General features: G+C 73.7%; 47 protein-coding genes (2 of these 47 cut by a window edge). 20 read left to right on the top strand and 27 right to left on the bottom strand.

What is annotated here, in order from left to right:
• The 10 genes from ACFOW4_RS04340 to ACFOW4_RS04295 all read right to left on the bottom strand — a co-directional run.
• Positions 1–2,397, bottom strand: partial view of an SDR family NAD(P)-dependent oxidoreductase gene (locus ACFOW4_RS04340; RefSeq protein WP_377524646.1) — the start only. It extends 3,072 nt beyond the left edge of the window; 2,397 of the gene's 5,469 nt are visible here — the first part of the coding sequence; the start codon lies at positions 2,395–2,397; its stop codon lies beyond the left edge, outside the window.
• A 14-nt stretch (positions 2,398–2,411) separates the two neighbouring features.
• Positions 2,412–5,936 (bottom strand): amino acid adenylation domain-containing protein, encoded by a 3,525-nt coding sequence (locus ACFOW4_RS04335; RefSeq protein ID WP_377524644.1) that lies wholly within the window; start codon positions 5,934–5,936, stop codon positions 2,412–2,414.
• Positions 5,933–8,242, bottom strand: coding sequence for a lantibiotic dehydratase (locus ACFOW4_RS04330; protein WP_377524641.1), 2,310 nt, complete (start codon positions 8,240–8,242; stop codon positions 5,933–5,935). The genes ACFOW4_RS04335 and ACFOW4_RS04330 overlap by 4 nt, the downstream gene beginning before the upstream one ends.
• Positions 8,239–11,415 (bottom strand): thioesterase domain-containing protein, encoded by a 3,177-nt coding sequence (locus ACFOW4_RS04325; RefSeq protein WP_377524639.1) that lies wholly within the window; start codon positions 11,413–11,415, stop codon positions 8,239–8,241. The genes ACFOW4_RS04330 and ACFOW4_RS04325 overlap by 4 nt, the downstream gene beginning before the upstream one ends.
• Positions 11,412–14,912, bottom strand: a complete 3,501-nt coding sequence (locus tag ACFOW4_RS04320; RefSeq protein WP_377524636.1) for an AMP-binding protein — start codon at positions 14,910–14,912, stop codon at positions 11,412–11,414. The genes ACFOW4_RS04325 and ACFOW4_RS04320 overlap by 4 nt, the downstream gene beginning before the upstream one ends.
• A 319-nt stretch (positions 14,913–15,231) precedes the next feature.
• Entirely contained in the window at positions 15,232–15,690 is a 459-nt protein-coding gene (locus ACFOW4_RS04315) for a DUF2267 domain-containing protein (RefSeq protein ID WP_377524634.1), read from the bottom strand.
• Between the two features lie 153 nt (positions 15,691–15,843).
• A complete protein-coding gene (locus tag ACFOW4_RS04310; protein ID WP_377524631.1) occupies positions 15,844–16,242 on the bottom strand; it encodes an NUDIX domain-containing protein in 399 nt (132 codons plus the stop codon).
• A 70-nt stretch (positions 16,243–16,312) separates the two neighbouring features.
• Positions 16,313–17,683, bottom strand: coding sequence for a hypothetical protein (locus tag ACFOW4_RS04305; RefSeq protein ID WP_377524629.1), 1,371 nt, complete (start codon positions 17,681–17,683; stop codon positions 16,313–16,315).
• Positions 17,680–18,501, bottom strand: coding sequence for a TIM barrel protein (locus ACFOW4_RS04300; protein ID WP_377524626.1), 822 nt, complete (start codon positions 18,499–18,501; stop codon positions 17,680–17,682). The genes ACFOW4_RS04305 and ACFOW4_RS04300 overlap by 4 nt, the downstream gene beginning before the upstream one ends.
• The gene (locus ACFOW4_RS04295) at positions 18,501–19,538 is read right to left on the bottom strand and encodes a zinc-binding alcohol dehydrogenase (RefSeq protein ID WP_377524623.1); all 1,038 of its coding nucleotides are present in this window, start codon (positions 19,536–19,538) and stop codon (positions 18,501–18,503) included. Before ACFOW4_RS04295 ends, ACFOW4_RS04300 begins: the two co-directional genes overlap by 1 nt.
• A 116-nt stretch (positions 19,539–19,654) precedes the next feature.
• Between ACFOW4_RS04295 and ACFOW4_RS04290 the strand changes: the two genes are divergently transcribed.
• The 4 genes from ACFOW4_RS04290 to ACFOW4_RS04275 all read left to right on the top strand — a co-directional run bounded on the left by ACFOW4_RS04290 (position 19,655) and on the right by ACFOW4_RS04275 (position 23,544).
• Entirely contained in the window at positions 19,655–21,049 is a 1,395-nt protein-coding gene (locus tag ACFOW4_RS04290; protein ID WP_377524621.1) for an ABC transporter substrate-binding protein, read from the top strand.
• Entirely contained in the window at positions 21,046–22,005 is a 960-nt protein-coding gene (locus ACFOW4_RS04285) for a carbohydrate ABC transporter permease (protein WP_377524618.1), read from the top strand. The genes ACFOW4_RS04290 and ACFOW4_RS04285 overlap by 4 nt, the downstream gene beginning before the upstream one ends.
• Positions 22,005–22,871 (top strand): carbohydrate ABC transporter permease, encoded by an 867-nt coding sequence (locus ACFOW4_RS04280; RefSeq protein ID WP_377524615.1) that lies wholly within the window; start codon positions 22,005–22,007, stop codon positions 22,869–22,871. Before ACFOW4_RS04285 ends, ACFOW4_RS04280 begins: the two co-directional genes overlap by 1 nt.
• Before the next feature lie 67 nt (positions 22,872–22,938).
• Positions 22,939–23,544, top strand: coding sequence for a class I SAM-dependent methyltransferase (locus ACFOW4_RS04275; RefSeq protein ID WP_377524612.1), 606 nt, complete (start codon positions 22,939–22,941; stop codon positions 23,542–23,544).
• 44 nt (positions 23,545–23,588) lie between these two features.
• On the opposite strand, the gene eccB is transcribed toward ACFOW4_RS04275, so the two are convergent.
• A complete protein-coding gene (gene eccB, locus ACFOW4_RS04270) occupies positions 23,589–24,974 on the bottom strand; it encodes a type VII secretion protein EccB (RefSeq protein ID WP_377524610.1) in 1,386 nt (461 codons plus the stop codon).
• Positions 24,975–25,147: 173 nt separating this feature from the next.
• Between eccB and ACFOW4_RS04265 the strand changes: the two genes are divergently transcribed.
• Positions 25,148–25,867, top strand: coding sequence for a spermidine synthase (locus tag ACFOW4_RS04265; RefSeq protein WP_377524607.1), 720 nt, complete (start codon positions 25,148–25,150; stop codon positions 25,865–25,867).
• A gap of 97 nt (positions 25,868–25,964) precedes the next feature.
• The gene (locus tag ACFOW4_RS04260) at positions 25,965–26,141 is read left to right on the top strand and encodes a hypothetical protein (RefSeq protein WP_377524605.1); all 177 of its coding nucleotides are present in this window, start codon (positions 25,965–25,967) and stop codon (positions 26,139–26,141) included.
• A 7-nt stretch (positions 26,142–26,148) separates the two neighbouring features.
• On the opposite strand, the gene ACFOW4_RS04255 is transcribed toward ACFOW4_RS04260, so the two are convergent.
• The 4 genes from ACFOW4_RS04255 to hflX form a co-directional block, all read right to left on the bottom strand.
• Positions 26,149–27,945: an acyl-CoA dehydrogenase gene (locus tag ACFOW4_RS04255; protein ID WP_377524602.1), complete on the bottom strand. Its 1,797-nt coding sequence runs from the start codon at positions 27,943–27,945 to the stop codon at positions 26,149–26,151.
• Between the two features lie 165 nt (positions 27,946–28,110).
• Positions 28,111–30,039 carry a non-ribosomal peptide synthetase gene (locus tag ACFOW4_RS04250; RefSeq protein ID WP_377524600.1) on the bottom strand — a complete coding sequence of 643 codons (1,929 nt, stop codon included), beginning with the start codon at positions 30,037–30,039 and terminating at the stop codon, positions 28,111–28,113.
• Between the two features lie 299 nt (positions 30,040–30,338).
• Positions 30,339–30,794, bottom strand: a complete 456-nt coding sequence (locus ACFOW4_RS04245; RefSeq protein WP_377524597.1) for a DUF4383 domain-containing protein — start codon at positions 30,792–30,794, stop codon at positions 30,339–30,341.
• 96 nt (positions 30,795–30,890) lie between these two features.
• The gene (hflX, locus tag ACFOW4_RS04240) at positions 30,891–32,042 is read right to left on the bottom strand and encodes a GTPase HflX (protein ID WP_377524724.1); all 1,152 of its coding nucleotides are present in this window, start codon (positions 32,040–32,042) and stop codon (positions 30,891–30,893) included.
• A gap of 200 nt (positions 32,043–32,242) precedes the next feature.
• Here hflX and ACFOW4_RS04235 point away from each other — a divergent pair, with 200 nt between their 5' ends.
• The 4 genes from ACFOW4_RS04235 (at position 32,243) to ACFOW4_RS04220 (ending at position 34,773) form a co-directional block, all read left to right on the top strand.
• Positions 32,243–32,665 carry an MmcQ/YjbR family DNA-binding protein gene (locus ACFOW4_RS04235; RefSeq protein WP_377524595.1) on the top strand — a complete coding sequence of 141 codons (423 nt, stop codon included), beginning with the start codon at positions 32,243–32,245 and terminating at the stop codon, positions 32,663–32,665.
• A gap of 147 nt (positions 32,666–32,812) precedes the next feature.
• Positions 32,813–33,193, top strand: coding sequence for a VOC family protein (locus ACFOW4_RS04230; RefSeq protein ID WP_377524592.1), 381 nt, complete (start codon positions 32,813–32,815; stop codon positions 33,191–33,193).
• Positions 33,194–33,252: 59 nt separating this feature from the next.
• Positions 33,253–33,945, top strand: coding sequence for an alpha/beta fold hydrolase (locus ACFOW4_RS04225; protein WP_377524590.1), 693 nt, complete (start codon positions 33,253–33,255; stop codon positions 33,943–33,945).
• Positions 33,946–34,191: 246 nt separating this feature from the next.
• Positions 34,192–34,773 (top strand): dihydrofolate reductase family protein, encoded by a 582-nt coding sequence (locus tag ACFOW4_RS04220; protein ID WP_377524587.1) that lies wholly within the window; start codon positions 34,192–34,194, stop codon positions 34,771–34,773.
• 142 nt (positions 34,774–34,915) lie between these two features.
• Here ACFOW4_RS04220 and ACFOW4_RS04215 read toward each other — a convergent pair whose 3' ends face one another.
• Genes ACFOW4_RS04215 through ACFOW4_RS04205 form a run of 3 tightly spaced genes read right to left on the bottom strand, consistent with a single transcriptional unit; the run spans position 34,916 to position 38,367 of the window.
• Positions 34,916–36,172, bottom strand: a complete 1,257-nt coding sequence (locus ACFOW4_RS04215) for an MFS transporter (protein WP_377524585.1) — start codon at positions 36,170–36,172, stop codon at positions 34,916–34,918.
• Complete coding sequence (locus ACFOW4_RS04210; protein WP_377524582.1) at positions 36,169–36,762, bottom strand: ArsR/SmtB family transcription factor; 594 nt, start codon at positions 36,760–36,762, stop codon at positions 36,169–36,171. Before ACFOW4_RS04210 ends, ACFOW4_RS04215 begins: the two co-directional genes overlap by 4 nt.
• 45 nt (positions 36,763–36,807) lie before the next feature.
• Positions 36,808–38,367 carry an LLM class flavin-dependent oxidoreductase gene (locus ACFOW4_RS04205; protein ID WP_377524580.1) on the bottom strand — a complete coding sequence of 520 codons (1,560 nt, stop codon included), beginning with the start codon at positions 38,365–38,367 and terminating at the stop codon, positions 36,808–36,810.
• A gap of 112 nt (positions 38,368–38,479) precedes the next feature.
• Between ACFOW4_RS04205 and ACFOW4_RS04200 the strand changes: the two genes are divergently transcribed.
• Positions 38,480–39,082 (top strand): MarR family winged helix-turn-helix transcriptional regulator, encoded by a 603-nt coding sequence (locus ACFOW4_RS04200; RefSeq protein WP_377524577.1) that lies wholly within the window; start codon positions 38,480–38,482, stop codon positions 39,080–39,082.
• Positions 39,083–39,469: 387 nt separating this feature from the next.
• Positions 39,470–40,759, top strand: a complete 1,290-nt coding sequence (locus tag ACFOW4_RS04195; RefSeq protein ID WP_377524575.1) for an MFS transporter — start codon at positions 39,470–39,472, stop codon at positions 40,757–40,759.
• A 99-nt stretch (positions 40,760–40,858) separates the two neighbouring features.
• Here ACFOW4_RS04195 and ACFOW4_RS04190 read toward each other — a convergent pair whose 3' ends face one another.
• Entirely contained in the window at positions 40,859–42,817 is a 1,959-nt protein-coding gene (locus tag ACFOW4_RS04190; RefSeq protein WP_377524572.1) for a Xaa-Pro dipeptidyl-peptidase, read from the bottom strand.
• A gap of 177 nt (positions 42,818–42,994) precedes the next feature.
• Between ACFOW4_RS04190 and ACFOW4_RS04185 the strand changes: the two genes are divergently transcribed.
• On the top strand, positions 42,995–45,238 hold the full coding sequence (locus tag ACFOW4_RS04185) for a WD40/YVTN/BNR-like repeat-containing protein (RefSeq protein WP_377524570.1): 2,244 nt from the start codon (positions 42,995–42,997) through the stop codon (positions 45,236–45,238).
• Positions 45,239–45,250: 12 nt separating this feature from the next.
• Here the strand turns inward: ACFOW4_RS04185 and ACFOW4_RS04180 are convergent, their stop codons facing one another.
• Complete coding sequence (locus ACFOW4_RS04180; protein WP_377524567.1) at positions 45,251–46,123, bottom strand: alpha/beta fold hydrolase; 873 nt, start codon at positions 46,121–46,123, stop codon at positions 45,251–45,253.
• Positions 46,124–46,278: 155 nt separating this feature from the next.
• Here ACFOW4_RS04180 and ACFOW4_RS04175 point away from each other — a divergent pair, with 155 nt between their 5' ends.
• Positions 46,279–46,770, top strand: coding sequence for a DUF6098 family protein (locus ACFOW4_RS04175; RefSeq protein WP_377524565.1), 492 nt, complete (start codon positions 46,279–46,281; stop codon positions 46,768–46,770).
• Positions 46,771–46,773: 3 nt separating this feature from the next.
• On the opposite strand, the gene ACFOW4_RS04170 is transcribed toward ACFOW4_RS04175, so the two are convergent.
• Both ACFOW4_RS04170 and ACFOW4_RS04165 read right to left on the bottom strand, forming a co-directional pair.
• Positions 46,774–47,364 (bottom strand): hypothetical protein, encoded by a 591-nt coding sequence (locus ACFOW4_RS04170; RefSeq protein WP_377524562.1) that lies wholly within the window; start codon positions 47,362–47,364, stop codon positions 46,774–46,776.
• A 537-nt stretch (positions 47,365–47,901) separates the two neighbouring features.
• On the bottom strand, positions 47,902–48,144 hold the full coding sequence (locus ACFOW4_RS04165; RefSeq protein ID WP_377524560.1) for a hypothetical protein: 243 nt from the start codon (positions 48,142–48,144) through the stop codon (positions 47,902–47,904).
• Between the two features lie 328 nt (positions 48,145–48,472).
• On the opposite strand from ACFOW4_RS04165, the gene ACFOW4_RS04160 reads away from it, so the two are divergent.
• Positions 48,473–49,435, top strand: coding sequence for a helix-turn-helix transcriptional regulator (locus tag ACFOW4_RS04160; RefSeq protein WP_377524557.1), 963 nt, complete (start codon positions 48,473–48,475; stop codon positions 49,433–49,435).
• A 60-nt stretch (positions 49,436–49,495) separates the two neighbouring features.
• Here the strand turns inward: ACFOW4_RS04160 and ACFOW4_RS04155 are convergent, their stop codons facing one another.
• From ACFOW4_RS04155 to ACFOW4_RS04140, 4 genes are all read right to left on the bottom strand, one after another.
• Positions 49,496–50,221, bottom strand: coding sequence for a YsnF/AvaK domain-containing protein (locus tag ACFOW4_RS04155; RefSeq protein ID WP_377524555.1), 726 nt, complete (start codon positions 50,219–50,221; stop codon positions 49,496–49,498).
• Between the two features lie 164 nt (positions 50,222–50,385).
• Positions 50,386–51,243, bottom strand: a complete 858-nt coding sequence (locus tag ACFOW4_RS04150) for a hypothetical protein (RefSeq protein WP_377524552.1) — start codon at positions 51,241–51,243, stop codon at positions 50,386–50,388.
• Between the two features lie 122 nt (positions 51,244–51,365).
• Positions 51,366–52,130 (bottom strand): maleylpyruvate isomerase family mycothiol-dependent enzyme, encoded by a 765-nt coding sequence (locus tag ACFOW4_RS04145; protein WP_377524550.1) that lies wholly within the window; start codon positions 52,128–52,130, stop codon positions 51,366–51,368.
• 32 nt (positions 52,131–52,162) lie between these two features.
• Complete coding sequence (locus ACFOW4_RS04140; RefSeq protein WP_377524547.1) at positions 52,163–52,840, bottom strand: TetR/AcrR family transcriptional regulator; 678 nt, start codon at positions 52,838–52,840, stop codon at positions 52,163–52,165.
• 57 nt (positions 52,841–52,897) lie between these two features.
• On the opposite strand from ACFOW4_RS04140, the gene ACFOW4_RS04135 reads away from it, so the two are divergent.
• The 3 genes from ACFOW4_RS04135 (at position 52,898) to ACFOW4_RS04125 (ending at position 56,278) form a co-directional block, all read left to right on the top strand.
• On the top strand, positions 52,898–53,752 hold the full coding sequence (locus ACFOW4_RS04135) for an alpha/beta fold hydrolase (protein ID WP_377524545.1): 855 nt from the start codon (positions 52,898–52,900) through the stop codon (positions 53,750–53,752).
• Positions 53,753–53,934: 182 nt separating this feature from the next.
• A complete protein-coding gene (locus ACFOW4_RS04130; protein ID WP_377524542.1) occupies positions 53,935–54,906 on the top strand; it encodes an NADP-dependent oxidoreductase in 972 nt (323 codons plus the stop codon).
• A 103-nt stretch (positions 54,907–55,009) separates the two neighbouring features.
• Positions 55,010–56,278, top strand: a complete 1,269-nt coding sequence (locus ACFOW4_RS04125; protein WP_377524540.1) for an MFS transporter — start codon at positions 55,010–55,012, stop codon at positions 56,276–56,278.
• A gap of 22 nt (positions 56,279–56,300) precedes the next feature.
• Here the strand turns inward: ACFOW4_RS04125 and ACFOW4_RS04120 are convergent, their stop codons facing one another.
• A complete protein-coding gene (locus ACFOW4_RS04120) occupies positions 56,301–56,909 on the bottom strand; it encodes a DUF4291 domain-containing protein (protein WP_377524538.1) in 609 nt (202 codons plus the stop codon).
• 198 nt (positions 56,910–57,107) lie between these two features.
• Between ACFOW4_RS04120 and ACFOW4_RS04115 the strand changes: the two genes are divergently transcribed.
• Together ACFOW4_RS04115 and ACFOW4_RS04110 are read left to right on the top strand one after the other, a co-directional pair.
• Complete coding sequence (locus tag ACFOW4_RS04115; RefSeq protein ID WP_377524536.1) at positions 57,108–57,242, top strand: hypothetical protein; 135 nt, start codon at positions 57,108–57,110, stop codon at positions 57,240–57,242.
• Between the two features lie 110 nt (positions 57,243–57,352).
• Positions 57,353–57,671 carry the start of a hypothetical protein gene (locus tag ACFOW4_RS04110; RefSeq protein ID WP_377524533.1) on the top strand. Its footprint extends 338 nt past the window's final position, so 319 of the gene's 657 nt are visible here — the first part of the coding sequence; the start codon lies at positions 57,353–57,355; its stop codon lies beyond the right edge, outside the window.

Genomic DNA, 57,671 nt, shown 5'->3' with positions numbered 1-57,671 from the left:
CAGGGTCGCCACGCAGTCGCCGAAGCGCACCGGCTGGCGCAGGTGCGCCGCCCAGTACGCCGGGTCGGTGGCCTGCTCCGCGGTGATCCAGGTGCCGGTGACGTTGGACAGGAACGGGATCGTCGGCGGGCGCAGCGTGACCGTGCCCATCAGCGCGGTGAACTCGGCCAGGATCGGTTCCATCATCGGCGAGTGGAAGGCGTGCGAGGTGCGCAGCAGCTTGCTCTTGCCCTTGAGCGTGGCGGCGAACGCCTCGACGGCGGCGGTTTCGCCGGCCACCACGCAGGTCCCCGGCCCGTTGACGGTGGCCACGGCCAGCCCCTCGGGCAGCATCCCCGCGACCACCGACTCGTCCAGTGCGACGGCCAGCATCGAGCCGGTCGGCACGGACTGCATGAGCCGGCCCCGGGCGGCGACGACCCGCAGCGCGTCGGGCAGGCTCAGCACCCCGGCGAGGGTCGCGGCGACGTACTCGCCGATGGAGTGGCCGATCATCGCGGCCGGTCGCACCCCGGCGGCCCGCCAGAGCACGGCCAGGGCGTACTCGACGGTGAACAGGGCCGGTTGGGTGTAGCGGGTCTCGGTGAGCTTCTCCCCCGCTGCCGGGTCCCGGCCGAGGATCAGGTCGCGCAGGTCCAGGCCCAGCTCGGGGCGGAGCAGCTCGGCGCACTCGTCGACGACGGCGGCGAAGCGGGGCTGCTCGGCGTAGAGCTGTGCGCCCATGCCGGCGTACTGGGCGCCCTGCCCGGAGAACAGCAAAGCTACTGCTGTCGGGGCGGGACTGTCGGTCAATGGTTGCGGTCCGCGCTTCGGTGCACGGAGGGCAGCGACCGCGTCGGCGAGGTCGGTGGCGACCACGGCGCGGCGGTGCGGGTACGCGCGGCGGCCGACGCGCAGGGTGTGCGCGATGTCGGCCAGGTACGCCGGCCCCGCGTCGACCGCGCCGTCGAGATGGTCGGCGAGGCGCCGCACCGCCGTGTCCAGCGCCGTGGGAGTGGCCGCGGAGACCTGGAGCAGGTACGCCGGGCGGACCCGACGATCGTCGGAGTACGCCGCCGGCGCCTCCTCGAGCACCACGTGCGCGTTGGTGCCGCCGATGCCGAAGGAGCTGACCCCGGCCCGGCGCGGCCCGCCGTCGGTGTCCCACTTGGTGAGGGTGTTCGCCACGTAGAACGGGGTGTCGGCGAACTCGACCGCCGGGTTCGGTGTCTCGTAGTTGATCGTCGGCGGGATCAGGCCGTGCTCCAACGCCAGCACCGTCTTGATGACGCTGACGATGCCGGAGGGCTGGCTGAGGTGGCCGATGTTCGACTTCACCGAGCCGATGCCGCACCAGCCCCGCTCGTCGGTGTCCTTGGTGTAGACCGCGGAGAGCGCGGCCACCTCGATCGGGTCGCCCATCGCGGTGCCGGTGCCGTGCGCCTCGACGTAGCTGATGGTGCGCGGGTCGACGTCGGCCATGGCCACGGCCTGGGCGACCGCCGCCATCTGCCCGTCGACGCTCGGCGCGGTGAAGCCGACCTTGCCGGCGCCGTCGTTGTTGATCGCGTTGCCGAGCACCACGGCGCGTACGGTGTCGCCGTCGGCGATCGCGTCGGAGAGCCGCTTGAGCAGGGTCACCCCGACTCCGCTGCCCCACACCGTGCCGTTCGCGGCGGCGTCGAACGGGCGGCACCGGCCGTCGGGGGACGTGAAGCCCTCCATGCCCAGGTAGCCGACGTGCGGCAGCTCGATGTTCACCCCGCCGGCCAGGGCCATGTCGCACTCGCCGTTGCGCAGCGCCTCGCAGGCCAGGTGGAACGCGACCAGCGAGGTCGAGCAGGCGGTGTGCACGGTCATGCTGGGTCCGCGCAGGTCCAGCCGGTACGACACGTTGGTGGCCACGTAGTTCGGCGAGTTGCCGGTGGCGATGGAGACGGCGGTGTGCGGGTTGCCGCCGGCCCGCTGGTTGCGCAGCACGTTGCGGTGCAGGTACGTGTTGCCGCCGGTGCCGGCGTACACGCCGATGGCGCCGTCGTAGCGCGACGGGTCGTAGCCGGCGTCCTCCAGCGCGGTGTGGCAGGTCTCCAGGAACAGCCGGTGCTGCGGGTCGGTCAGCTCCGCCTCCCGGTTGGTCATCCCGAACAGCGCGGCGTCGAACTCGTCGTAGCCGTCGACCAGCGGGGCGCGGCTGACCCAGCCCGGATCGTCGACCTCGTTGACGGTGGCGCCCCGGGCCAGCTGCTCCTCCCGGGTCAGCTCGGTGACCGACTCCACCCCGTCAACCAGGTTGCGCCAGAACTCGTGCACGTCGGCGGCGCCGGGTAGGCGCGCGGCCAGGCCGACGATCGCGATCGGTTCGATGCCCTCGTCGGCCAGGTCGGTGGCGTCGTCGGGGCGTGTGGTCGGGTTGCTCATCAGGCTGTCCTTCGTCACGCGGTGCCGCCGGGGCGGCGGGGAGGGATACGGCGGGTACGGCCACGGCGGGCGGCGGCCCGCAGCGCGGCCCGGGCCAGCTCCGGCCGGTCGGCGGCGCCGTCCAGGCTGGCGGCGAGGGCCCGGACGGTGGGGTGGCGGAACAGGTCGAGCATCCGGATCGAGCGGCCGGTGGCGGAGGTGAGTCGGGCGTGCACGGCGGCGAGGGCCAGCGAGTGGCCGCCGATGTCGAAGAAGTTGTCGGTCACGCCGACCCGGTCGCGTTCCAGGACCTCCCGCCAGATCCCGGCGATCAGCTCCTCGGTCTCGGTGAGCCCGTCCGGCCCGGCGGGCAGCAGACCCGGCGGGGAGCCGGCGGCCTCCGCTCCGGCCACGGTCATCGCGCCCAGCTGCGGCACCCGAACGGTGGGCCGGGGCAGCTCCGCGGCGACCGTACGGGCCGGCGCGTGCGGCGCGGCGGCCAGCGCGCCCACCAGCTCCGCCAGGTCGGCGAGCAGGTCCTCGATGCGGGCGGCGTCGAACAGGTCCGGGTTGTAGACCACCTCCACCACGGCCCGGTCGTCGCGCTCGACCACGTAGACGGTGACGTCGAACGGTGAGCCCGGCTTCGGCACCGGCACCGCCTCGGCGTCCAACCCGGCCAGGTTCAGCCGGGGCGGCGCGAAGTTGAGCACGTTGAACAGCACCTGCACCAGCGGCGCCCGGGCGGTGTCCCGGCCGACGCCCAGCGCCTCGACGATGCGTTCCAGCGGCGCGCCGGGGTGGGCGGTGGCCTCGTGCAGCTCGCCGGCGCACCGGTCGACCAGCTCGGCGAAGCTCGCCCCGCCGGTACGCACCCGCACCGGCACGGTGTCGATGAAGAAGCCGATCACGTCGTCGAACGCGGCCAGCCTCCGGTCGGCGACGATCGCACCGAGCACGTGGTCGTCGCCGCCGGTGAGCCGGGAGATCAGCTCACCGAAGGCGGCCAGCAGCACCGCGGCCACGGTCGTGCCGCGCCGCTCGGCCAGCTCCCGCACCGCCCGGTCGGTCCGCGGGGACAGCCGGACGGCCGCCTCCGCGCCGGCGTAGGTCTGCACCGCCGGGCGGGGCCGGTCGCGGGGCAGCTCCAGCACGGTCGGCGCGCCGCTGAGGTGCTCCGTCCACCAGGCCAGGTCGGCCTCGCCCCGGCGCCGGTCCCGCTCGGCCCGCCAGACCGCGTAGTCGGCGTACCGGGCGGGCAGCTCCGGCAGCGCGGGCGCCGCGCCCACGACGGCGCGGGCGTACCCGGTGGCCAGGTCGTCGTAGCAGACCCGCTCGGACCAGCCGTCGAAGACCGCGTGGTGCCAGGTCACGGCCAGCACGTGCTCGTCCGGGCCGAGCCGGTAGACGGTCACCTGCCAGGGCGGCCCGGTGGCCAGGTCGAAGGGGTGCGCGGCGCCGGCGGCGAGCATCCGGGTCAGCTCGGCCTCGGAGTCGGCACTGTCGGTCAGGTCGACCACCGGCACCGCCACGTCGGTGGGTTCCGCGCAGACCGCGTACGGCACGCCGCCGGTCTGCGGGATGCGCCAGCGCAGCACGTCGTGCCGAACGGCCACGGCCCGCAGCGCGGCGCCCAGCGCGGCGGTGTCCAGCGGGCCGCGCAGCCGGTGCGCCACCGCGATGTTGTACGGCGCGCTGGACGGCGCGAGCTGGTCGACGAACCAGAGCCGGCGCTGCGGCGGGGAGAGGGTGGGCGGGTTGCCGGTGCTGAGCCCGTCGTCGGCGCTCGGCGCGGCGGCGACCTGTTCGACCAGGCGGCCGAAGCCGCGCAGCGCGAACACGTCCCGGGTGTCCACCTGCCGGCCCAGCTCGGCGCGGAGCGCGGCGACCAGCCGCATCGCCGCGATGGAGTTGCCGCCGGCGGCGAGGAAATCGGTGTCCGGGCCGGGCGGCGTGCCCAGCAGCCGGGTCCAGATCCCGGCCACGGCCACCGCGACCGGGTCACCGGCCAGCTCGGCGGCGGCGACGGCCGGTTCGGGGGCGGCGAGGGCGGCGACGGCCAGCTCGCGCAGCGCCGGCCGGTCCAGCTTGCCGGTGGTCGGGCTCACCGGCAGTGCGGCGCGGCGCAGCACCCGGGCCGGCAGCATCGCGGCGGTCAGCCGGTCCCCGGCGTACGCGCGCAGCCGGTCGTCGTCCGGCGCGTCGGCGGGAGTGAGGAACGCGACCAGCTCGGTGCCGGCCGGCCCGGACACCGCCTCGACGGCCACCGAGGTGACTCCGGGCAGTTCGGCCAGCACCGCCTCCACCTCGCCCAGTTCGATCCGCTGCCCGCGGATCTTGACCTGCCGGTCGGCCCGGCCCAGGTAGACGATCCGCCCGTCCGGGTCGTGGCGGACCAGGTCGCCGGTGCGGTACAGCCGCTCACCGGGCAGCGCGGAGAACGGGTCCGGGACGAAACGCTCGGCGGTCAGCGCCGGCCGGCCCAGGTAGCCGTCGGCCAGCCCGGGGCCGCCGATCAGCAGCTCACCGGTCTCGCCCACCGGCACCGGGTCCAGCGCGGCGTCCACCACGTACGCCCGGTGGTTCGGCAGCGGCCGGCCGATCGGCACCGGATCGGTCTCGGTGGCGCTCAACGGGCCGCTGAGGGCCAGGACCGTGGTCTCCGTCGGCCCGTAGCCGTTGAGGAAGCGCCGGCCCGGCGCCCACCGGGCGGCCAGCGCGGCCGGCACCGGCTCACCACCGCAGAGCACCGTGCGCCAGCCGGGCAGCTCCACCGGGTCGAGCATGGCCAGCACCGTGGGGGTGATGAAGCCCCAGTTGACCTCGTGCGCGGCGATGAACCGGGCCAGCCGTACCGGGTCGGCGCGGTCCTCGGCGCCGAGCAGCTGCACCGTGCCGCCGAGCAGCAGCGGTACGAACAGGTCCATGGTGGCTGCGTCGAAGCCCAGCGAGGCGATGCCGAGGCTGCGCACGTCGGGGCCCGCGCCGCTGAGCGCCACCACGCCGGTGGCGAATTCGACCAGGTTGCGGTGGGTGGTGAGCACTCCCTTGGGCCGGCCGGTGGAGCCGGAGGTGAACAGCACGTACGCCGGGTCGCCCGGGCGGGCCGGGCACGGCGCGAGGGGAGCCGGCCCGGGCAGGCCGATCGCCTCGATGCCGGACGCGTCGCCGAACTCGGCCTCCGCGGCGTCGCCGATCACCAGGGACAGGTCCGCGTCGGCGGCGATCCCGCGCAGCCGTCGACGCGGGCCGCCCGGCTCCAGCGGCACGTAGCAGCCACCGGCGAGCAGCACACCGAGCACGGTCGCCACCAGTTCGGGCCGGCGGGCGCCGCACACACCCACCCGGGTCTGTCGGCCGACGCCCCGCTCGCGCAGTGCGGCGGCCACCCCGGCGGCCCGGGCCAGCAGCTCGGCGTAGCTGAGCCGGCTGTCCCACTGGCGCACCGCCACCGCGTCCGGGGTGCGAGCGGCCTGCGCGACGACCAGATCGGCGAGCGTCACGTCCGGCCAGGGCAGGGACTCCCCCCGTACCGCGCTCATGGACAGGATGTCGGTCACCGCTGCTCCCCCGGGTAGCTCGTCGGATCGGTGATCTGCAAGCGCAGCTCGCTGACGTAGGCGCGCCCGGCCGCGTCGGTCACCCAGCTGTCGGCCGGCGCGGGCAGCAGCTCGGTGACCACTACCGCGACGTCCGGTCCGGTCCGGGCGGCGGCGTCGACCATCGCGCAGAGCGACTGGGCGTACAGCGGGCCGGTCAGGTCGACGTAGCAGGGCTTGACCTCGGTGCCGACCTTCACGAAGACCCGCTCCGGCAGGCCGAGTCGGGCCCGCCACCGGCGTACCGCGAGGAACCGCTCGCCCTCACCGGTCACCCCGGCCAGCCCGCTCCGCCCGACCGTGGTCCGCCATGTCCTGCGGGCCACGACCAGCCGGTCGATGGTGATCCGCGGCGTGTGCGGCGCCGGGTGGAGCAGCTTGAAGCTGTCCAGCAGCAGCGAACCGAGCAGGTTGGCGAAGACCTCCATCAGCGGCCACCGGCTGCCGTCGGGCAGCACGGCCGCGAGCCGGTCGCCGTCGGGCACCACCCGCACATCGGTCGCCGGCACCAGGCGGTCGACCTCCGCGCCCCGGGCGGTGTCGATGCCGAGCTGCCGGTCCGCCGGGCCGGTGAGGCCGTACGTGGTGCGGGTGGTCACCCGGGGAAAGCCCTCCGGGTAGAGCACCCGGACCCGGGCCGGGCCGAGGTCGGCGTCCAGCCCGGCGCGCAGTGCCGCCGGGTCGGGGTGGAACGGGACGAAGACGGCGCTGTCGAAGGTGGCGGTCGCCGGGTGCATCTCGCCGAGCACCAGCAGGAACTCACCCCGGTTCAACGCGTCCAGGTCGGCGGCGCTGACCTGCACGTCCGGGCTGTGGATCCGGGCCGAGGGCCAGCCGGGCGCGTCGGCCGTGAAGATCCGGCGCACCCGCTCGGCCAGCTCCGCGCTGCGCAATCGCAGCTCCGGCTGCCCGGGTGGCAGCGCGGCCAGGTCGAACAGCTCCGCCCACCGGGCGGTGAAGCCGGCGCCCGCCACGGCCAGCGGACCGTCCGGGGCCATCAGCAGCCCCTGGGCCAGTGACCAGATGTCGGCGAGCCGCACCGGAGGGTCGCCACGCAGCTCCTCGTACAGCTCGGCGAGGATCCGCTCGCAGGCGGCGCCGACCTCGGCGGTCAGCCAGCGGGCCGCCTGGAGCACCACGGCCAGCGGGGCGGCGAGCGCGTCGAGCACCGTGGCGCCCACCGCGAGGGTTAGGTCGCGGGCGGTGTCCTCGTACGCCACCGTGCGGCCGACGTACATCTGCCCGGCCTGCCGCGTCGCCGGCCGGTCGGTGACGGCGGTGAACTCGGCATCCAGCGCGGCGAGGGCGGCACGCAGCCGGCCCGGGTCGCCGGCCGCCGCGGCGACCTCGTCGCAGGCCGCGCAGAGCCGGTCGAAGCCGGCGGCCACCTCGGCGCGCAGCCCGGGGTCGCCGATCGCGGCCAGCCGCTCCCGGAGCACCTGCTCGGCCCGGGGGCTGATCGGCAGGCCGGCGTCCCAGGTCAGCAGCCCCCGCTCGACCAGCCGGTCGAGCAGCAGGAACCCGTCGGCGTCGGTCCGCAGCCCGGCGTCGGCGTCGGCGCGCAGCCGCTCGACCACCTGCCGGGCCGGGGTACGCCCGTCGCAGCCCGCCAGCAGCCGCGCCTCCACCACCGACAGCTCCACCGGCGGGTGCAGGGGCCGGTGCAACCACCGGCCCGACACGCTCAGTTGCGGCGGCAGCGCCGGTGCCCACCAGCGACGCACGGCCGGGTCGTCGGCCAGCCGGTCGGCGTACGCGATCAGCGCCCACGCCTCGAAGTGGACCTCGCGCCGGGACACCAGCTCCGGTCCCGGCCACAGTCGCGTGCGCGGGTCGGCGGGGTCGAACGTGCCCCAGCAGACCGGGCCGAAGAAGCCGATCGTCTCGGCCTTGCCGCAGTAGCGCTGCCAGTAGCGCAGCAGGCTCAGCTCACGCTTGCGCCGCCGCACGTTGCGCACCACCGGGTCGGTGCGCAGCAGGCCGTCCAGGGCGATCAGCATCTCCGGGTTCTGCCAGGTCACCGCCTCGCGCAGCAGCGGGTCGGCGGCGATCCGCCCGGCGGTGGCCGAGGAGTCGGCCAGCGCCACGGCCAACGCCTTGTCGAACACGTCGGCGCCGACGTCACCGGCCAGCAGCGCGTCCGCCGCGTCGGCGGCGTCCGGCGCGGCGAAGGCATCCAGCCCGGCAGCCGGGAAACCGGCGGTACGCAGGACCAGGTGGCGCCACACCGACCAGCCGGTGTCGCCCAACGGCAGCAGGTGGCTCATCGGGCCCCCTCGGACTCGTCGGCGTCCACGATGTGCAGTCGCAGCTCGCTGAAGTAGCGCCGGCCGGCGGCGTCGGGCACCCACGCGTCGTCCGGGGTGGGCAGCATCTCGCTGACCACCAGGGTCGCGCCGTCGCCGCCGTCGTGACGGGCCGCACGGACCATCGCGCAGAGCATGTTGGCGAAGGCGGGGCTGCTCAGGTCGACGAAGCACGGCTTCGTCTCGGTGCCCAGCTTGAGGTACACCCGCTCCGGCAGGCCGAGCCGTCGTCGCCACTCACGTACGGCCAGGAAGCGGGCCCGCTCCCCGGTTACCGTGCCCAGGCCGCACTCCCCGACCGTGGTACGCCAGGTCTGCCGGGCCACCACCAGCTTGTCCAGCGTGATCCGGGGCGTGTACGGGGCGGCGGCGACCAGCTTGAAGCCGTCCACCGCGTGCGCGCTGAGCAGCCCGGCGCAGACCTCGGTCAGCGACCAGCGCTGCCCGTCGGCGGCGGTCACCACCAGCCGGCCGGCCTCGTCGTGCACGGTCAGCGCCACGGTGGGCAGCACCCGGCCGGGGTCGGCGTTGGGTGCCGCCGCGAAGGCCAACTGCCGGTCGGTCGGGCCGATCAGCGCCTCGGCGACCCGGCTGGTGCGGCGCGGCCAGTCGGTGGGGAAGAGCAGCCGGATCCGGCGCGGGCCGAGGTCGGCCTCCAGCGCGGCGCGCAGCCGCTCCACGTTGGGGTGGGACGGGGTGAACACCTGGCAGTCGAACGACGGCCAGGCGGCGTGCAGCTCGCCGAGCACCACGGTGTACTCGCCGCGGGCCAGCGCCGCCGCGTCCGCCGCGCAGATCTGCAGGTCGGGGCTGTGCAGCCGGGCGTTCGACCAGTCCGTCCGCACGGCTGGGAACGCCTCGTCGACCCGGGCGGCCAGGTCCGCCACGTCGAGGCGTACCTCGGCGGTGCCCGGGGGCTGCGCGTCCAGCCCGAACAGCCCGGCCCAGCGGGCGGCGAACTGCGTGGCGACCGCGTCCACCGGGCGGTCCCCGGTGCCCCAGAACAGGCCCTGCACCAGGAACCACAGGTCCGACAGGGCGACCGGGGCGTCGCCGGCCTCGGCGCGCAGCTCCTCGTACAGCTCCCGGAACACCGCCGCGTACGCCTCCTCGAGCGCCACGGCCAGCCAACGGGCGGCCCGCAGCAGCACGGCCAGCGGCGCGGCGATCCCGTCCAGCAGCGGCGCGCCGAAGACCACGTCCAGGTCCCGGCTGGTGTCCTCGTAGCAGAGGGTCCGGCCGGCGTACATCTGCCCGGCCCGGCGCTGCGGGGGCTGCCCGGTCAGGTCGGTGAACGTCTCGTCCAGCGCGTCGAGGGCCACCCGCAGCCGCTCCGGATTCCCGGCGGCAGCCGCCACGGCGTCCCGGGCGGCGCGGAGCCGGTCGAAGCCGGCCTGGGCGGCGGCGCGAGCCGGGCCGTCGCCGATCGCCGCGATCCGCTGCCGCAGCACCTCCTCGGCGGCGGGGCTGACCGGCAGCGCGGCGTCCCAGGTGACCAGCTCCCGCTGCACCAGCCGATCCAGTAGCGCGTACCCGTCCTCCGGCCGGCGCAGCCCGACACCCGGGTCGGCCACCAGGTCGCGGGCCGGCCGGCGGCCGTCGGCGAGGGCGAGCAGCGCCGCCTCGACCGGCGACAGCGATACCGGCGGCCGGCCTGGCCGGCGCACCTCCCGGCCGGCGAGGCTCAGGTGGGGGGCGAGCCGGGGCGCCCACCACTGGCGCACCGCCAGGTCCCGACCGATCCGCTCCGCGTACGCGGTCAGCGCCCACGACTCGAACCACACCCAGCGGCGACGGGTCAGCGTGGCACCGGGGCGTACCCGCGCCGCCACCGGCGACTCGGGGTCGATGGTGACCCAGCAGCTCGGCCCGAAGAAGCCGACGGTCTCGTTCTTGCCGCAGTACCGCTGCCAGTACTTGAGCAGGGCGCGTTCCCGGTCCCGGCAGCGCACGTTGCGGGTGGCGCCGCCGCGGACCAGCCCGTCCAGGGCGACCAGCACGCCCCGGTTCTGCCAGGTGACGGCCTCGCGCAGCAGTGGATCGGCGGCCAGCTCGGTCAGCCGCTGGCCGGCGGTGGTGACCGCCTCGGCGAACTCCTTGTCGAACAGGTCGACGCCGGCGCCGGTGGCCAGCAGCTCGTCGGCCGCGGCGGCGGCCTGTGGGGCGGCGAGCATGGTCAACCCGTCGGCGGGGAACCCGGTGCTGCGCAGGATGGCGTCGCGCCACACCGACCAGCCGGTGTCACCCAGCGGCACCCGGTGCCCGTCCGCCGCGGCGCGGCCGGCGGTCCGCGCGGCGACCGACGCCGCGCCGCCCGCCGGGCCGGCCACGAGCGTCGCGGTCGGGTTTTCGTCGGTATCCGCGGCGGCCGGTTCCCGGTCGAGCGCGGTGCGCAGGTCGACGTCGAGCGCGGCGGTCAGGTCGGCGCGGATGACGGCGGCCAGCTCGGGCAGCGCGTCGTGCAGGAAGAAGTGGCCGCCGTCCAGCTCGTGCAGGGTGAAGCCGGCGGCGGTGTGCACCCGCCAGGCGGCGCTCTGCTCGTGGGTCACCGCCCGGTCGGACCGGCCGCTGAACGCCACGATCGGCACCGGCAGCGGCTCGCCGGACTCGTAGCGGTAGCCGTCCACCCGATCGAAGTCGGCGCGCAGCAGCGGCATCAGCAGCTCGACCAGCTCGGGGTGCTCCAGCAGCCCGGCGGGGAGCCCGCCGCCGGCCGCGAGCCGGCGCAGCAGCTCGGCGTCGTCCACCCGGGACAGCCCGTCGAAGACGCTGGGCGCGCTGACATGCGGGGCGCGGGCGCCGCCGACGTAGAGCCGCAGCGGCAGCGGCAGCCCGCCCCGGCGCAGCTCGCGGACCACCTCGAAGCCGACCCGGCCGCCCATCGAGTGGCCGTAGATGGCGTACGGCCGATCGGCTCGCTCGGCGATGGCGCGGGCCACGTCGGCCACCCGGAACCGCGGGTCCTCGCTGATCCGGTTCTCGCGGCCGGGCAGCTGCACCGGCAGCACCTCTACGCCCGGGCCGATCCGGTCCGGCCAGTGCCGGAAAGCGCTGGCGCCGGCACCGGCATAGGGCAGGCAGAACAACTGCACCGGTGCCGGGTCGCGGCTGCCAGCGGAGATGAACCAGTTCACCGCATGCCTTTCTGAGGGGGGTCGATCCAGTACCGCTGCCGCTGGAAGGGGTAGGTGGGCAGCGAGGTACGCCGGACGGCGCCGGCGGGATGCAGCGTCGTGAGGTCCACGTCCCGGCCGCTCACCCAGGCGGTGGCCAGGTCCCGCAGCGGCCCGGGCGGGCCGGCGACCCGGGCGTCGGTGGCCAGCAGTTCGTCGAGCGCGGCGAGCGCTCCGGCCGGGTCGCTGGCGACCACGGCGGCCCGGTAGCGGAACGCGCGCCGACCCAGCGCCAGCGTCGCGGCGGCCTCGACCAGCGCCGGCGCGGTGCCGGCGAGGTGCCGCCGCAACCGGGTCAGTGCCGCCCGCAGCGCCACCGGGGTACGCGCCGACACCGGCAGCAGCTGCGCTCCCGCGGGTGGCGGGTCCACCGGGTCGGCCGGCGGGGCCTGCTCCACCACGACGTGCGCGTTGGTGCCGCCCAGCCCGAACGAGCTGACCCCGGCGACCCGGCGCGGCGCGTCCGGCCAGTCCCGCACCTTGGTCGGCACGTAGAACGGGCCGGCGGCCAGGTCGATCTCCGGATGCGCTCGGGTGAAGTGCAGGTTCGGTGGGATGACGCCGTGCTGCACGGCGAGCACCGCCTTGATCAGCCCGGCGATGCCGGCGGCGGCGTCCAGGTGGCCGATGGCGGTCTTCACCGAGCCGAGCGCACAGGTCTCGGCGGGGGCCGCGCCCTGGTAGACCTCGTGCAGCGCGGCGACCTCGATGGCGTCGCCCAGCGGCGTGCCGCTGCCGTGCGCCTCGATGAAGCGGACCTCGCCGGGGGCGACCTCGGCGGCGGCGAGCGCACCGGCCACGGCGGCGGCCTGGCCGGCGGGCCCGGGGACGGCGTAGCCGGCGCGGTCCGCGCCGTCGTTGGTGACCGCCCAGCCGGGCAGGATCGCGTAGACCCGGTCGCCGTCGGCCCGCGCGTCGGCGAGCCGGCGCAGCGCCACCACCCCGACGCCGGAGCCGAAGCCCGCCCCCTCGGCGGCCTCGTCGAAGGCCCGGCAGCGGCCGTCCGGCGAGGCCATGCCGCCGGGGATGTGCCGGTGCCGGGGCCAGGTCACGCTCACCCCGCCGGCAAGCGCGATGTCGCACTGGTAGTCCGCGAGGCTCTGCGCGGCCAGGCAGACCGCAACCAGCGAGCTGGAGCAGGCGCTCTGCACGGCCACCGCCGGCCCGGTCAGCCCGAGCCGGTACGCCACCTGCCCGGGCAGGTGGTCGGCGAGTTGCCGGCCGACCAGCCGGGCCTCCCAGTCGTCCGGGTCGACGTCGCTGACCACGGCCGGGTTGTCCATCAGGTGGAAGAGGAAGTAGCGGTTGACCGAGGTGGCCGAGTAGACGCCGACCAGGCCGGGGAACCGGGCCGGGTCGTGTCCAGCGTCCTCCAGCGCCTCCCAGGCGGTCTCGAGGAAGAGCCGGTGCTGCGGGTCGGTGCGGGCCGCCTCCGCATCGCCGAAGGCGAAGAACTCGGCGTCGAAGTCGGCCACGCCGTCGAGCCGGCCGGTGGCCTTGACGTGCCGGGGGTCGGCGCGCAGCCCCGGCCCGACGCCGAGCGCGGCCAACTCCTCGTCGGTGTGGTCGTGGATCGCGTCCACGCCGGCGCACAGGTTCCACCAGTAGGTGGCCACGTCGACCGCCCCGGGGAACCGCCCGGCGAGACCGACCACGGCGATCTCGTCGCCGGTGTACTCGCGCAGCGCGTCGGCGTCGCCGCCGAACGCGACCGGAGCCGGCATCACGGCGGCCGGTGCCTCGGTGGTCGCCGCTCCGGCGGCGGGTGCCGGTGGGTCGACCAGTCGGGCCTGTGCGGCGATGGTCGGGTGGTCGAAGAGGCGCAGCAGGGGCAGCCGCACCGCGAAGCGCTCGCTCAGCCGCTGCTGCACCTGGCCGAGGAGCAGGGACTGCCCGCCGACGTCGAAGAAGCTGTCGGTGCGGCCCACCGCGTCCCGGCCGAGCACCGCGCACCAGATGTCGTGCACGATCCGTTCGGTCGGGGTGGCCGGCTCGGCGCCGGGGGGCACCGGGCGGGCCGGGTCGGGCAACGCCCGTTCGTCGATCTTGCCGGTGACGGTCAGCCGGAACTCGTCGACCGGCACCACGGCGCGGGGCAGCGCGTACTCGGGCAACTGCCGGGCCAGCGCGGCCCGCAGCGCCACCGGGTCCGGAGCGACCCCGCCGGTGCGGACGTACGCCAGCAGCTCGCCGTCGCGGGCGATCGCCCGTACGGCGGTGACGCCCGGCTCGGCGGCCAGCACCGCCTCGATCTCGGTCAGCTCGACCCGGAACCCGCGCACCTTGACCTGCCGGTCCAGCCGGCCGAGGCAGCGCAGCTCGCCGCCGGGCAGCAGCTCGCCCAGGTCGCCGGTGCGGTACGTCGGCACCCCGTCGGGGTCGACGCCGAAGCGGTCGCTGGCCCGGTCCAGGTAGCCGGGGGCGAGGTGCCGGCTGCGCACCACGATCTCGCCGTCCGGGGCCAACCGCAGCGCGTACCCGGGCAGGGCGGTGCCGATCGGCAGTGCACCGGTGGCCGACGGGTCCACGTCGGACAGCGGCAGGGCGTACCGGGCGGCAAAGGTCAGCTCGGTGGCGCCGTAGCCGTTGACCAGGACGCAGCCCGGGGCGAAATGCTCCCGCCCCCGCGCGGCGTCGGCCCAGGTGGCCTGTTCGCCGCCGAGCAGGACCACCCGGACGCGGTCCAGCCGCTCGACGCCCGGGGTGTCCAGCAGGAACCGGTAGACCGTCGGGGTGGAGTGGTAGACGGTGACCCCGTGCCGGGCCAACTGCTCGACGGCGTGCGCCAGCCCGTGCCGGCGCAGGTCGACCGGGACGACGGCGGCACCGGCGAGCAGCGCCGGGTATAGATCCGGGATGGCCGCGTCGAAGCTGAACGACGCGAGCAGGCTGAGCCGATCTGCGGGCCGCAGGCCCAGGGCGGCGATCTGGTTGTCCGCCACGTGCGCGAGGTTGCGGTGGGTCTGCCCGACCGCCTTGGGCCGGCCGGTCGAGCCGGAGGTGAACAGCACGTAGGCGAGCGCGTCCGGGTCCACCGGCACCGGCCGCAGCGGCGCCGGCCGGACGTCCACGGCCGGGACCACCCGCAGGCCCCGCCGCGCGGCGAGGCGACCGGCCAGGTCGGCGTGCTCGCCGCCGACGAGCAGGACGGTGACGTCGGCGCCGTCGAGCAGGTGGCGCAACCGTTGCTCCGGGAAGCCCGGGTCGAGCGGCACGTAGACACAGCCGGCGGCGAGTGTGCCGAGGATGGCGGCGATGGTGGCGGCGCCGTGCGTCGTGAGCAGGGCCACCCGGTCGCCGGGTCGGGCACCGGCCGCGGCCAGCAGCTCGGCGTACCCACCGGCCTGGCTGGCCAGGCCGGCGTAGTCGAGCGGGTCGGTGTCGCCGAGAACGGCGTGGCGGTCGGGACAGGCGGCGGCGACATCGCCGAAGCGATGGATCAGCGTCGGATATCTCATGTCAGGACGCGGACACCGCTCCACAACAGACGGAAGCGTAGGCATCGACAAACACGATCATGATCCCCCCCAGGACTTCACAATGGAGGAAGCATAAGTCTCGATACCCTTCGCGAATGATCATCGATTAGAGTCGACCCGAAGGGGCGATCGGGGGCTCGGACGAGGGACGATGAACATCGTCCGATCATCCCCCTGGCGCGACGCGGGATTTTCGCCTAAAGCACCTACCAGCAAGTATTTTTACGGCGTGTTAACGCTTGCGCGGGGGAATTTCCCGTCCGACACCACCACGTCGGTATGCCGACAACGCCCGGGTTCAGCCGCCGAACGACGGTGGGGGCACCGGCTCGATGCCACCGTTCGGGTCGCGCGGCAACCGCGTCACCATTTCCCGGAACTCGTCGACGGTGACCGCCTCGCGCAGGGTCGCGAACACCGCCCCGGTGCCGGTGCGGGCGGTCGCCGGGTCTACCCCGGCCCGCTCGCCAACCACGCGTAGGAACTCCGCCGGCCCGGCGGTGGCCGGTCGGCCCGCGCCGCCCAGTTCCGTGCCGCCCGGGTCCTCGCCGGCCGGGACCGTGCCGCCAGCCGCCTCGTCGGTCGGACCGGTGAGGTAGGCGCCCAGTTCGTCCGGCAACTGCCCAGCGGGATCGGCCGGCGTACCGGTCACCCGCTCAGCCATGGTCACCAGGACGGCGCGGGCGACGGCGTCAGCCTGCTCGGGAGGCAGACCGGAGCGCTGGGCCACCGCGTCGATGAAGCCGGAAAACCGCACGGGCCCTCCCTGTCGTCCGCCGGTCCCGCGCTTACCCGGGGCCGGCACCGACAAACGGCGCGGCCGGCCGGCGCCGCCCCATATCTGGGGCAGCTCGACAGGAACCAACGCGAGTGGGTGCGCCGGCACGCCCTGAGTCGGCCACCCGGACAGTCAGCGCAACAGGTCCGCGGCCCGCAGGTGGTCGAAGATCAGCTGGTCGACCGCGGAGGTACGGTGCCGGTCGGCGTACCTCAGCCAGGCCGTCTCGGCGATCTCGCTGGCCGGCCGCAGCTCGCCGCCGTACGCGGCGCGGTAGCAGGTCATCCGAACCGTCGTGCCGTCGCCGTGCCCGTGTGCCGGGGCGGCGAACGTGCCGACGTGCACGGCGGAGCGCACGTCCACCGCGACACTCAGCTCCTCGGCGATCTCGCGGCGCAGGGTGTCGAGGTCACTCTCCCCCGGCTCGCGCTTGCCGCCGGGCAGGTACCAGACGTCCTTGCCGTGGGACCGGGTGCTGAGCACCCGCCCGTCCTCGACGAGGATCCAGGCCACCTTGTCGATCTCTGCCACGCGCACCTCCGGGTCGGTCCCGGCCGTGACGCTACCGCGCCGACGCCGGCCGGCCCCGATCCGGAGATGCTCAGTCCTCGTCGGCGGTGGGGGCCTCGCCCAGCAGGTCGAGCAGGAGCGCGGCGGTCCAGCCGAACGCCGGTGAGCCGAGCCCGGCCCCGGTGTCCGGATGGAAGTACTCGTGGCAGCCGGCACCCGCCACGAGCTGGATCATCGACCGGCGCAGCCCACCGGCCAGCTCGGGGTACCCGTGCGCGAGCAGCCCCCGCCGCAGCAGCCAGGCGACGTTGAGCCAGCTCGGCCCGCGCCAGTAGCGCAGCGGCTCGAAGTCCGGCGCCGTCCGGTCGTGGCTGGGCAACGGCCGGTCCATCCGCCGGGCCACCCCGAAGCGTTCCGAGCACGCCTCGACGACCAGCCCCTCCACCTGCCGGGGCGGCAGGTCGGGCAGGATCAGCGGCATCAGCCCGAGCACGGTGCGGGCCGGAACCAGCCGGTCGGTACGCAGGTCACGGGGCTGGAAGGTGCCGGTGGCCGGGTCGTAGAGCCGGCGGAGCAGTGCCTCGGTGATCCGGGCCGCGCGGGCGCGGTGCGGCCCCGGGTCGGCACCGACCAGGGGCGCGATGCGGGCCAGCACGTGTTCGGCCGCGCCGAACGCGGCGTTGAACAGCGGGCACTCGACCAGGAACGGATGCCCGTCGGCCAGGTCGCGGTCGGCGTAGCCCCGGTCGCGGTAGGCGGCCACGATCGCCAGGTAGCGCGCGTAGTCGAGGTCGGTGGGGCGGTGCGCCACGTCGGCGTGCGCGGTGTCGTGCCGACGGTACGCCCGCATCACCGCCGCCTCGGCCGGCACCGCCGCCATCGGCTCGTCCCAGGCCGGGCTGTTGTCCAGCCCGGACTCCCACGGATGCACGATGCAGGCCAGCCCGTCGCCGGCCACGTCACGCCGGTCGGCCAGGTAGCGCTGCTGAGCGACCAGCGGCGGATAGAGCCGGCGCAGCGCGGCCAGCCCGGCCGGCCCCGGCGCCCGCCGGTACGCCAGCCAGGCGCCCAGCGCGTGCACCGGCGGCTGGACCAGGCCGGAGGTGGCGACGCCGGGTGCACCGTCGGCTCCCGCCGTACCCCAGAAGTCCGGCCCCGGGAAATACGCGCCGACGCGCAGCGCCGGGTTGAACACGATGTGCGGCACCCGGCCGTCGGCCCACTGCGCCCGGAACAGGCTGGCCAGTTCACGCCAGGCGCGCTCGGGCCGGGACCGGGCCAGCCCGACCGCGATGAACGCGGAGTCCCAGCTCCACTGGTGCGGGTAGAGGGTGCGCGACGGCACGGTGTGGTCGTGCTCCCAGTTGGCGTCCAGGGTGGCCATCGCCAGCCGGGCCAACCCGCTCGGGTCGGCGGTCGTGCCGGCGGGGATCGGCGTGGCGCCGGTCGTTCCGGCGGTCATGCCGCGGCCCGCCGGGGCAGCGCGTGCCGCAGCACGGTGGCGGCCTGTTGCAGGGCCCGGACCGGGTCACCGCGCAGCCGGCACTCCAGGGCCAGCCAGCCTCGGTAGTCCAGCTCCAACAGGGTCCGGACCAGCGCCGGCCAGTCCAGGTGCCCAGCGCCGGGCTGGTAGCGGTTGGAGTCGCTGACCTGGACGTGCCCGAGGTAGGGCGCCGCGGAGCGCAGCGCCCGGTGCACGTCGTCCTCCTCGATGTTCATGTGGAAGGTGTCGGCGACCACCCGTACCGAGGGCAGTCCGACGGCCGCACAGAGCGCGACGGCCTCGTCGAGCCGGTTGACCATGTGGTCCTCGTACCGGTTGAGCGGTTCCAGGAAGAGGGTGACCCCCTCGGCCCGGGCGTGTTCGCCCAGCTCGCCGAGGGCGTCGACGAGCACCCGCCGATCACCGGTCGGCGGGCGCGGCGGTTCGAACGGCGGCAGCCGCCGGGAGAACATGCCCCAGGCGGCCGGGGTCATCGCCCCGACGCCACCCAGCTCGGCGATCACCGAGAGCTGGGAGCGCAGGTTGCGTACCGCGTCGGCGGAGCGGCCGGGGTCGAAGTCGCCGATGAAGTGGTCCATCTCCACGCAGACGGTGGGCATCACCACCCCGGCGGCGCGGGCCCGGCGCAGCTCGGGCAGCCGGCGGGCGAACGCGAGGTCGCCGCGTCCGCGCAACTCGATGCCCTGGTAGCCGAGCGAGGTGGCGAGTGCGTACTTCTGGATCAGGTCGGTGCCCGGCAGGAGTTGTTCCTGGCAGGCCAGCGCGATGGTGGTCATTAGAACCTCAGCACCACTTGGAGGACGTCACCGGCGCCGCGGTCGAGCAGCGCGAGGGCGTCGGCGACGGCGCTGGCGTCGACGATGTGGCTGACCAGCGGCAGCGGATCGACGCCGCCCTCAGCCACCAACTCCATGAAGGTCTGTGCCACCCGGTCGCCGGTCCACCGCCCGGCCATGCTCGGCGCGGGTGTGGGCCCGGAGACCTGGGCGGCCACCAGTTGGATCCGGTTGTGGTGGAACTCCTCGCCAAGGCCGAGGCCGTCGGCCTGGCCCTGGTAGAAGCCGGCCGCCACGACGCGGCCGGCGTGGGCGGTGGAGCGGATCGCCTCGTGCAGCGCCGGGTAGGCCCCGGACAGCTCCAGGCAGACGTCGGCGCCCCGGCCACCGGTGCAACGGCGCAGCACGGCGGCGGCGGACTCGGCACCAGCGTCCACGGCGGACCGGGCGCCGTACCGGGCGGCGTGCTCCAGCCGGACGGGCACCCGGTCGACGGCCACCACCCGGGCCCCGGAGAGCACCGCCAGCCGGGTCGCGAGCAGCCCGATGACGCCCTGCCCGAAGACAGCGACCCAGTCGCCGAGGTGCAGGTCGCCAGCGAGCACGGCGGTGAGCGCGATGGCGCCGGGCCGGGCGAAGACCGCCGCGAGCGGGTCCATCCCGGGCGGCACGGGCCGTACCGCGTCGGCGGCCAGCACGGCCTCGGCGCGGTGGCCCCAGATGCCCCAGACCAGTTGGCCCGGGTGCCGGTCGCCGACCTCCGGCGACACCTCGACGACCTCGCCGACCTCCTCGTAGCCGAAGCCGATCAGCGGGTACGGCACCGGGGACTGGCGGGGGACGAACATCCGGGCGGCGTCGTCCCAGTCCTTGCTGAGCCGGGGGTTGCTGCCGCGGTAGAGGGTCAGCTCGGTGCCGGCCGAGATGCCCGAGTAGCAGGTGCGGACCCGGACCTGGCCGGTGCCCAGCGGATCGTGTGGGCAGGGCTCGAGGGTGATCCGTCGAGGCCCGGCGAGAGAGACAACCCAGTTGCCCATGAGTCACATCCCGGTAGCACTGGGTTCCAGGATAGGCAGAAAATCGTTATATGTCTTGTCATTGATCAATCGAAGGTGTTGAATCCGTCATGTACCCTTCGAGAGGAGTGCCACCGATGTCAGCACCTCCGAGGCGGATGCTCGCCGCCACCCTGATCATGGCACTGGCCGGGTCCTCCCTGCTGGCCTGCGGCGACGACGAGCCGGACAGCAACAGCAAAAAGATCACGGTGTGGAGCCTGGAGGACGTGGCCGACCGGGTCACCGCCACCAAGGCGATCATCGCCGATTTCACTGCCAAGACCGGGATCCAGGTCGAGCTGGTCACCGTCAACGAGGACCAGTTCCCCTCCCTGATCGCCTCCAACGCCGCCGCCGGCGACCTGCCCGACGTGGTCGGGTCGGTCTCGCTGGCCGGCATCCGTACCCTCGCGGGCAACGAGCTGCTGCACTCCTCGGCGAACGGGGAGGTCGTCGAGAAGCTCGGCAAGCAGACGTTCTCGCCCCGGGCGCTGGAGCTCACCTCGGACGACGGCAAGCAGCTCTCCGTACCCAGCGACGGGTGGGGTCAGCTGCTCGTCTACCGCAAGGACCTGTTCGACGCCGCCGGGCTCCCCGCCCCCGACACGTACGAAAAGATCACCGCCGCCGCGGCGAAGCTGAACACCGGCGGCGTCGCCGGGATCACCGCGGCCACCGCACCGGGGGACGTCTTCACCCAGCAGACCTTCGAACACCTGGCGCTCGCCAACGGATGCCAGCTCACCGACGACTCCGGCGGGGTCACCCTGGACTCGCCGCAGTGCGTCGAGGCGTTCCGCTTCTACGGCGACCTGATCCGCAACAGCTCCGTCAAGGGCGCGCAGGACGTGGACACCACCCGGGCCACCTACTTCGCCGGCAAGGCCGCCATGGTGGTCTGGTCGCCGTTCATCCTCGACGAGCTGGCCGGGCTGCGCAACGACGCCAAGCCGACCTGCCCGCAGTGCCAGGCCGACCCCACCTTCCTGGCCAAGAACAGCGGGTTCGTCACCGCGATCAAGGGGCCCAACGGCGCCGAACCGGCCCAGTACGGCGAGATCAGCTCGTGGGCGGTGCTCGACGGCGCCGCCGCCGACCCGGCGAAGTCCTTCGTGGAGTACATGCTGGGCGACGGCTACCCGCGCTGGTTCGGCATGTCCCCCGAGGGCCGATTCCCGGTGCGCAAGGGCACCCCGTCCGACCCGGAGGCGTACCTCACCGCCTGGAACAGCAGCCAGGCCGGCGTGGACGCGAAGAAGCCCCTCGCCGACGTGTACGGCGACGAAGTGCTGGCCACCCTGCGCCGCAGCCCGGACACCTTCCAGCGCTGGGGGCTCAGCCAGGGCCAGGGCAAGCTGGTCGGCGCGATCCTCGGCGAGCTGCCGGTGCCCAAGGCACTCCAGGACGCCTTCTCCGGCAAATCCGACGCGGCGGCCGCCGCCGGCCGGGCCAAGAAGGACGTCGAGGCGATCAAGGCGGGCGTCAATTGACCACCACCACACCGGGCACCGGCCGCTCCCCCACCCGGGAGCGGCCGGCACCGGCCCGCCCGCGCAAGCCACTGACCCTGCGCCAACGCGAATCCCGCGCCGGGCTCGCGCTGGTCGCACCGACCCTGCTGGTCACCATCGCGGTGATCGGCATCCCGATCGTCTGGACCGTGGTCCTCGCCTTCCAGCGGGTCCGCCTGGCCACGCTGCGCAAGACCGGGCTCTTCGGCGAGTTCACCCTGGACAACGTCGACCGGGTGCTGCACACCCCCGGCTTCGTCGACACGCTCTGGACCACGCTGCTCTACAGCGTCGGCGGCACCGTCGGGTCGATCCTGCTCGGCCTGGTCGCTGCCCTGGTGGTCCGCCGGCCGTTCCGCGGGCGCACCCTGGTCCGCGCGTCGATGCTGCTGCCGTACGTGGCGCCGGTCGTCGCGGTGACCTTCGTCTGGCAGGTCATGCTCGACCCGCAGCTCGGCATCGTCAACTCGTGGGGCCAGCGGCTGCTCGGCTGGGACAGCCCGGTGCCGTTCCTGTCCCAGGAGTCCACCGCGCTCGCCACGGTGATCGTGTTCGAGGCGTGGCGCTACTTCCCGTTCGCGTTCCTGTTCCTGCTCGCCCGGCTCCAGGCGGTGCCCGGGGAGCTGGAGGAGGCCTCCCGGGTCGACGGCGCCACCCCCACCCAGCGGTTCCGGCACATCCTGCTGCCGCAGCTCATGCCGGTCATCGCCCTGCTCGGCGTGCTGCGCTTCATCATGACGTTCAACAAGTTCGACGACGTCTACCTGCTCACCGGCGGGGCCGCCGGCACCGAGGTGGTCAGCGTCCGGGTGTACGAGTTCCTCACCGCCCGCACCGACATCGGCGCCGCCGCCGCCCAGGCGGTCGTGCTGGCCGTGGTGCTCATCGTGTTCGTGCTGATCTACCTGCGCTTCTTCGGACGGAGGGTGGGCTGATGGACCGGGACCACGTCGAGACGGTCAGCCTGCGCTGGCTGCGCCGGCTGGTGATCGCCGCGTTCCTGGTGATCACCGTCTTCCCCTTCTACTACATGCTGGTGCTCTCGGTGCGCCCCATCGAGCGGCTGCTGCTCGACCCCGGCGCGCTGGTGGTCGGCTTCGGCGAGCTGACCGTGGCCACGTACGCCGAGGTGTTGAAGGCCACCGACGACGGCGGCCAGGGCTTCCTCATCTTCATCCGCAACAGCGGCCTGGTCGCCGTCGCGGCGACCGCGCTGACCCTGGTGGTGGCGATCCCCGGCGCGTACGCGGTGTCCCGGCTGCGGTTCTTCGGACGGCGGCAGGTCGACTTCCTGTTCCTGGCGGTCTACCTGTTCCCGTCCATCGTCATCGCCATCCCGCTGTTCGTGGTGTTCACCCGAGCCGGGCTGCGCGGTTCGCTGTTCGGCCTGGTGCTGGTCTACATCTCGCAGACCCTGCCGGTCTCGGTCTACATGCTGAAGAACTACTTCGAGACCATCCCGGTCAGCCTGGAGGAGTCGGCCGCCATCGACGGCGCCGGCCGGCTCGGCATCATCCGCCGGGTCAGCCTGCCCCTCGCCCTGCCGTCGATCATGGCAGTCGCGCTCTACGACTTCATGATCGCCTGGAACGAGTTCCTCTTCGCCCTGCTCTTCCTGGTCGACAAGCCCAACCGGTGGACGGTGTCGCTCGGCCTGTCGCTGCTCGCCGACGGGGTGGAGGTGCCCAAGACGGTGCTGATGGCCGGCTCGGTCATCCTCACCCTGCCCATCGTGATCCTCTTCTTCGCCAGCGAGCGGCTGCTCACCGAGGGGCTGACCAGCGGCGCGGAGAAGGGCTGACCGGTCGGGGTGGCCGGCCGGGCGGATCCGCCCGGCCGGCCGTCCCGCCCCCGGCTACGGTGGCGGCATGGGCAATCCGACCCGCTGGGCGACCGACACCGGGCCCGAGCACTCGCAGTGGTACATCGACCGGTTCCGCCGGCTGGCGGCCGAGGGGGTGGACCTGGCCGGCGAAGCCCGGCTGGTGGACACCCTCATCACCCCCGGCTCGCGGATCCTCGACGCCGGCTGCGGCACCGGCCGGGTGGGTGCGGCGCTTGCCCAGCGCGGGCACACCGTGGTCGGGGTGGACGCCGACCCCGCACTGGTGGCGGCGGCCCGCACCGACCACCCGGGCCCCCGCTGGCTGGTCGCCGACCTGGCCGAGCTGGACCTGCCGGCCGCCGGCGAGGCCGAACCCTTCGACGCGGCCGTGCTGGCCGGCAACGTGCTCGCCTTCGTCGCGCCCGGCACCGAGCCGGAGGTGCTGCGCCGCATCGCCCGGCACCTGCGCCCGGACGGGGTGCTCGCCGTCGGCTTCGGCACCGAGCGCGGTTACGCGCTGACCGCGTTCGACGCCGACGCTACGGCCGCCGGGCTGCGCCTGGAGCACCGCTTCGCCACCTGGGACCTGCGCCCGTGGCGCGACGACGCCGACTTCGCGGTCAGCATCCTGCGCCGCCCCGCCGACTGACGCCCCCGCGGCACCCGCCACCGCAGGCCGGCACGGTCGGCCCGTCAGGCCGGTGCGGCGACGGCCCGGGCCGCCGCCGGGTCCAGGGTGGCGCCGGCCGGGACGAGGCTGACCAGGCCGGCCGGCAGTCGCAGCGGGCGTACGTCGTGGTAGCCGAGCATGCCGAGCACCTCCCGGTCGGGCAGCACGTAACGGCGGCCCAGGTCGGTGACCACGGAGACCGCACCGCCGGACGCGCCGGGCGCCGCGGCGGCCTCGACCACGGCGCCGCGGCCGGGTTGCACCATCACGTGGTCGGCGAGCACGGCCCCGCCCACCGGCGCGGTCCGCGGCGCCGCGGCCAGATCCGGCAGCGGTACGCCCACCCGCACCTGCGCGGCACCGCTGTCGTCGCCGACCCGGGCGCAGAGCGCGGCGTCGTCCGTCGCGGCCAGCCGGGGCGGGGCCGGCGGCGGGGCACTGGGACCGGTCGGGGCGAGATCGGGCACGGTGGGCAGCGCGGCGAACCGGCCCAGGGTCATCGGCTCCGGTTCGCCCTGCCCGGTGCGGGCCAGCAACAGCCCGGCCTGCAACTCGGTGATGCCGGCCAGCCCGGAGTCGAGGGCCACCGCGTACTGCCGGCCGCCGCCGGAGTTGCGCACCAGGAAGACCTGGCCGATCGCCGCGCCGGGCACCCCGGCGGAGCGTCGGCCCAACCCGGGCACGGCCAGCGGGGCCAGGTCGGCGCCGGCCGGTAGCGAGTTGAGCAGCGCCGGCGCGACCGGTACGGCCCGGGCCGGGGTGGCGGCCAGCGCCGCCAGCACCCGACTCGGGTCGCGGAGCAGGTAGCGGCGCTGGTGCCAGACCAGGTGCAGCCCCCCGTCCGGGTCGCGCAACAGCAGCGCGTCGTCGCCGAGCGGCCGGCCGCCACCGCCCTCGGTGCCGATCAGCAGCGCGGAGCGGGGCTGCTCCCGGTCCGCCCCGGCGGGGGTCGCCGAGCAGACCGTCCACGCCCCACCGGCCAGCCGGCCCGGGGCGGGCAGCGAGTCCGGCGCGTCGGCGATGCCCAGCGGCAGGCCGCGCGGCACCCCGTCGATCGAGCGCCGGGAGACCAGCACCGTCCTGGACCGATCGGCACCCACGATCAGCAGGGCCGAGGCGTAGTTGCGGACCGGGTGCAGCTTCTGCTCCCGGTAGACGAACCGGGCGCCGGACTCCTTCTCCACGATCACCGCGCCCGGGTCGCGCCAGCCGTTGCCGCCGCCGGCGAACAGGCCGTAGAGCGCGAAGGCGCCCAGCCCGATCGCCGCGACCAGGACACTGGCCAGGCCGGCGCCGGCCAGCCGGCGGAACGGCGACTGGGCCGGGTCCGTCTCCCGCATCACCAGGGCGGCGACCGCCCGCTGGACGGTGAACTGGTAGGAGTGCAACTGGTCCTGCCGCGACGGCATGAGGTCCCCTCCGGTGGTTTGGCCGGGCACAGGATAAGCGTTCCGTCGATGTCTCGCGGACGCTGCGTGGTCGTTCCGGGTCCCGGCCGGCGGCGACGCGGCCCGGCCGCCGCCGGTGGGCTCGGGGCGGAGCAGTAGCATCCGGGGACGAATCTGGCGGCGAGAGGGCACCCGTGGGCGCGCGTTTCGAGGAACTGGCCTGGCGGGAGACCCCCATCGGCGCGATCAGCCTGCGCCGGCGCCGCGACCCCGCCCTGCAGGTCGAGGTGTACGAGGTCAAGCTCGACGACGAGTACCTGATGTCCAGCCTCTTCCCGGTCGCGGAGATCGAGCTGGCCCGGCTGGGCCTGGCCGAGCTGACCGGCGACGCCCTCGACGTGGTCGTCGGCGGCCTCGGTCTGGGCTACACCGCCCGTACCGCGCTGGACGACCCGCGGGTGCGCTCGCTGCTGGTCGTGGAGGCGATCGAGGACGTGATCGACTGGCACCGGCAGGGGCTGCTGCCGTTCGCCGCCGGGCTGGCCGACGATCCGCGTACGCGCTTCGCGCTGGCCGACTTCTTCGCCGCCGTGGCCGGTGACATCGGGTTCGACGCGGACGCCCCGGCGCGGCGCTTCCACGCCGTCCTGCTCGACGTGGACCACTCTCCCCGCAACGTGCTGCACCCCAGCCACGCCGCCTTCTACACCCCGGCCGGGCTGCGCCGGCTGGCCGCGCGGCTGCATCCGGAGGGGGTCTTCGCGCTCTGGTCGGACGACCCGCCGGACGCCGACTTCGAAGCCGTGCTCACCGAGGTGTTCGCCACCGCGCGCACCCACGTCGTGCCGTTCGCCAACCCGCTGACCGGCGGCGAGTCCGCCAACACCGTCTACGTCGCCCGCACCGCCGGCTGAACCGGCTTGTCGCGCGGCTCAGGCATGGTGTCGCCGAGATCGGGAAGGTGACGCCGGCGGTCGCCGTTACGGGCGCGGCCGGTCACGGGAGGTGCAGATGCGCGCCACACTCTGGGTCGTCGGCGTGGTCGCCGGCGTGCTGATCCTGCTCGGTCTGCTCGTGGAGGCGATCCGCTGGCTGATCATCATCGGGGTGATCGCCCTGGTGGTGGTGATCGTGCTGGGCGTCGTGAAGAGCCGCCAGGCGATGCAGCATCGGGGCGGACGACGCTGACGGCCGCTCAGAACCACTCGTCGCGCATCTCCAGGCTGGTGGGGTCCCGGCTCTCCAGCAGGTCGAACTGCGGGCCGGTGCGCGGCAGCTCGGTGCGGAAGAAGTAGCGGGCGGCCTGCCGCTTGCCGGCGTGGAAGGCGTCGCCCTCGGGCGGCAGGGCCAGCACCTGCTCCAGCCACATCCAGGCGATCACCACGTGACCGACGGCCTCCAGGTAGACGCTGGCGTTGGCCAGCGCGACCACCGGATCGCCGTCGTCCCAGAGTCGGCGGGTCGCCGCGACGACGCGGTCGACCGCGCCGGCCAGCGGGTCGGCCAGCTCGGCGGCCTCGCCGCCGGCGGCGCGGGCCCGGGCCACGGTGTCGCCGATCGTCCCGGCCAGCAGGGCCAGGCCCGCGCCGCCCCGCATCGTCACCTTCCGGCCCAGCAGGTCCAGCGCCTGGATGCCGTGCGTGCCCTCATGGATCGGGTTGAGCCGGTTGTCCCGGTAGTGCTGCTCCACGTCGTGGTCGCGGGTGTAACCGGCGCCGCCGAGCACCTGGATCGCCAGGTCGTTGGCGGCCAGGCACCACTGCGACGGCCAGCTCTTGGTGATCGGGGTGAGCACGTCCAGCAGCAGGTGCGCCCGCTCTCGGTCGGCCTCGGCCAGGGCGGTCCTCTCCTCGTCGAGCAGCCGCCCGCAGTAGAGCACGAGGGCGAGCGCCCCCTCGACGTAGCTCTTCTGCGCGAGCAGCATCCGGCGTACGTCGGGGTGGGCGATGATCGGCACCTGCGGGGTGGCCGGGTCCTTGGCGTCGACCGGCCGGCCCTGCGGCCGCTCGCGGGCGTACGCGAGGCTCTTGAGGTAGCCGGTGTAGCCGAGCGCGGTGGCGCCCGCGCCCACGCCGATGCGGGCCTCGTTCATGAGGTGGAACATCTGGGCGAGCCCCTGGTGCGGCGGGCCGACCAGGTGGCCCACCGCGCCGGGTCGCCCGTCCGGCGCGTGCGTGCCGTCGCCGAAGCTGAGCAGCGTGTTGGTGGTGCCCCGGTAGCCCATCTTGTGGTTGAGCCCGACCAGCACGACGTCGTTGCGGGCGCCCAGCGTGCCGTCCGGCTCGACGAGGACCTTGGGCACGATGAACAGCGAGATGCCCTTCACGCCGGGCGGGCCGCCGGGGATCCGGGCCAGCACCAGGTGGACGATGTTCTCGGCCAGCTCGTGGTCGCCGCCGGAGATCCACATCTTGGTGCCGAAGAGCCGGTACGTGCCGTCCGGCTGCGGTTCGGCCCGGGTGGTGATGTCGGCGAGCGAGCTGCCGGCGTGCGGCTCGGACAGGCACATGGTGCCGAAGAAGCGGCCCTGCACCATGGGACGCACGTAGGTGTCGATCTGCTCGGCGCTGCCGTGTGCCAGCAGCAGGTTGGCGTTGCCCAGGGTGAGGAACGGGTACGCCGAGGTGCCCACGTTGGCGGCCTGGAACCAGGCGAAGCAGGCCGCCGCGACGACGTGCGGCAGTTGCAGGCCGCCGACCGAGGAGTCCAGGCCGGCGGCGAGCAGGCCGGTGTCGGCGAAGACGTCCAGTGCCGCGCGGACCTGCGGAATCAGCCGCACCCGCTGCCCGTCGAAGGTCGGCTCGGCGAGGTCGGCGGCCCGGTTGTGCGGGGCGAACTGCTCGGTGGCCACCCGCTCGGCGAGGTCCAGTGCGTCGTCGAAGGTCTCCCGGGAGTGCTCGGCGTAGCGGGGCCGCTCGGTCAGCCGGGCCACCTGTAGCCAGTCGTGCAGCAGGAAGTCCAGGTCGCGGCGGGAGAGCAGGGTGGACGGCACGGCACTCCTCGGCGGGCACGGGGGTGGTCGGTCCGGGGTGCCGGCCCGGCGCGGCCCCCGGCCCATCCTGGCGGATCGGTCCAGGACGCACCACCGGTGCCTCGTGTCGTGATCGCGGGCGGATTCGCCGCCGGCGGCCGGTCAGTCAGGTGAGCAGGGTGCCGGTCACCGCGGGGCACCCGCGGAGTCGGCGACCGGTGCCGCGCAGAGCGCCCGCACCGCCGCCAGGTAGTCGCCGAAGCGACGGTGCTCGTAGAGCAGCGCCGCGCGTACCTCGATCCGCAGTCCCTGCCGAACCTGCGCGGTGAGCCGCACCGCGAGCAGCGAGTCCCCGCCGACGAGGAAGAAGTCGTCCTCCGGCCGGGGTGCGGCCCCGAGCACGGCCCGCCACGCCTCGGCCAGCACCGGATCGACCGGGTGAACGCCCGACGCGCCGGTCCCGTCGACCGGCGCGGCGCCGATCCGGTCGCCCCCGCCGGGCGGGGCGGCAGCGGACAACTCGGCGCAGGCGGGCGTGGCGGCACCGGACGGCTCGGCGTCGGCGGCCGACCAGCGCCGCTCGGTGTCGGCGCGCAGCGCGACCCGGTCGAGCTTGCCGTTCGAGGTCAGCGGTAGCGCGTCGCGGACGTGCACGGTGTGCGGCACCATCGCGGCGGGCAGCCGGTCGCGCAGCCCGGCGCGGACCGCATCGGGGGTGACCGGGCCGACCACCCACGCCACCAGCAGCGACTCGCCGGCGCGGGGCACCGGCCCGGCGGCGGCCTGGGCGACGCCGGGCAGCTCCAGCAGGGCGCCCTCCACCTCCCGCAGCTCGATCCGCTGCCCGCGGATCTTGACCTGGCCGTCCACCCGGCCGACGAAGTGCAGTTCCCCGCTGGCGTCACGCCGGCAGATGTCGCCGGTGCGGTAGTGCCGGGTGCTGCCGTCCGGGTCCGTCCCGAAGGCCGCGGCGGTCTGTGCGGGCGCGGCCCGGTAGCCGCGGGCCAGCACCGGCCCGGCGATCAGGAGTTCGCCCTCCCCGACGCCACGGCGCGACCCGGCCGGCGAGCGGCCCCCGACCCGCGGGCCGGGGGCCAGGGTCAGCCGGGCGCCGGCGACCGGGCGACCGATCGGCGGCGGCCCGGAGCGGTCGGCGTAGCGGCGCAGATCACCGGTCGCGGTAACCAGTATGGACGCCTCGGTGGGGCCGTACAGGTTGTGCACCGCGGCGCCGAAACCCGCGGGCGGCCAGAGTCGCAACCGGTCGCCCCCGGTGGCCAGGCTGCGCAGCCGACCGGTGTGCGCGCCCGACCGCAGCAGCTGCTCGGTGAGCGGCGTGCTGAGGAAGCAGTGGTCCACCCCGCGCAGCGTCTCGACGATCCGCTCCGGGTCGCGCACCACCTCCTCGTCGGCGAGTACCACCGTGGCGCCCCGGATCAGCGGCGCCCAGAGGTCCAGCAGCGCGGCGTCGAAGGCCAGGCCGGTGAAGGCAGCGGTACGCACGCCGGGTCCCAGCCCGAAGAACCGCGCGTACCAGTCGAGGACCGTCCACAGGCTCCCGTGGGCCACCTCCACCTGCTTGGGCCGGCCGGTGGAGCCGGAGGTGGAGATGAGGTACGCCAGGTCGTCCGGCTCGGGCAGCCGCAGGTGCTCCTCCCGGCCGGCGCGTACCACGCTGACGCCCGGCGGCAGTCGGTCGGCGAGGTCGTCGGCGGCGACGGCGACCCGGCAGTCGGCGTCGGCGAGGATCCGGGCGATCCTCGCCGGTGGCGACGCCGGGTCCAGGGGCAGGAAGGCGGCGCCGGCGAAGCCGGCGGCGAGCTGGGCCACGACCACGGCGGCGGTACGGGGTTGCAGCACCGCCACCACCGCACCAGTGCCGTCGGTGATTCCCGTACCGGCGCCGGGGCGGTGCGGCGCGACGACCTCCGACGGCGACAGCGCCCGGGTGAGGGCGCCGGCGAGGGTGGCCGCAGCGGCGACCAGCTCCCGGTAGCGCAGGGTGCCCTGCCGGTCGACGATCGCGGGGCGCTCGGGGTACGCGGCGGCCCGGCGCAACACCTCCGCGGGAACACTGGTGGGACCACCCGGACCGGCGTACGGATCGGCGGTCACGGTTGTCCGCTGGGTCGGATCACGACATCGCTCCCGGTCTACGCGGCGACGCTGGCGCGCGTAACGGCGTGGCAAGACTTGTTACCCGGAGCCATCCTGACATCGCGCTCGGTGTCACGGCCATCGCCCGAGACCGATGACCGGGGCTATGATCGCCCTCAATTTCATGCACGTAGGTCTATTGACGTCCGCCCGGTACGCGGTTACGTCGCCTCTCGCGTACGGACGGCACCGCCGCGCCCGGTGGGCGCGGCGGTGCGGTGGGAAGCGCCGTGCGGCGCGATCGAAGTTCGGCGGGGTCAGCGACGGTCGGCGGGCCGGCGGGTCAGCGCCACGCCGAGGGCGATCATGCCGAGGCCGAGGAACAGGTGCAGCCAGTTGTCCGCACCGTTGAGCGGCACGAAGTTGGCTCCGCTCTCGTGGTCGACGACCACACCGTAGAGCCAGAGCACCAGGTAGACCGCGCCACCACCGATCAGGTAGCCGCGCGCGCTGGAGACCGTACGGGCCAGCGCGAGACCGGCAACGCCGAACGCGAGGTGTACCAGGTTGTGCAGAATGGACACCTGGAACAGCCCGAGCAGCTTCGCCTCGGAATCGTGCCCGGCGAACATCATGGTGTCGTAGTTGGTGGTGATGCCCGGGATGAAGCCGAGCACGCCGACCAGCAGGAAGACCACGCCGACGGCCTGGGCAGCCGTACGGACCGGGTGCTTGGCGACCGTGGCGGCGCCGGAACCGGACCTGCCAACCATGTCGCTTTTCCTTCCATCGATCGAGGAACGTGCGAGCAATGTCCCTCGACCCACCTGGCCAAACCGCCCGGATCGCACCGGGTGAACCCGGAACGCTCAGAGCTGGCTCAACCGGTCGGCCAGCGCGCCGCGCAGCTCGGCGGTGCCGGCGCCGGTGAGCGCCGAAACCGCCACCGCGTCCGGGTACGCGCGCCGCAGGCAGTCGACCCACTCCGACGGCGCGACATCGATCTTGTTGAGGACGAGCAGCTCGGGAACGTCCCCCGCGCCGATCTCGTGCAGCACGCCGTGCACGGTGGTGATCTGCTCCAGCGCGTCCGGCGCCGACGCGTCGACCACGTGCAACGCCAGGTCGCTCCCGCTGACCTCCTCCAATGTCGAGCGGAAGGCATCCACGAGCTGGTGCGGCAGGTGCCGGACGAACCCCACCGTGTCGGTCAACGTGAAGGTCACCTCACCGACCCGCAATCGGCGCACGGTCGGGTCCAGGGTCGCGAACAGCACGTCGCGCACCTGCGCGTCCGCACCGGTCAGCCGGTTGAGCAGGGCGGACTTGCCGGCGTTGGTGTAGCCGGTGATCGACACCGACGGCACCCGGTTACGGGCCCGACGACCCCGGGTCCGCTCCCGCCGCCGGGCCAGCTCCGCGGCGTTGCGCCGCAACCGGGTGGCCCGCTGGCGCAGTGTGCGCCGCTGGGTCTCCAGCCGCATCTCACCCGGACCACGCACGCCCATGCCGGCGCCGCCGGCGGTCCGGCCACCGCCGACCCGCGACATCGACCGCCCGTCGCCGCGCAGCCGGGGCAGCTGGTACGCGATCTGCGCCAGCTCGACCTGCAGGCGTCCCTCGCTGGTGCGCGCGTGTTCGGCGAAGATGTCCAGGATCAGCGCGGTCCGGTCCACCACCCGTACCCCGACCCGCTCCTCCAGGTTCCGGATCTGCCCGGGCGACAGCTCCCCGTCGGCGATCACCAGGTCCGCACCGGTGCGTTCGGTCAACGCGGCCAGCTCGTCCACCTTCCCCGAGCCGACGTACGTCGCCGGATCGGGTCGCGGCCGGCTCTGCACGACCTCGTCGGCCACCGCCAGCCCGTCCGTGTCGGCCAGCCGGCGCAGCTCGGTCAGCGACGTCTCGCTACCGGGGCCGCCGTCCGCGGCGCCCTCCTCCCCGCGCACCGCCACCAGCACCGCGGTGGGCCGCTCCCCCGGAGTCTCGGCACCCGGTCCCAGCAACCACGATCCGGCCATCGTCACCTCACACCGTCGTGTCCGTGGCTACCGCCTACCCGGCACGGGCCCGCCCATGCCGCCCAGGCCCGGGTGATCCACACGAGATCGGCGATGTCGGGGCATCCGTGGCCCGGGACACCCCGACTTCACCGACGTCGTGTTGATCACCGATGCGGCGGGCGGATGTGTGTCGCACCGGGCGGCTAACGTCGGCGACCGTGAGCGAACCCGCGGACGTCCCGCCCGAGTTTCTCGATCGGCTGCGGCCGATCTGCCTCGGCCTGCCGGAGAGCTACGAGGAGCCGGCGTGGGTGGGCACCCGCTGGCGAATTCGCAAGCGGACCTTCGCCCACGTGCTCACGGTCGACCCCGACCATCAGATCGCGCACGCGCGCGCCGCCGAGCTCGACCGGCCGGGCTGCGTGCTCATCCTCCGGGCGCCCGGCGACGAGATCGCCGCGCTGGTCGCCGCCGGCTACCCCTTCTACAAGCCGGAGTGGGGCCCGAACGTGCTGGGCATGGCGCTGGACGACGACACCGACTGGGACGAGCTCGCCGAACTGCTCGCTGAGAGCTACCGCCTGCTCGCCCCGAAGCGGCTCGCCGCCCAGGTCGACCGCGCGGGCCCACCCGGCCACTGAGCGGCAGCTGCCCGCCGGGCCGGCCCATCGTTTCAGATCTTGGGAGGAAATGGCCCCTGGAGGGGCGCTCTCCCTCCAAGATCTACTGACACCAGCGCAATCGCCCGCCGCCGGGCAGGCCGGCACGTTCGTCGATATCCTGCGTCCATGCACCGGAGCCGCCCCTACGCCCTGCTGATCGACACCCCGGAGCCCGAGGCCGCGCGGAGCGCCGCGTTCTGGTCCGCGGCGCTCGGCGTGAGCGCCGGGCCCGATCCGGAGCAGCCACAGTTCACCGACCTGCACGAGGCGGTGCCCGGGCTGGTCACCGCGGTCCAGGCGGTCGACGACGCGCCGCGCTTCCACCTCGACATCGAGAGCGACGACGTCGAGGCCGAGACCGCCCGCCTGATCGCGCTGGGCGCCACCGAGGTGTCCCGGTGGCTGGAGTGCCGGATCCTGCGCGTACCCGGCGGGCACCTGGTCTGCGTGGTGCCGGTGGCCAGCCCGGCGGAGGTCTTCGACACGCGGGCGAGAACCTGGCCGTGACGGCGGCGCCGCCCAACCGGTGCGGCCACATTGTCGGGGCGCGGCGCTAGGGTCCGGCCATGACGGAATTCGTGTTGGTCGCGGGCGCGTGGTTGGGGTCGTGGGCATGGGACGAGGTGGTGCCACCGCTGCGCGCGGCCGGCCACGGCGCACATCCGCTGACCCTCTCCGGCCTCGCCGAACGGCAGGGCGAGCCCGCCGGGCAGCAGACCCACGTGCAGGACATCGTCGGCGAGATCGAGCGGCGCGACCTGCGTGACGTGGTCCTGGTCGGGCACAGCTACTCGGGCATCCCGGTGGGTCAGGCCGCCGAGCGGATCGGCGACCGGCTGACCCACGTGGTCTTCGTCGACTCGGAGGTGCCCGTCGACGGCGGCTCATTCGCCTCCGGCTTCTGGCAGGGTCCGGCGACGCTGGAGTCGACGATCGCCGCCAACGGGGGCTTCTGGCCGCCGCTGGGCGCCGACGACTACGACGGCCAGGGCCTCACCGACGAGCAGGTCGCCCGGATCGTCGCCGGCACCACCCCGCACCCCGGGGCCACCCTCACCGAGCCGGCCGTGCTGGCCCGCCCGCTCGGCGAGCTGCCGGCCACGTACGTCAAGTGCCTGCTCGACGGGCCCGAGCCCAACGACACCGTGGCCAAGCTGCTCACCAGCGAACACTGGCGGCTGGTGACCTTGGAGACCGGCCACTGGCCGATGTTCTCCCAGCCCGCCGAGCTGGCCCGGCTGCTGCTCACGACAGCCTGACCGGTTCCAGCGGTGTCGGCCGACACCGCGAGGCGACCAAAACCGGCTCTTCACAATGCAAATTGTCTTCGGTGACGCTTCACCGGGCTCACACCGACACGATATGTCGAAGGCAGGCGACGGTTCGTGCGCGAACATCCCGGCCACGTAATGGACGGCTGGCCGCTGCCGACCCATTGATTCCTTACAAGAGCGACAGCCCACGAAACTCTAATCTGTGGGCATCCCCCAAGCAGAGGAGCGCCCATGGGCAAGGTGGTCATGTACAGCTCGGTGTCGGTGGACGGCTTCATCGCGGACGAGAACGACCAGCCCGGACCACTGTTCGACTGGTTGCTCAGCGGTGACGTGCCGTTGGACGAGAGCGGCGCGTTGAAGGTGTCGCAGACGTCCTACGACTACACCCGGCCGTACTGGGACCAGATCGGGGCGACAATCGTCGGGCGCCACGTCTTCGACATGACGGACGGCTGGGACGGGAAGCCTCCGGGCGGGGTCGACCACGTGGTCGTCGTGACGCACCGGCCGAAGCCCGAAGGCTGGGACCCCGAGGCGCCGTTTCACTTCGTCGACGGCGTCGAGGCAGCCGTGGCCAAGGCGCAGGAGCTCGCGGGTGACCGCATCGTCGAGGTCGCCGCTGGCGACGTCGGTGGCCAGGTGCTTGCCGCGGGCCTGGTCGACGAGGTGCGCATGGACGTCGTACCCGTCGTGTTCGGGTCCGGCAAGCGCTACTTCGGGTCGGTCGACGTGCAGCACCTGTTCGAGGATCCTGACGTGGTGATTCAGGGCAACCGGGTGCTTCACCTGCGCTATCGGGTGCGCCGTTGACCGACCACGACCAGGCCGAACCTACCTCGGGACCGACGCGCCAGCCACCATCCAACCAGCGACCACACCCTCAACTGTGAAGAGCCCCAAACCGCGCCGCGGGCCGGCCCCCGCGACCGGATGCCCGGCGGCCATGACGGGGTCAGGTCGCCGGCTCATCGAGGGTGGTGATGTGGCGTACCGGCGATGCGAGCAACCAGAGCACGGCGAGCACGCCGCCCAGTCCGGCGACGACCAGTGTGGGTCGCAGCCCGATGGTGGTGCCCAGCCAACCACCCACCAGCGCGCCGACCGGCCGGATCCCGTAGTTGACCGCGCTGTACGCCCCGGCCCGGCGTCCCCGCGCGTCGTCGGGGGTGACCGCGGTGAGCAGGGCGTTGAGGTTGACGTCCATCAGCATCACGCCGACGCTGGAGACCAGCTCGATGGCCGCGAGCGCCGCGATCCGGGCCCAGGTGGGGCCGTCGACCAACGCGACGAGTGCCAGCGGCGCCGGAAAGAGCACCACCCCGATCATGGCGGTGCGGCCCAGCCCGATGGCGCGGGAGATGCGGGGCGCCAGCGCCGCGCCGGCCAGCCCGCCGAGCGAGCCGATGCCGAACGCGATGCCGATGGCGCCGGCGGACAGGTCCAGCTCGCGGCTGGCGTAGAGCACCAGCAGCGCGCTGGAGATGAAGGTGAAGAAATTGACGGTGCTGGTGCAGCCGAGCGCGGCGCGCAGCACCGGATGACGCAGGACCAGGACCAGCCCGTCGCGGACCAGGCCGAGGGTGGAGGTCCGCTGCGGCGCCGGTCGGGCCTCGGTCACCCGGATCCGGCCGAGCAGCAGCGCCGAGGCGAGGAACGAGACGGCGTCGGCGAGGATCGCGAGCGGGGCGGTCAGCGCCTGGACCAGACCGCCGCCGACCGCCGGGCCGGCCACGAACGACGCGGCCCGGCTGACGCTCAGCTTGCTGCTCGCGTCGACGTACGCCGACGGCGGCACCAGCGCGACGAAGAACGCCTGGCGCGCCATGGCGAACAGCACCGCCCCGACGCCGGTGAGCAGCGCCACCAGGTAGAGCTGGGTCAGGGTGACCATGTCGAGCAGGTAGGCCACCGGCAGGCTGAACAGCACGGCCGCCCGGGCCAGGTCGGCGATGATCAGCAGGCGCCGCTTGTGGGTGCGCTGGTCCACCCACGCGCCCACGAAGACGCCCAGCAGGTTGGGCAGCCAGATCAGCGCGGTGAGGATGCTGACCTGCCCGGGCGTGGCGGCGAGCAGGGTGACGGCGATCAGCGGTAGGGCCAGTTCGCTGATCCGGTCGCCGAACTGGGAGATCGTCTCGCCGATCCAGAAGGTGCGGAACCGTCGGTCGCGGCCGAGTGAGACCGGGGGCGCGGCGCTGGTGGTGGTCACGACGCGGCCGGGTCGTCGTCGGGCTTGGGCAGCGTGTAGTTCAGCATCCGGACGGCCCGCGCCCCGTCGGGCCGTTCGCCACCCTTGCGCCGCACGTACGGGGCGAGCAGACCCTCGATCGCGTCCCTGAGCTCGCTCAACTCGTCGGCGGTCACCACGAACTGGGTGTCGGCAATGCCGGCCAGGCCCTGCCACTCGGTGTCCAGTCGGGGCTCGTCGTACAGCAGCCACTGCTGCGGCGCCTCGGCGTACCGGGCGAACATCTCCGCGCGCAACTGCCGGGCGGCGTCCTGCCCCTCCGCGTCGTCGGGGACGGTGAAGCGGAAGCCCCGGGCAGCCGCCTGCCACCACCGCTCCCGCTTGCTGGTCGCGCCGTCCCAGTCGGTGACCAGGCCGAAGGAGGCGAGGTGGCGCAGGTGCCAGCTCACCACCGAGGGCGTCGCGCCGACGTGCGGGGCGAGCTGCGTGGCGGTGGCGGGGCCGTCCTTCTGCAGCCGCTCCAGCAGGGCCAGTCGCACGGGGTGGGCCAGCGCCCGCAGCGCCTGCGGCTCGGTGATCTCGAAGTCCCCGTAGGGATTCTTGAGAGACATGTTTCGAAAGTAGTCTCTCAGATCCGGTCGGGCAACCCCGGATGCTCAGTGCGCTCCCAGTCGGGCGAGCGGCTCGACCAGTTCGCGCTCCTCGTAGCTCAGGTGCGACAGCAGGGTGTCGGTGAGCAGGTCCACGGCGGCGCGCAGTTCGCTCATCCCGTCCGGGGCCGCGACGTAGGCGACGAGGGCCCGGTCGACGCCCTCCAGCACGTCGTGGATGACGCGGTGTTCCTGCTCCAGCCGGTCGACCACCGGACGCATTCGGGGGTCGCGCTCCCGCAGTCGCGGAAACAGCGCCTGGTCCTCGATGGTGTGGTGGGTGGTCACGACCCGGCAGTAGGACTCGCAGTAGGTGCCCAGCGTCCACCGGTTCTGCCGCATGGTCATGGTGTTGATCTCGGACCGGGCCGCGCCGGCGTCGATCTCACCGGCGGCGACCTGCTCGATCAGGTCGTGGATCTGGGCCAGCTCCGCGCGCAGGCCGTCGTGCACCTGCACCAGGTGCTGGCCGGTGGCCAGCTCGTGCGGGGTGTAGGTGCGGGTCGGATCGGGCGCCGGGCCGGTCGGCCGGGCCGACTCGTCCCAGACCCGCCGGTCGCTTAGCCGGCGACCGTCGTCGGGCGTCGGCACCACGGCGAACGCACCGCCGGTGACACTCGGCCGGGATGCCGGCGCCGTCGCCGGTTCGACCGGCACCGGAGTACGCCCCGACGCCGCCGCACGCTCGGTGGCGACCAGTTCGCGGACGGCGGGCACCACCTCGCCGGCGAAGCGGCGCAGGTCGTCGGGGTCGTCGCTGCCGAGGATGAACGTGCTGACCCCCTCACCCAGGGCCAGCTCCGCCAGTTCCTCGGCCCACTGGTCGGCCGGGCCGTCCAGCGGGCCGCGCGGGGTCGGCGCGAACCGGCCGGTGACGTTGAGCAGGCGGCGCACGTCCCCCGGCGAGCGGCCGGCCTGCCGTGCGGCGTCGTCGATGATCTCGTTGCCCCGGGACAGGTCGCCGGACTGGAGGTAGCCGAGCGAGGGCAGCCAGCCGTCCGCCCGCCGGCCGGTCAGTGCGAGCATCCGTGGCTTGTACGCCCCCAGCCAGATCGGCACCCGGTGGGCGGGCGCCGGGCCGCGCTTGGCGCCGACGACCCGGTGGAAGTCGCCGTCGACGCGGACGCCCCCGCGTGCGTCGGTGTCCCAGAACTGGCGGATGACGTCGATGGCCTCCTCAAGAGCCCGTACGCCCTGCCCGGGCGTCAGCCGCCGGCCGCCCATCGCCTCGATGGCGTCCCAGAACGCCCCGGCGCCCAGGCCCAGCGCGACCCGGCCTCCGGTGAGCAGGTCGAGGCTGGCCACGCTGCGGGCGAGCACCGCCGGCGGGCGTAGCGGCAGGTTGAGCACGTTCGCCGACAGGTGCACCCGGCTGGTCCGCGCCGCTACCCAGCTCAGCAGGGTCCAGGTGTCGAGGAACCTCGGCTGGTACGGGTGGTCCTGGAAGGTCACCAGGTCGAACCCGAGCTGTTCGGCCAGGACGGCCAGGCCGACGGTGCGATCCGGGTCGCCGCTGTCTGGCGTGATGAACGACCCGAAGGCCAGGTCGTGTCCGTAGTCGCTCATCCGAGCCTCCCCGCTTTCGCGCGACGCCTCCGATGCGTCACTTGCTTAACCTTATGTTGGACAGAACATCTTTTGCCAACAAGGTCTGCGTCACTGCGCTACTGTTCTGGGCATGACGGCTGGCAGCAGGGCGCAGGGCCGACCCGACCCGGTCGACGACGACCTGGGCTGGATGCTCGGGGTCGTCTTCCGCGGCTACGTCCGGGCAGCCGACCACGCGCTCACCGACTTCCCCGGCGGCCCGCGCGGCTACCAGGTGCTCACCGCGGCGATCACCGGCCCGGCCCGCAACCAGGGCGCGATCGCCGAGGAACTCGGCATCGACCGCACCGTGCTCACCTACCTGATCGACGACCTGGAACGACCGGGGTTCGTCGCCCGCCGCGCCGACCCAGCCGACCGGCGCAGTCGGCTGGTGGACGTCAACGACGCCGGTCGCGCCGCGTGGGAGCAGCGGCGCACGGCGCTGCGGCGGGTCGAAGCCCACCTGCTGGCGGCGCTGTCCCCGGCCGAGTCGGCCACGCTGCGGGCCCTGCTCCAGCGGGTCGCCTGCTCGACCCAGGCCGTCGACCCGCTGCGCAACCTCTGCGAGGTGGCGGCGCAGGTGCAGCCCGACCCGGCGCCACCTGCGCGGCCGCGCGACAGTTCGGCGGCGGCGGATCCCGGGCGGCGGCCACCGGCGACCCGCCGCCGCAGCGGCCGAAACGGGGGTTAGGCGGCGGCCCGCTCCAGCAGCGGACGCCGCCGCAGCGCCGGATCGGTGAGCGGACGGGGCGGCGAGGCCCGTCGGGCCAACCTAGGCATTCGAGCGCACTCGAGGTCAAGCGGGCACGGGTGGGGCCGGACCTCCCGGGCCGCCGGGGCAGGCAGCCCGCCGGGAATGCCGTACCGGATCCCGTGCCGAACCGGCCGGGTTAGCCTCGGACCGAGGGCGCCGCAACGCCGGCGCCCGGGTCCCCGAGCGGACCTTTCGCCCCCGCACCTCTCCCCCAGCACAGCGTCCCGCGCGAGTTCGACGACGCCCCGGACCGGTCACCGGTTGCGGCGCCGCGTTCCGCCGGGCCGACGCCACACCGGGATCACGGCATGTGCGGGGGCGCGGATGACAGCTCGAACCGGGGGCGCACCCTGGCGGTCCAGGGACTTCCGGCTACTGATCGCCGGTCAGACGATCACCCAGCTCGGCACCGACGTCACGGCGATCGCCTTCCCGCTGATCGCCGTGCTGCTCCTGGACGCCAGCGCCTGGCAGTTGGGCGCTCTGGTGGCCGTGCAGAACGGCGCGTTCCTGCTGGTCGGCGTGCCGGCCGGGGTCTGGTTGGACGGGCGGCGGCTGCGACCGGTGCTGATCGCCACCGACCTGGTCCGGTGCGCCGCGCTGCTCACCGTCACCGTGGCCGCCGCGCTGTCCCAGCTGAACCTGCCGCTGCTGATGGCGATGGCCGCGGTCATGGCGGTGATGCGGGTGGTCTTCGACATCGGCCACCAGTCCTACCTGCCGACCCTGCTCGACCGGACCGACCTGCTGCGGGGCAACTCGGCGGTGGAGGCGGTCCGGTCGTCGGGGCAGGTCGCCGGCCCCAGCCTCGGCGGGTGGCTGACCCAGTTGGTGGGCGCGACGAACACACTGCTGGTCGACGCCGCGAGCTTCCTGGCCAGCGCCGTCTGCCTGGCCCGGATCCGGACGCGCGAGCCCACCTCGCGCCAGGACGGTCGGAACGGGATGGTGCACCAGGCGCGGGAGGGCATCGTCTTCGTGCTCGCCAACCCGGTGCTGCGGGCGATCGCCGCGACCAGCGCCCTGTCCAATCTGCTGTTCACCGCCGCCAGCGCGCTGATCGTGCTGTTCCTGGTCGACACCGTCGGGGTCGGTCCCGGCGCCATCGGGATGCTGCTGTCCGCCGCCCCGGCGGCGGCCCTGCTCGGTGCCGTCTGCGCCGCCCGGCTGGCGCGACGCGTCGGCTCGGCCCGGATCATCTGGCTCGCGCTGGTGGTCACCAGCCCGTTCAACCTGCTGTTGCCGCTCACCGGCGCGGGCTGGCGCCTCGGGTTCTTCGTCGCCGGGGTGGTCGGCGGCGGGATCGGCCAGATCGTCTACGGCATCGCGCAGGTCAGCTACCGGCAGGCGATCGTGCCGGCTGAGTTCCTGTGCCGGGTCAACGCCAGCATGCGGTTCCTGGTGATGGGGGCGCTGCCGCTGGGCGGCCTGCTCGGCGGTGCGCTCGGCGACGCGCTCGGCGTACGCGCTACCCTGTTCGTCATCGGCGCCGGGCTCACCCTGGCCCCGCTTCCGCTCCTGCTGTCCCCACTGCGGCGGGCCCGCGACCTGGACGAGTTGACAGCGGCGGAGACGGCAGCGCACCCGGGGGCGTCGGCCCCCGCCCGGGGCTGAGGCGCCACCTCCCGCGGATGCGGGCGACCGCGGCGGTCGTGTCCAGCTCCCTGCCGACGGCGATCAGCGGCGCGCCGCGTGGGTGCGGGCCGGGAGCGGTCACGGCAGCTGTCGCCTGTCCCGGGCCGGGGTCCGGGCGTCCGACGCCTCGGCCGGCGCGGTCACCACCGGGGGTGCGACATCCACCGCGGGCAGGTCGGCCCGACCGGCGACCGGGAGGACCAGCGTGCTGCGGCCCAGATCGACCCGGACGGTGGCGTCCCGGTCGTCGGCCTCGGTGAACTCCGGGTCGCTCTGGCCGAGCACCAGACCGAGCACGTGACCGGCTGGCAGCACGGCGTCGTACGCGTTCAGCGGCACGGTCACCTCGTACCAGCGGTCCGGCCGCAGCGGGGTGGTGAACCGCAGCGAGCGGTGGTGCGCGGCGTCCCGCCAGCCCCGGGTCAGCACCGCGTGGTCACTGACCTCGGTGATCTCCTCGGTGTCCCGGTAGCAGGCGTCGTCGGCTGCCATGGACGCTCCCCAGCACGACTCGGTGTCCAGCGTGCGTACCCCCTCGGAGCTGCGGTAGCGGATCCGCTCGGCGGTGCCGTAGTCGACCAGCCGGGCGGTCAGCTCGGTCGTCGGCCGGTCCACCCGGACCCGCAGCCGCACGGAGGGGACGCCGGAGATCCGCAGCGGCGCGGGCAGCGCGCCGGAGAGGAAGACCAGGCGCCCCGGGGTCGCCGTGGTGGGCTCGGCGACGAGCTGCGCCTCGGTCAGCGACGCGTCGGTGTACGCCCGCTCGGCGCCCGGCCGGGCGCCCCGTCCGCCGAGCGTGCCGGTGACCCCGTCGCCGGCGCCGAGCGCGACCCGTACCGGCCGGGAACCGACCGCCGGCCAGTCCCGCTGCGTCGTCCAGACCCCCGGCCCGGTTTCCAGGTCGACGCGCGGCTCGTCCATGATCCCGTTGCGCAGCCCCTGCAACCAGTAGTCGAACCAGCGGTGCAGGGTTGCCACCCACTCGGCGCGACGGACGTCGAACGGGTCCTCGTGACCGGCCTGGTAGAGCCAGAGCTTGCGAGGCACGCCCTGCTCGGCCAACTCCTGCCACCAGCGGGCGAACTGGTTGGTGGTGACGTTCAGGTCGTTGACGCCGTGCGCCACGAACACACTGGCCCGGACCCGGCCGGCCGCGGGTCGGTAGTCCCGCTGGGCCCAGTACGCGTTGTAGTCGCCGGTCTCCTCGGCGCTGTCCGCGCGCAGCCGGGCGAGCGCGTCGGCGCAGACCTCGGCGGGGCGGCCGTTGACGTACGAGTGCAGGTAGCCGGGATAGTCGGCGGACCGCAGCACACCGTTGTAGCGCATGTAGTCGTACCAGCTGGAGATGGCCGAAATCGGCACGATCGTCGCCAGGCCCTGGACACCGGTGGCGGCGACGCCGTTGGCGACCGAGCCGTCCCACGACTTGCCGATCATGCCGACCCGACCGGTGCTCCACGCCGCGGTGACCGGCCGGCCGTCGCCGGTGAAGGCGCGGGCCCGCCCGTTGAGCCAGTCCACCACCGCGCGGGCGCTGCCCACCTCGGCCGGGCCGCCGACGTCCTCGCAGCCGGTGGAGCGGGCGGTGCCGGCGAGGTCCACGGCGGCGAACGCGTAGCCGCGCGGGACGAAGTAGTTGTCGTAGAACAGCGGCGCCTTGGCGATCACGCCGGCGGCGTCGTACGTCTTGCGCTCGCTCTCGTTGCCCCGGCCGCAGCAGAGGTAGTACGGCGAGGCGTCCATGATGACCGGCACCCGGATCCCCGCGGCCGCCGCCTCCCGCGGCCGGACCAGGTCCACCGCCACCCGGTCTCGCACGCCGTCGCCATCGGAGTCGGCCCGGGTCTCCACCCAGACGCTCTCCCGGATGGCGTCGGCGTAGGAGTAGGCGGCGACCGTGTGATCGCCGACGACATGCGGCGGGGTCGGGCGGTGCCGAGCGTCCGAGGCGGCGGCCGCGGGGACGCCGGGCAGCGCCGCGAGCAGCAGTCCGGCCAGGACGGTGGCGACCCGCACGCGGGTACCGGCGATCGACATCGACGTCCTCCCCCAGCGATCTGGCGCGTCAGGACATTCCACCGCATCGATGCCGTTCTTGCCTAGTGTCCGGGCCGGTTCCGTGTTCGGGCAGCGCGGACGGGGTTGCCGATCGACGCCCGTCTTCGTACTGTGCGGAGGACCGGCCGTCCTCCCTCCCTCGTCGAAGGGACCGCCATGGCGCGACGACGCACCCTCTCCCTGGCCCTCGTCACGGCGCTGCTCGCCGGCGTCGCCCAGGCACCCACCGCCGCCGGCGCGCTGCCGCCCCGGCCCGACGACGAGTACCGCCCGGTCCGCGGTCCGTCGGCCCCGGCCGAGTTCCGTTACCTGCAGAAGACCGTGCCGGGTGGGTCGCTGCCGCGGCACGCCTACGACACCGCCGCCCGCGCCGCCGCCCGGCTGCCCGCCGTCGGCGGACGGTGGAGCCAGATCGGCCCGACGAACATCGGTGGGCGGATCACGTCGCTGGCCCTGGACCCGAAGCGGGCCGACACGGTGTACGCCGCGGCGGCCAGCGGCGGCGTCTGGGTCAGCCGGGACGCCGGCCAACGTTTCGAGCCGGCCTGGCCGGACGGCTGGACCCAGGCGATGGGTGCGGTGGCCACCGGCCCGGACGGCACGCTCTACGCCGGCACCGGCGAGGTCAACCCGGGCGGCGGCAGCATCACCTACGAGGGCACCGGCCTGTACGCCTCCCGCGACGGCGGACGCACCTGGCGCTTCCTCGGCCTGCGCGACTCCGGCGCGATCGGCGCCATCACCGTCGACCCCGCCGACCCGAAGCGGATCTTCGTGGCCGCGGCCGGCTCGCTCTACAACGCCGGCGGCGACCGGGGCGTGTACCGCTCCACCGACGGCGGAGCGACCTGGACCCGGGTGCTGGCCGGGGCGAACGAGTTCACCGGCGCGACCGAGGTGCTGCTCGACCCGCGCGACCCGGACCGGCTCTACACGGTGCTCTGGGACCACCGCCGGGTGCCCGACCTGCGCACCTACGGCGGGGTGGGCTCCGGGGTGTTCCGCTCGACCGACGGCGGCACCAGTTGGCAGCGGTTGGCCGGCGGCCTGCCCGCCGCCGGGCCGGACGTGGGTCGCATCGGCCTGGGCCAGTCCGCCTCCGACCCGGACCGGCTCTACGCGATCGTCAACTCCACCGCCGGGCCGTTCGCCGGCTTCTACGGCAGCACCGACGGCGGCGACGCCTGGACCCGGCTGCCGGACACCCCGGAGCTGACCACCTCCCAGTCCACCTTCGGCTGGTGGTTCGGCAAGGTCTGGGTGGACCCGGACGAGCCGCTGCACGTGCACCTCGCCGGGGTGCCGCTGCTGACCACCAAGGACGGCGGGCAGACCTGGACGGCCGACTCCACCTCCACCCACGTCGACCACCACGCGATGATCTGGGACCGCCGCTATCCCGAGCGGGTCTACCTCGGCAACGACGGGGGGACGTACCGCTCCGACGCCGACGGCGACGGTGGCTGGGTGAAGGCCACCCACGAGCCGTACACCCAGTTCTACAGCGTGGCGATCACCCCGCAGGACACCGGTCGGATCTCCGGCGGCACCCAGGACAACGGCTCGCTGCGCTCCTGGGGCGGGCCGGCGTTCAACGAGTACCTCGGCGGGGACGGCGAGGAGAACCAGATCAACCCGCGGGACAAGGACACCGTCTACGCCTGCTACCAGTACGGGAACTGCTTCTGGTCGGCCGACGGCGGCGACACGATGACCTACTTCGGCAACAAGGTCACCGGCGCTCGGCGCAACTGGTTCACCCCGGTGGTCTTGGACCCGCGCGACCCGTCGGTGATGTACTACGGCGCCAACGTGCTCAACCGCTCCACCGACGGCGGGCGCACCTGGACGCCGATCAGCGGCGACCTGACCGGCGGGCCGGGCCGCGATCCGATCTACACCAACTACGGCACGATCAGCACGATCGCCCCGGCCGGCGACGGCCGGACGATCTACGTGGGCACCGACGACGGCCGGGTCTGGGTGACCCGGGACCTGGGCGGCTCGTGGACGCTGCTGCTCTCCGGGCAGCCGTGGGTCACCCGCGTCGTGGTCGACCCGGCCCGTGCCGGCCGGGTGTACGTGACGCTTTCGGCGTACCGGTCGGGGTCGAACCGGCCCTACGTGCTGGGCTCGCTGGATGGCGGGCGGCACTTCGTCGACCTCAGCGGCACGCTGCCCCGGGCACCGGTCAACGACCTGGTGATCGGCCGTGGGCTCACCCTCTACGTGGCCACCGACCAGGGCGTCTTCGTCAGCCCGTCCGGCGGCGGGCTCTGGCTGCGCCAAGGTCGCGGCCTACCGATGGTTCCGGTCGACGACATCGAGTACGACCCGACGAACCACCGACTGGTGGCGGGCACCTTCGGCCGCGGCATCTACCAGGTACGCCTCGACTGAGCGCGGCGCGGCTCAGCCCAGGAACGCAAGCAGGTGCCGGACCGTCTCGTCGGGCGCTTCCTCCGGCAGGAAGTGCCCGGCGGGCACCGGAGCCCCGATCACCTGGTCGGCCCATGCCCGCCACACGTCTAGGGGCCGGTACCAGCTCGCCACCGGACCGGCGTGGCTCCACAGGGCGAGCACGGGGCAGCTGATCCGTCGTCGTCCCCGGTCCGCCTCGTCGTGCTGGAAGTCCAGCGTGGCCGCCGCCCGATACTGCTCGCAGATGGCGTGGATGGTCCCGGGGGCCGCGAGCTTCGCGACGTACTCCGCCCGTACGGCGGCCGGAAAGGAGTCCGGCACCTCGGACAACGAGTCCAGCATGTAGTCGACGATCACTTCCGGAGCCTGGGCCAACAGCCGTTCGGGCACCGGCTCGGGAGCGGCGAGGAACGACCAGAGCCAGAAGCCGAGACTGAAGTCCATGTCCGCGCGGCGGTAGGCGTCGCCGGTGGGCACGATGTCGAGCACGGCGAGCCGGGTGACCACCTCCGGGTGGTCCAACGCCATCCGGTACGCGCAGCGCCCGCCCCGGTCGTGCCCCACGACGGCGAACCGGTCATACCCGAGCTGCCGCATGACGTCCACCTGCTCGCGGCCGATCTCCCGCATGCTGTACGGCGCGTGGTCCGGGCTGCTCGGCGGAAATCCGCTGGCACCGAAGCCCCGAAGGTCGGTGGCGATCACGGTGAACCGTTCCGCGAGCCGCGGCGCCACCCGGTGCCACATGAGGTGTGTCTCGGGCATGCCGTGCAGCAGCAGGACCGGCGGCCCGTCGCCGGCCCGCCGGCCGTGGACGGTTGAGTCCGGCGTGCGGACGTCAAGCTCCTCGAAACCGTCGAACACCAGGTCCGTCTCCTTCCGGGCACCCGGCGACCGGCCGGACGTGTCGCTCGTCTGCCTGGTCCAACGACGGTTTCCGCGACCTACCACGGTGACTCTCGACCTGTCGGGTCAGGGGATCCGGAATCGGGAGGAATGGTCCGCGACGCACCGGGCACATGAGCGCGGTGAGCGAGGTACGGATCGAGGCGGGCATGCGGGTCGTCGAGGACCTGGATCAGCTCGTCGCCCTGCTGCGGGAGGCCGCCCCGGACGAGGCGCTGTACGTGCGGTGGTCCCGCGGACCGCGGGCCGACCTGACCGACGAGCGGCAGGCCCGGCAGGCCAGCCACGACGCGTTGACCGGGATCGAGCTGCCCGGCCTGTCCGCCAATCCACTCGCCGTCGAGCCGTGGTGGGGTGGGCGTCCGCTCCGGCTCTGGGTCGCCCGTCGGCTCTACGACTACTGCCACCTGCGCGCGCTGCGCGGTCCCGGCGTACGCCCGTGGGTGCTGGTGGGTGAGCAGATCGGTCGGGGGCCGGACAACGAGCCCCTGGTGATCTGCCACCGTCCGCTCGCCTGGGTAACCGACGCGGCGCTGCGCCAGGCCCACGACGCGGTCGAGAGCCAGGCCTCCCAGGAGTGGGGCCCGCTGCACCGCGCCGACTGACCGTCAGCCGGGCAGCACGCGTCGCAGGACACCCTTGGCGGTGGCTACCGTGCGGTACGACTGCACCAGGTACGAACCGAGGACGATGTTGGCGCCGGCCAGCACGGGCACCACGTACTGGGCCACGCGCTGCCGGCGCTGCCAGGTCGCGATCTGCGCCGGGGTCCGTGGGGTCGGCACGGTGGCGTCCTTGACCTCGATGTGGTCGCCCCGCCGCTGGGCCTCCTCGGCGAGCTTGCCGATCTTGTTGCCGCAGTAGGCGGCGTACGCGGTCGCCGCCGCGCCCACGACCGCCGTTCCCGCCTTGGCCGCCCCCACCGACGCGAAGCCCTTCTGCAACGCCAGCCGCCGCCCACCGACCTGGGTCAGTCGCAGCCCGGCGAGCAGGGTGGCGCCGATGCCGAGCCACTGGACGGGACTGAAGCGCCCCCAGGCCGACTCGGCGACCCGGATGCGGTCGATGCCCTGGGAGAGGTCACTGCCGGACTTGTTCACGCCGGCGACGCCCATGACCGTGCCACCGAACCACAGCGCGGATCCGACGTCGTGGACCGCCTGGGCGATGGCGTGGTTGTCGGTGGCGGTCACTTGCATCGAGACTCCTCTGTCTGACGGCGGTCGGTCCGGAGGTCCTCATCCACCTTAGGCTCGACAAACGTCAGATATCGCTGGTTCTCGGGCACCCGGGTCACCCGGTCGTCGCGGTGCGGTCCGCATCAGAGACGGGCGCGCGGAAGCCACCCCAGGAAGCGGGCCTGCGCTCCGGGTGGCGCCAGCGCCGGCAGGTCCCGGGCGGCGGCCACGAGGCATGATCCGAGGTACACGGCGAGGGCAGCGCGCGCACCGCCGAACTCGGCGGAGCTGGCTCTGTTTGGTGGCACAGGGCCACTCCCGACCGCACCCGGTGCAGGTCCAACCGGGCCGGCTCGGCAGGTGCTCCGGCAGCTTCGGGCGTCGGTACCGGCCCACCACACTGTTGTCGGACCGCACGTCGCGGCGCCGCGCCGGACGGTGGTTGCGGGGTGCGGCGAGCCGGGGTACGGGCAGGTAGCGTCGAACGGTGCCGAGCAGCACACCGACGCGGATCAGCACGTCCGGGCCCACGTGCCGGGTCAGCAGCGCGGTGAGGACCTAGTGGCCCAGCAGGTCGAAGGAGTCGCGGTTCAGGCCGCAGCCCCGGCACAGGTCGACGAAGTCGGGCGTGGTGACCGGCACCCGGTTGTCGAGTGCACGACCAAGCACCTCGCGCAGGCTCGCCCCGAGACGCTCCAGCGCGGCACCCACGCCGATTCCCAGTGTGTCCTCCTCCGCCACCCGCGCGAGCGCCTCGGCCACCGCCAGCCGGATCACGCGTTCCGGATCGGAACCGTCCACATGTCCTCGCTCTCGGAGGCCGGCGACACGACGTTGCCCTCCCGCCCCCGCGGCGTGCCGGCATGGTGATCAGGATTTCGCCGGTGCCCGGGCCCGACTAGGACAGTGGACGCAGGAACGTGCGACGCGATAGCCCGAAAGCGAAACCGATTTCCGCAATCCTGGTCGGGGGCGCGGCTGTCGTATGGTGGGAATTCCCACCAACAGTGATCTCTTCAGTGTGAATTTCTCACCGCCTACGCGGCACGACAGCCGCTTTCGATTGTCGTGGCCGGCCCGCTCCACACTCCCGCACCCCGCGTACGACAGTTCTCGACGGAGACAGCGGATGACGCCGACAGTGGAGACCTACCGATTCGAGAGCCGGGATCCCGCGATCATCGGAAACTTCCTGGCCACCACGTACGACACGCACCTGCGCATCCGCAGCGGCGACGGCGGATACCGGCTGGTCCACCAGCACGTCGATGCCGGCTCCTTCGCGCTCGCCACCACCGGTCAGTCCGCGCACCTCGACATCGCCGCGGACGGCATCGACGCGCTGGTCGTCGCCCGAAGCCGTACCGCCCGGGTCGAGCGTTCCTGCGACCGCTCAGCCAACCGCTTCGGCGCCGGCGACGTCTACCTCGCCGCCAAGCCCGGCCTTCCGTACACCCTGCGCTGGCACCCCGGGGAGGTGGAGCTCTGCGTGCTGAACCTCGCGGTGCTGGCGCAGGTGGCCAACACCGCACCGGCGCGGAGGCCCGGGCGGGTCGCCTTCACCGACCTCGGCCCGGCCGCTCCGGCTCTCGCCCGGCAGTGGCGCGACACCATCCGGTACGTCAACGAGGTGGTGTCGAACAACCCGATCATCAGCGCGCAGCCGCTGGTGATCGGCAACGCCGCCCGGCTGCTCGCCGCCGCGGCGCTCACCGCGTTCCCCAACACCGCGGTCACCGACCCGACGATCGAGGACCGGCGCGACGCGAGCACCGCCACGCTCCGGCGGGCGATCGCCTTCATGGACGGGAACGCCGACCGGGACGTCAGCGCGGCCGACATCGCCGCCGCGGCGAACGTCTCCCTGCGGGCGGTGCAGCTCGCCTTCCGGCGGCACCTCGGCACCACCCCGATGGCGTACCTCCGTCGGATCCGACTCGACCGCGCCCATCACGACCTGCTGCGCGCCGATCCCCGCGAGGCCACCGTCTCGGCCATCGCGCGGCGATGGGGGTTCGCGAGCCACAGCAGGTTCACGGCCCGGTACCAGGCCAGCTACGGGGTACCGCCCAGTGCGACCGTCAACGCCTGACCGGGCGGGCGGGTCGCAAGGACCCGCCCGCCCGACTACTCGGGGCGCTGTGCCCGTTCGTTACCGCCGACGGCGGCTCGGCTCGGGAATCCGGGCCTCGACCTCTTCGTGGCGGACCCGCTCGTCGACGGGCTGGTCCTCGACCACCTCGTTCTTGGCCAGGTGGACCCGCTCGACCGGCACCTGGTCCTTGGCGACCACCGGGCGCTCGGCCCGCAGCTGCATCTCCTGCTGCGCCTCGCCGATGTCGGCCCGGGCGTCGGCGGACGTCACCGGCTCCCGCTCCACGTAGACCTCGTCGTGCTCGACCGGCACGGTGGTGTGCACGTCCTCGGTCACGACGTACTTGCGCAGCACCGCGGTGCCGGCCGGCTGGCTCTCGGTGCCGACCCGCAGCCGCTCCTCGGAGCGCACCAGGTCTTCACGGCCCTGCCGGGCTCGCTGCGGCGCCTGCTGGGGTGCCTGCTGCGGTTGCAGCTTGTAGTGCGCGTAGAGCTGCGCGGTCTGTTCGGCGTTGAGCGGAGTGTCGGCGTCCGTCTCCACGGTCGGGGCGCCCTTGACCGTCGCCTTGTCGTACGCGACCATCAGCCGCCCGTCCTGCATCCTGGCATTGCCAAGCGGGGCCATGGACTCGTGGTGGCCCATCACACCCGTCTTCACGCTGACCCAGGCCGGGAAGCCAGCGGTATCGGCCCATACCTGGCCGACACTGCCAATCTTCGCGCCCGAACGGTCCTGGACGTCCTGGCCGTACAGCGATCGAATCTGCTGATCATTGAGTCGCACGGGTCGTCCTCCTCTCGCGTGTCGATGGACGGGTACCCGATGGCTTTTCGGCCATGCGGCATCCGGTCCGCGACCTGGAGCAGCAGCCGGCGATCCTCGCCCGCCCGCACAGCGCGTCCAGCACCCAAAGGAATGAGGCGTTTGTCCGGATCGCGGACGCCGATTCAGTGCCGCCGCCACCCCCAGCGCCGCTGGCCGGTCCCGCCACGTGCGGAGGCCCGTTCCCGGGCGAGCATCGTGGCCGCCACGCGCAGCTTCAGCGCCGGCTGCGCACCCGCCGGCCCGAGCAGCTCCACCAGTCGATTGCCCAGGTCGAGCACCGTCGCGGCCCGGTCGAGGTCGCGGATCAGGGTCAGGCACTGCGCGTACAGCCCGTAGGTGTTGGCCATCTCCCACACGCTGAGCGGGCGTAGCGGGTCCATCAATCGCTGGCGCAGCTCACACGCCCGGGACGCGGCCAGCGCGGCCTCCCGGGCGTCCTCGTCCGGCGACGTCCCGGTGAGGCAGCGGTGCAGCAGCGCCGTCGCCTGGTTGTGGTAGGCCGTGCCCATGGCCTCGCGCGTACGCGGCCCGGCGGACGGCGGCGGGCCAGCCGTACGCAGACCCGCTGCCACGGCCCGGTCCAGCAGGTCCATCCGCAGGACGGGCTCACCGGCTGCGAAGGCGGTCTCCGCCAGGTCCAGCACGGCGGTGATCAGCTCCGCCAGCGCCTCGTCCCGCCCCTGGTCGGTTGCGTCCCGCGCCGCCGCGTCGTTGAGCTGCTCGAAGATGGTGACGGCCTCCCGCCCCGTCGCCAATCCCTCGGCGGGCCGGCCGCGCGCGGCGAGCAGCATGCCGTGCCGCCAGAGCGCCCGGGCCAACTGCCGCCGGTCGTTCGGGTCCACCCGGCCCGAGCCGCTTACCGCCTGTCGGTAGGCGTCGATCACCTGAGTCCACAGCCGGTCCGCCTCCGACCAGGTGCGCCGATGGCCCGAGCACTCGCGTGCCCGCTGGAAGAGCCGTTCCCGCTCGTCCGCCCCCATGCCGGCACCACCCTCCGCCGTAGCCGTCCCGGACGTCGAACCACGGCCGGCAACGATCACCGTCAATTCTAGGCGCCGGGTGTCGGCTGGGGACGCCCGTGGATCCGACGGTGTCGCCGGCGCTACTGCGTCGCGATGACCATGCAGCGCCGCAGTACGTCGACCGCCACCGCGGCGCCCTCGACCGTGACACCGCTCGGCTCGCCAGCGGCCTCCCGGTTCCACACCCAGCGCAGCAGGGACACCGGCGAACCGCTCACGGACACGTCGGTCGGCTCGGCGCCGGCGCCGTCCTCGACGGCGAACAACCCCGGGCCGGTCCGCACACGCCACGCCGCGCCGTCGGTCCGCAGGGTGTACGTCCGGCCCGGCGAGTCGGCCAGGACGTCGGCGAAGAAGCGAGCCCACTCGTCGACGCCGTAGGCCACGAAGACCTTGAGCAGCTCATCGACGCCGTCCACGGCGAGGTCGGCCGGGACGGGTGTGACCGGCTGCCCGGTGCCCAGCTCGGCGTCGATGCGGTGGATGACGGTCTCCTGGGCCATCCGCCGCGCCCAGAACCCGACCGTCTGGTCGGGCCCGTACCACGAGCCGGCCGGGTCCTGCGGCCTTCGGGCGGCGAACTCGTCGCGCAACCCCGCGTACGCGCGGTCGAGCAGTGCGAGCGGTTCCTCGTCGGCGAGTTCCGCCGGTGGCCATGGTTCGGTCTCGACACCCTCGCGCATGGCCAGCGTCTTGTGCAGGTACACCTCGCCGACGTGGCGGGTCAGGTCGGCCACCGTCCAGCCGGGACAGCTCGGCACGGCCGCGGTGGGGGCGCCCGGCACGACGGCCCGCAGGCGGGCGAAGTCGGCCGCGAGACAGTCGAGGTATCGGGAGTGTTCCATGTCGAACAGCTCAGCACATCCGCGCGTATTCTTCAGCCCCCGAGGAGCAGCCCGGTCAGCAGGCTGCGCAGGGTCCGCTCGAAGAGGTCCGTCGGGGGCGCGGGTGCGGGCGGCTGAGTGAACGCCGCGGCCAGGTGCGGGTACGCCGCGACATCGACACCGGCGAAGGTGAACGACCGGGACGCGGTCTCGCTGCGGGCGAAGAGGCTCACCACGCCGGTCATCATCGCGATCGCCTCGAACTTGGCGGTGACGGCGCAACGGACGGGCGCCATGACCCGCAGGCAGTTGTCGAACCAGGCCAGGCTCTCCGGGCCAATGCCGGAGACCCGGCCGGTGGCGTCCGCCAGCCACGGGTGGCGCCGGTGCAGGTCCAGTTGCCGGCGAGCCAGCAGCACCATGGTGTCCAGCCGGTCGCCGTCCGCCTCCGGGTACGGCCGCAGCTCGCCCGCGACCCGGTCGGCCATCAGGTCCAGGAGGTCGTCGCGGGACGACAGGTACCGGTAGAGCGATCCGGCGCCGGTGCCGAGCGCGGTGGCGACGGCCCGCATCGACACCGCGGCGAGTCCTTCGGCGTCGGCCAGGGCGATGGCGGCGGCGACGATGGCATCCCGGCTGTGCGCCGGAGCGGGACCGCGGCTACCGCGTTGCGGCCTGGTCCAGATGGGCTGGCGGTCGGAGTCGCCGGATTTGGCGGATGCGTCGCTCACCGATCAACTGTAAACTGCAAACACCGTTCGCAGTTCTTGGCCGGAAGGGCGGACTGAATGACCATGGAGCGGATCAGAGCACGGGACGGCGCGACCATCGCGGTGCACTCCACCGGAACCGGGCCCGGGATCGTCGTGGTGCACGGCGGCGGGGTCACGATCGACGTCTACCGCCGGCTGGCCGCGGCGCTGGCCGACCGGTTCACGGTGCACCTCTACAACCGCCGGGGACGGATGGACGCCCCACCCAGGTCAGAGCCCTACACCTTCGAGCAGGACATCGACGACCTCGCCGCCGTGCTGGAGCACACCGGTGCCGGGAACGTCATCGGGCACAGTTCCGGCGGATTCATCGCACTGCAAGCCGGGCTCCGGCTGCCGATGGAGAGGCTCGCGCTCTACGACGCGGCGGTCTCCGTCGACGGCAGCTTTCCCGCCGCGTGGCTCGACGACGCGCGCGCGGCGCTGCGGGCCGGCGACACCGCGCGGGGCCTCGCCATCACGGCTGCGGGCATGAACACGCAGATGGCGGCGTCGAGGCTCCCGCTCGGCGTACGGACCGCGATCACGCGCGCGTTCCTGCGTACCCCGATCGGACGGACGATGGGCGACTTGGCGGAGATGACCCTGGACGAGACGGCTCAGATCGTGGCGCACGACGGCCCCGCCAGCCAGTGGAAAGGAGTCACCGCCGAGGTTCTGCTGGCCTGCGGCGCGGACGGGCCGCCCCACTACGTCGACTCCAACGCAGCGCTGGCCCGCGCGCTGCCACGAGCCCGGACCCTGCAGATTCCCCGTGCCGGCCACGACGCCATCAACCGGGCGCGCCCGAGACTCGTCGATTCGCTCGCCGCGTTCTTCGCGGCGCCGGTGAGCCCACAGCGGTCGGTGCGGCGGGACGCGTTGAACTGACTCCTCGCTGTCCGGCTCGACCGGAGATCCCGCTCCGGCCGCTGATCGCCGCTTCGTCGGCGGCTCGGACCGGCGAACCTGCGCTCGGTAGCCCGACCGGGTGAACGGCGCTCAGGCACGGGCCGACGCCGGTGGGGGCACGGCATGCTGCGCGGGAGACGAGCAGGCGGAGAGGAACCCAGATGGCAGACGGCGATGTACCCGAGCGGATGCAGGCCGCGGCCCTCGACGAGTTCGGCGGCCCGGAGGTGATCACCCTGCGTATCCTGCCGGTGCCGCAGATCGCCGACGACGAGGTCCTGATCAAGGTGTGGAGCGCCGGCGTGGGGGTGTGGGACGCCCTGGAACGCGAGGGCAAGCTGGTGCCCGAGGGCTCCTCGTTCCCGATCGTGCCCGGCGCGGAGGCCGCCGGCAGCATCGCCGCCGCCGGAGCCAAGGTGACCAACGTCGCGGTGGGCGACGTGGTCTACGTGTACGGCTACACCCGGCCGAAGGGCGGCTTCTACGCCGAGTACGCGGCGACGAAGGCGCAGTACGTCGCGAAGCTGCCGGCCGGAGTGCCGGTGGAGCACGCCGGCGCCATGCCCACCGACGCGCTGACCGCGCTGACCGGGCTGGACGCGCTCGGCCTGGCGACCGCGGAATGGGTGCTGATCTTCGGCGCGAGTGGCGGGCAGGGACATCTGGCCCTGCAGCTGGCCAAGCGGCAGGGGCTCAACGTGATCGCCGTGGCGTCCGGGGCGGAGGGCGTGGCACTGGTGACCCGGCTCGGCGCGGACGTGGCCCTCGACGGGCGCGGCGACCTCGCGCAGGTGCTCGCCCGGATCCGGGAGGTCGCGCCGGACGGGGTCGGTGGCCTGCTGGCGATGGCCGGTGGCCGGACGCTGGACCAGCTCGCCGAGACGCTGCGCGACGGTGGCGTGCTCGCGTACCCGCACGGGGTGCAACCGGAACCGGGCGAGCGGCCCAGCGTGACGGTGCGGGCGTACGACGGTGAGACCGGCCCCCGGCAGTTGCAGCGCCTCAACGAGCTGATCGAGGCGGGGCCCTTCCAGGTGCACGTGGCCGAGTCGTTCCCGCTGGGGAAGGTGGCGGAGGCGCATCGCCGGCTGCAGACCTCGTTCACGGGCCGGCTGGTGCTCACGGTGGCCTGACGAGCGGGCGCGACGACGAGCACCGCGCCGTCCCGGTCCCCGCCGGTTCTGCCCGTAGCGATCTTTGTTGATCCGAGCGGCCTGCACCCTGTCAGGTAGCGGTATGACCACGGACACCGCGAAGCCCGGATTCCCGCGTTCCTCGCCGTACTGGCCGGTGGTGAGTCATCCGCTGCTACGGCGTGTCCTGCCCGGGCTGGCCGTGTCGGCCCTGGGCGATGGCATGGCGTTGGTCGCGGTCACCTGGCTGGCGTTGCAACTGGCGCCGCCGGGCCAGCGCGGCACCTGGATCGCGATCGCGGTGGCGGCGTACACCTTGCCCAGTGCGGCCGGCACCATCGTCTTCGGACGGTTGCTGAGCGGTCGGAGCGGAGCCCAGCTCGCCGGCTGGGACGCCATCCTGCGGGCCGCCGCGCTCGCGGCGATTCCCGCCGCCCACCTGGCCGGCGCGCTCACCATCGGGCTGTACGTGACCCTGCTCGCCGCGTCCTCGCTGCTGCACTCCTGGGGATCGGCCGGACGGTTCACCCTGATCGCCGAACTCCTCCCGCACCGACACCACCTGCCGGCCAACGCGCTGGTTTCCACCATCGCCGGGACCGCCACCGTCGTCGGCCCGCCACTCGCGGGCGTCCTCATCGGTTATGCCGGCGCGGTGTGGGTCATCGCACTCGACGCGGTCACCTTCGCCGTCCTGGCGCTCACCTACCGCCTCGCCATTCCCGCTGTCGACCGGACCGACCCGGCGGCGGACCCCGCCTCCCGCACGGCCGGCTTCGGCGTCATCCGCCACGACCGGTCCCTGCTCGGCCTGCTGGCACTCAGCGTCGGGTTCTTCTTCCTCTTCGGGCCGGTGTACGTGGCCATGCCCATCCACGTCGCGGAGGATCTGGGCGGGTCCGCCACGGTCCTCGGCGTCTACTACACCGCGTTCGGCGTCGGTGGCGTCGTCGGCAGCGTGGCCGCCGGTTATCTGCGCCGCTGGTCGCTGTGGCCCACCCTCGTCGGCATCGTCGTCGGGTTCGGCGCCGCCCTGCTGCCGCTCGGCCTGGGCGCGCCCATCGCCGTGTCGCTGCCGGCGTTCGCACTCGCCGGCCTGATCTGGGCGCCGTACATGGCGACGTCGATGGCGCTGTTCCAGCGCAGCACCTCCACCACCATGCTCCCCCAGGTCCTGGCTGCCAACGGCGCCGTCACGGTGCTGGCCGTTCCCCTGGGCACCATGCTGGGCGGTCCGCTGGTGACCGCCGTAGGGGCCCGTCAGACGCTGCTCCTCTGCGCCGCGGCCACCGTGGCGCTGGGCGTATTCACCGGCGCCGTCGCCATCCTGCGCCGCGGGATCGCGACATCACCGGCCGCGGGAATTGGATGATCGAGGTGGCCGAGCAACGACGTCAACCTCGATCGGTGCTGGCGCCGATGACGGTCGCGACCTGGTCCGGCAGCGGATAGGGGCGCTCCTCCGGCAGCAGGGCGGCCGCGCCGGCCTGGTCACTGTCGCGCAGCAGATCCCCGATGGCACGGGCAGTGGGCGTGACGTCGGTGATGCTCACGGTCCACTCGTCGACGTACCGGTCGACGGCCTCGCCGCTCAGCCCCACCTGCAACGACCGGTGAGGCAGCGGCTGCAGGTTCAAGCACCGTTCGGGGTCCCACTGCACCCGGACCGGACTGGCCTTCACCTGCTCGTTCCAGGCTCGCCGGCTGGCGTGACGGTCGGGATCGTAGTGGCTCAGACACGCGTGCAGCAGTGCCCACTCGAAGCCGGAACGGGTTACCTCGATCGCCAGTACGTGCTCCTGACCAGGCTTGCGGCCCCACCCACAGCGGTACATCATCCACCGGAAGGACGGCTTGATCCAGGTCATCCTCTCCCGCTTGAACGGCGTGACGAAGCGCCTGTTGGCCAGCGCCGGCAAGGCGATCTCCGGCGGGTACGCCTGGTAGACGGTGATGGTGTCGGCGGTGTGGACGGCGCGGATCTGCTTCGGTGGAACTGACACGACGCCGATGGTCGCCCGCCACCTGCCTCGCCACCACCCATTTCCCCTGCCTCGGGGCCTACTGGCTTCGTTGGTTCCGGGTGCACCGGCGCCCGATGCCGCCGTCTCTCCGGTCGGCGCTACGGTAGGCGGCCGGTGTCGCCGATCATGGGGAGTGTCATGCCTCGAATCGAGGAAGAAGCGGGCGACGGACGCAGCGTGGCGAGAAGCGTTCTGGCGATCGGCAGCCTCAGCGGGATCAGCCTCCTCGCCATCCTGGCCCTCATCGTCCTCTGCTGCTGCGCGCCCTGCCTCGGGTACCGCTCGCTCTCGCCGGACCTCCCCTTCAACTGAGGCCGCCGATCGCCCTCAACTGTCACCCTCCCGACGGAGCCGGGCTGAGGACCGGAGGATGCTGTGCAGCGCCCGCGCCCAGCAGGGGTGCCACGCAGAGGACACTGAGGATGAATTTCAGCGTTGGGATCTACGACCTCTTCGCGTATGCGATCCCAGGTTCGCTCCACCTCTCTCTGCTGATCTACGTCGTCGATCAGCAGGGCTGGGCCAATGCGGAGGACCTGGGAAGGGTTCCGCTGACGCTCCTGGTGGCATTCGCAGTGATCCTCAGCTACGTCCTCGGGCACCTGACGTATCCCCTGTCCAGGGCGCTCGACCGGATCCCGCGAAGCCGGCTCGACACGGTCATGGCTGCGGTACGACGCAGGTTCCTCGATCGCGCACCCGGGGCCCGGGCGGAAGCCCTCGTCGCCACGGACCTGTTCC

This window comes from Micromonospora sp. GCM10011542 (assembly GCF_042650685.1).
In the GTDB taxonomy this organism is placed as follows: Bacteria; Actinomycetota; Actinomycetes; order Mycobacteriales; family Micromonosporaceae; genus Micromonospora.
This window is presented reverse-complemented; position numbering and strand designations above follow the sequence as displayed.

What these genes read in the sequence shown, in the direction of transcription:
- ACFOW4_RS04145 (WP_377524550.1), bottom strand. Translation starts at nt 52,130, where the DNA reads ATGGAACACTCCCGATACCTCGACTGTCTCGCGGCCGACTTCGCCCGC.
- ACFOW4_RS04245 (WP_377524597.1), bottom strand. Translation starts at nt 30,794, where the DNA reads ATGGTTGGCAGGTCCGGTTCCGGCGCCGCCACGGTCGCCAAGCACCCG.
- ACFOW4_RS04210 (WP_377524582.1), bottom strand. Translation starts at nt 36,762, where the DNA reads ATGTCTCTCAAGAATCCCTACGGGGACTTCGAGATCACCGAGCCGCAG.
- hflX (WP_377524724.1), bottom strand. Translation starts at nt 32,042, where the DNA reads ATGGCCGGATCGTGGTTGCTGGGACCGGGTGCCGAGACTCCGGGGGAG.
- ACFOW4_RS04205 (WP_377524580.1), bottom strand. Translation starts at nt 38,367, where the DNA reads ATGAGCGACTACGGACACGACCTGGCCTTCGGGTCGTTCATCACGCCA.
- ACFOW4_RS04220 (WP_377524587.1), top strand. Translation starts at nt 34,192, where the DNA reads ATGGGCAAGGTGGTCATGTACAGCTCGGTGTCGGTGGACGGCTTCATC.
- ACFOW4_RS04185 (WP_377524570.1), top strand. Translation starts at nt 42,995, where the DNA reads ATGGCGCGACGACGCACCCTCTCCCTGGCCCTCGTCACGGCGCTGCTC.
- eccB (WP_377524610.1), bottom strand. Translation starts at nt 24,974, where the DNA reads ATGCCGTCGCGGCAGGACCAGTTGCACTCCTACCAGTTCACCGTCCAG.
- ACFOW4_RS04295 (WP_377524623.1), bottom strand. Translation starts at nt 19,538, where the DNA reads ATGGGCAACTGGGTTGTCTCTCTCGCCGGGCCTCGACGGATCACCCTC.
- ACFOW4_RS04135 (WP_377524545.1), top strand. Translation starts at nt 52,898, where the DNA reads ATGACCATGGAGCGGATCAGAGCACGGGACGGCGCGACCATCGCGGTG.
- ACFOW4_RS04175 (WP_377524565.1), top strand. Translation starts at nt 46,279, where the DNA reads ATGAGCGCGGTGAGCGAGGTACGGATCGAGGCGGGCATGCGGGTCGTC.
- ACFOW4_RS04190 (WP_377524572.1), bottom strand. Translation starts at nt 42,817, where the DNA reads ATGTCGATCGCCGGTACCCGCGTGCGGGTCGCCACCGTCCTGGCCGGA.
- ACFOW4_RS04130 (WP_377524542.1), top strand. Translation starts at nt 53,935, where the DNA reads ATGGCAGACGGCGATGTACCCGAGCGGATGCAGGCCGCGGCCCTCGAC.
- ACFOW4_RS04260 (WP_377524605.1), top strand. Translation starts at nt 25,965, where the DNA reads ATGCGCGCCACACTCTGGGTCGTCGGCGTGGTCGCCGGCGTGCTGATC.
- ACFOW4_RS04230 (WP_377524592.1), top strand. Translation starts at nt 32,813, where the DNA reads ATGCACCGGAGCCGCCCCTACGCCCTGCTGATCGACACCCCGGAGCCC.
- ACFOW4_RS04320 (WP_377524636.1), bottom strand. Translation starts at nt 14,912, where the DNA reads ATGAGATATCCGACGCTGATCCATCGCTTCGGCGATGTCGCCGCCGCC.
- ACFOW4_RS04330 (WP_377524641.1), bottom strand. Translation starts at nt 8,242, where the DNA reads ATGAGCCACCTGCTGCCGTTGGGCGACACCGGCTGGTCGGTGTGGCGC.
- ACFOW4_RS04150 (WP_377524552.1), bottom strand. Translation starts at nt 51,243, where the DNA reads ATGGGGGCGGACGAGCGGGAACGGCTCTTCCAGCGGGCACGCGAGTGC.
- ACFOW4_RS04170 (WP_377524562.1), bottom strand. Translation starts at nt 47,364, where the DNA reads ATGCAAGTGACCGCCACCGACAACCACGCCATCGCCCAGGCGGTCCAC.
- ACFOW4_RS04125 (WP_377524540.1), top strand. Translation starts at nt 55,010, where the DNA reads ATGACCACGGACACCGCGAAGCCCGGATTCCCGCGTTCCTCGCCGTAC.
- ACFOW4_RS04300 (WP_377524626.1), bottom strand. Translation starts at nt 18,501, where the DNA reads ATGACCACCATCGCGCTGGCCTGCCAGGAACAACTCCTGCCGGGCACC.
- ACFOW4_RS04195 (WP_377524575.1), top strand. Translation starts at nt 39,470, where the DNA reads ATGACAGCTCGAACCGGGGGCGCACCCTGGCGGTCCAGGGACTTCCGG.
- ACFOW4_RS04280 (WP_377524615.1), top strand. Translation starts at nt 22,005, where the DNA reads ATGGACCGGGACCACGTCGAGACGGTCAGCCTGCGCTGGCTGCGCCGG.
- ACFOW4_RS04200 (WP_377524577.1), top strand. Translation starts at nt 38,480, where the DNA reads ATGACGGCTGGCAGCAGGGCGCAGGGCCGACCCGACCCGGTCGACGAC.
- ACFOW4_RS04305 (WP_377524629.1), bottom strand. Translation starts at nt 17,683, where the DNA reads ATGACCGCCGGAACGACCGGCGCCACGCCGATCCCCGCCGGCACGACC.
- ACFOW4_RS04275 (WP_377524612.1), top strand. Translation starts at nt 22,939, where the DNA reads ATGGGCAATCCGACCCGCTGGGCGACCGACACCGGGCCCGAGCACTCG.
- ACFOW4_RS04225 (WP_377524590.1), top strand. Translation starts at nt 33,253, where the DNA reads ATGACGGAATTCGTGTTGGTCGCGGGCGCGTGGTTGGGGTCGTGGGCA.
- ACFOW4_RS04290 (WP_377524621.1), top strand. Translation starts at nt 19,655, where the DNA reads ATGTCAGCACCTCCGAGGCGGATGCTCGCCGCCACCCTGATCATGGCA.
- ACFOW4_RS04160 (WP_377524557.1), top strand. Translation starts at nt 48,473, where the DNA reads ATGACGCCGACAGTGGAGACCTACCGATTCGAGAGCCGGGATCCCGCG.